The organism is Lysinibacillus sp. G1-3 (genome assembly GCF_056322905.1).
In genome coordinates this window covers 1-57671 of sequence record NZ_JBWHYQ010000005.1, presented here as the reverse complement: position 1 = coordinate 57671, position 57671 = coordinate 1, and the positions used below count along the sequence as shown (strand labels likewise).

The following is a 57671-nucleotide window of genomic DNA, read 5'->3' as shown; positions in this document are numbered from 1 at the left end:
CTTTTAAAACAATATAAGCTTTTACTGTTTCTCCACGATACGGGTCTGGTATGCCCGCAACTACACATTCTTGGATTTCCTCTCGTTCATATAATACTTCCTCTACTTCACGAGGGTAAATATTAAAACCACCTGCGATAATGATATCTTTTTTACGGTCAACTACATAGAAATACCCTTCTTCGTCCATATAGCCCAGATCGCCTGTTAAAAACCACCCATCTACGAACGACGCTGCCGTATCTTCAGGGCGATTCCAATAACCTTTCATAACCTGTGGTCCTTTTACAGCTATTTCACCTACCTCACCGACTGGAAGCACCTCTGTATCCCCCGTACGTAAAATTACTGAATCCGTATTTGGCCAAGGTAAACCAATTGAGCCCATGACACGCTTTCCCCAAATAGGTGTAGCATGTGTGACAGGAGAAGTTTCTGTTAAACCATATCCTTCTACAAGCTTTCCCCCTGTAGCCGCTTCAAATTTCTCCTGCACTTCTACTGGCAATGAAGCAGAACCACTTAAGCATGCTTTTATAGATGATAAGTCATACTTTGCAATATCCGGGTGATTTAATAGACCAATATATAAGGTCGGTGCACCTGGGAAAAGAGTCGGTTTTTGCTTATCTATCGTTTTCAACGCCGTCTCTGCATCAAACTTTGGTAATAACACCATTCTATTTTGCGTGAAAACGGATAATAACATAACAGTAGTCATACCATAGACATGGAAGAATGGTAGAATGCCCATAATGGTTTCCTCTCCATGTATACATTTATACATCCATGCATCACACATCGTTGCATTAGCAATTAAGTTTTTATGGGTTAGCATCACACCCTTAGGAAAGCCAGTCGTTCCACCTGTATATTGAAGCAGTGCAATGTCCTCTTCAAAATCAAATGGAATATCAATCATTTTGATGGGAGCGGAGCGCATAATTTCTGTGAATAAATGATTTTGACCACTATGTTCAACCTTGACACTAAAACCGTACTGCTTTTTTTGAATATATGGATACACCAAATTTTTAGGGAATGGCAAATAATCTTTAATAGCTGTGACAATTACATTTTCAAGCGCAGTTTCTTTAATAATTTTCATAACACGTGGATACAAAATATCCATCAATAAAATTACTTTCGCACCTGAATCAGCCATTTGATATTGAAGTTCACGCTCAGTATAAAGTGGGTTTGTTTGTACGACAATCGCTCCAGCATACATTGCCCCGTAGTAAGCAATTACACTTTGTGGTGAGTTTGGTAGCATAATCGCTACTCGATCTCCCTTTTCCACCCCAAGGGCTTGTAAATAGTTTGCGAACCTAAGCGCTGACTCATATAACTCAGTATACGTCAAATCCTTTCCCATAAAATGAATCGCAACTTTGGATGGATTCTTTTTATAGGCGCGTGTCAAAAACTCTTGCACAGGAATTTCCTCAAACGTTAAAGACGATGGTACTTCTTCAGGATAATTTGATAGCCATGGTTTTGTTGTCATACGTCCTCTCCCCTTTGTCCCAAACTTTGTAAACTCTTATTTTAATTATAATGAAAAAGAAATACTCTTTCAAACATAAAATAGAAAATAAATGCATTTACGATTAATTATTATGCATTTAACAACATTTATATAACTGTGTTTCTTAGGGTTTAGATCAATGTACTTTATGAATACTCATTCACTCTTACTTTTTTCATACTCAAGACTGAGTTCATATTTCTATATTAGAAGAATAATTTTTTAATGCTAATTTTTTAGATAGATGAAGGAATATTAATAGGTTTTAGTAGTATTTTGCGATGATTCATATGAGGTTGATGTAACTTATGATTTTTTTTAAGGTTATTATTTATTAAATGCGATGACACAATTAGCTGGCCGCTTCCTCTCCGAACCTGAGCCGTTTTTGAAGCTACCCGAACAGTTTCTTGCTCTACCTGATCAGTTTTGGAACTACCCGAGCAGTTTCTCTCTCTACCTGATCAGTTTTGGAGCTACCCGAGCAGTTTCTCTCTCTACCTGATCAGTTTTGGAGCTACCCGAGCAGTTTCTCTCTTTACCTGATCAGTTTTGGAGCTACCCGAGCAGTTTCTCTCTTTACCTGATCAGTTTTGGAGCTACCCGAGCAGTTTCTCTCTCTACCTGATCAGTTTTGGAGCTACCCGAGCAGTTTCTCTCTCTACCTGATCAGTTTTGGAGCTACCCGAGCAGTTTCTCTCTTTACCTGATCAGTTTTTTGACACTACCCAAGCAGCTTTCGAAACTTCAGGAGCTAATTTCTCCTGCATCATTGCCTATCCTTCAAATAATAAACGGTTTGATTATTGTGTCCCTCCTTTTTATTGGAGTATTCTTGTACTATTCTTTTCGCAAGATGTCGATTTGATAATTCTAAAAAATAACGAGCAGTTTGCGTATTAATTTTCTCATCGATTAATAAACAGTAGTCTTGCAATGCTTGATTAGCCGCGGTTTTATCATATATCTTACACTTCGGGCAAAACCAACTTTGTTTTTGCCGGATTAAATTAAATTGATAACAATGTCTGCAAAATATACCTTTTTTAATACCTTTGGGATCAATATTATAATGTATACATAGTGGGGGAGTCTGAAAAACACGATGATGCTTACGTAAAAGGTTGGCTATTTTTGATGTTGGAATCTTACTTTTTGACTTACTATTACTAATATGTTGTCTAAGAAAATATGTTAATTCACGCCTCATTAAAACTGGATACTTACCTTCTTCGTAGTAAACTTCAGCATTATTAAAGGGGAAAACTATGATACCGAATATATCTACTTGCAAATTTAGCTGTTTGAAAAATTCACTTAAGCCAAAAATATATTCATCGAGTTGAATTTCTGGGTGATTGAAAATATGTTTATCTCCATTCTCTAAAACACGGACCATTTGCCTTGGGCTACGCTTCAATTCTATATTACCTCGTATATTTTTGCTTTCAATTATAACAACAGCATACGGAGTAATAACTACGACATCAAGTTGAATAGGAACAGGTTCAAATAAAGTAATATTATGTAAAATATAGATTTCAAGGTTCCGAGATAGCTTTTGTAATTCTCTTATAATGCTCTGCTCTCCAAAATCACCTGCTTCTAACTGCTGTAAATCTTGAGAAATTTTTAAATGAAGCGGATGACTCGAATCCAATCGCTGAACCAACGCACGTAATCCAGTTATCATTGCTGCTTGCTCAAATGGTTTTAATAACATGAAGGTACTCCCTTCTTTTTGCCTTGAATATAGCAATTATTTATACCTTTGCATATAGCTTTTTATAAAATAAAAATTTAAGCGATTAAATGTACGCGATATTTTATATTTAAGAAAATTTGTGGATACCTAGATTTTTACTGCCTGGGCGTTACACTTCTGAGTGATTCTACACTTTACTGACTCGATACAACCTGAGCGGTTTTCTATGCTACCCGATCACTTTTTCTCGCTACCTGATCAGTTTTCAGAGCTAACCGATTACTTTTTCTCGCTACCTGATCAGTTTTCAGAGGTACCCGATTACTTTTTCTCGCTACCTGATCAGTTTTCAGAGCTACCCGATCACTTTTTCTCGCTACCTGATCAGTTTTCAGAGGTACCCGATCACTTTTTCTCGCTACCTGATCAGCTTTCCGAGTTACCCGATCACTTCCCCTCGCTACCTGATCAGTTTTCAGAGCTAACCGATCACTTTTTCTCGCTACCTGATCAGTTTTCTATGCTACCTGATCACTTTCCCCTGCCCCCGCTATCCGAGTAGCAGTTCTTCTCTTCACCCTATCAATAAAAAACGCATCCTCATAAAAGGATGCGTTTTTTGTTTAAACGGTCATCATATAATAGACACCGACTGCCAAAAATGCGATGCAGACAACGATTAGTACTTTTGCTAATTTTTCCATGTCATTACACTCCTATGCAATACTTGCCCCAATAACAAACGATAGACCGACTGAAATGGTAAAGGAAATGAAGCCGACTGAGCGATTATCATTTGCGATTTCTTGATCGACATTAAAACGTGGTGTCATAAACTCAAATAAGAAATATGCCACAATTAATAATGTAAAACCAAAAAGGCCCCAGCCAATCATTTCACTTAAAGTACTATGGCGCGCAATGGAAAAGCGAAAAATATTACAGATTCCCAGTATTTTCCCACCTGTTGCGAGTGCCACAGCGATATTACCTTTTTTAATTTCTTCCCAATTTTTATATTTCGTAACGACTTCGAACAATGCCATCGAGACGACTAAACACAATACGACAACACTAAAATATCCTGCCGTTTCGATAATTGGATATCGCCAAAAGCTAGAATTCAGCATTTTCTCCGTCCCCTTTACAGCTTATTTCAATTCCACAACTGTGACGCCTATGCCCCCCTCGCCGGCTTCACCAAAACGGAAGGATTTTACACGCTTATGCTTTTTCAAATAGCTTTGAATTCCTTGACGTAGTGCACCTGTACCGACACCATGAATAATTGATACACGCCCATAGTTAGCAAGCAAGGCATCATCAATATATTTTTCTGTACGTAAAATGGCATCTTCATATCGTTCGCCGCGTAAATCTAATTCTAATTTCACATGGTTGCTGCGATTTTTTACACCAGCCATACGTTGTACAGGTTCTTTTTCTGGTTTAATGTACTCTAGGTCACTATCGGAGATTTTCATTTTCAAAATACCCATTTGGACAACCCATTCGGAATTCGATACTCTTTCGAGCAATGTTCCCCGTTGTCCATAGCTTAACACCTTTACCTCGTCTCCGACAACTAAGTTTTGTGCACGGGCCTTTACTTGTGCTGCTTTTTTCAGCACTTTGTTATTTTCAAGCGGTGTAGCTTCTTCCAATCGTTTACGAGCATCGATAAGTTCATGCTCTTTAACAACTTGGTCTGCATTTTTGCGCATTTCTCGAAGCTCAGCAATAATTGATTCTGCTTCTCTTTTTGCTTCATCAACAATTTTACGTGCTTTTTCTTTCGCTTTTTTATCGAGTGCCTCTTTACGGTCTTCGTAAGCTTGTAGTTTTCCTTGTAGCTCTTTGCGTAGGGCTTCAGACTCTATCATTAATTCATGAGAGCGTTCTGCGTCATCTTCTGATTGGCGACGAGTTTCTTCAAGTGAAGCAATCATGGACTCCACCTCATGGCGATCTGTACCTGTAAAGCTTTTCGCACGGTCAATAATCGACTCAGGTAAGCCTAAGCGACTTGAAATTTCAAATGCATTGGAGCGACCTGGTACTCCGATTAGTAGGCGATATGTTGGACTCAATGTCTCGATATCGAACTCTACACTCGCATTAGCTACTCCTGGACGATTATAGCCGTATGCTTTTAGCTCAGGATAGTGCGTCGTTGCCATCACGCGGGCACCGCGACCATGTACTTCATCTAAAATGGAGATGGCTAGAGCTGCCCCTTCCTGAGGATCCGTACCGGCACCTAATTCATCAAATAGTACGAGTGATTCATCATCAAACTTTTGTAAGATATCTACTATGTTGACCATATGAGAAGAGAATGTTGACAGTGATTGCTCAATTGACTGTTCATCCCCAATATCCGCGAAAAGCTGTTTGAAAACAGCAAGTTCAGAACCATCAAGTGCAGGCACTGGTAATCCAGCTTGTGCCATTAATGTACACAATCCAACTGTTTTTAAAGTGACAGTTTTACCACCCGTGTTTGGTCCTGTAATGACAATTGCCGTTATATCTTTCCCGAATTCAATATCGTTAGCAACGGCCGTTTCAATCGGTAATAGTGGATGACGTGCACGCACAAGTCGAATGTAGCCATCGTTATTCATTTTAGGCATTGTACATTTGTTCGCTTGACCGTACTTGCCTTTAGCTAAAATGACGTCAATCTCGCCTAGTACTTTTACTAAGTTAAATAGATCTGGAGCTACTTCCTCGACCATCGCACTTAATGCAAGTAAAATGCGTTCAACTTCAGCTTGCTCTTTCATTTTTAAGCGATGAATTTCATTATTCGCTTGAACAACCGAATCTGGCTCGATAAATAATGTTTGACCAGAAGATGATTGATCATGCACAATTCCACCATAATGATGACGGTATTCTTGCTTAACAGGGATAACGAAGCGATCATTTCGAATCGTTACAAGTGTATCAGAGAGCATTTTTGAAGCATTGCTCCCGCGTGTAAGGCTTTCCAACTTAGATCGTACTTTAGCTTCCTCAGCGCGCAAAGATTGGCGAATGGATCGCAACGTTTGGCTTGCAGAGTCTAGCACTGAGCCATTTTCATCAATACAGTTATTGATTTCATGCTGCAAGCCCGTCAAAACAGGCATTGCTTCCTTTTTGGCGATGAAATGAGGAATATCAATCACTTCTTCTGATTCTATATCTTCAATAAAATTACGAAGAATTCTACTAGCTCGAATCGTACTTGATACTTCCATTAATTCCATCGCTGAAAGCATGCCCCCGATTTGTGCACGCCTTGCAGCTGGTCGTACATCAAAAATCCCACCCATTGGTACATTGCCTTTAACACGTAAAATGGACAGTCCTTCATCCATTTCTTCTAATAATTGTACAACCTTTTCATAGTCTGTCTGTGGTACAAGTTCATCAACGGCAGATTTACCGATTGAAGAAGTACAGTATGTAGCCACTTGCTGACGTACTTTATCATATTCTAGTGTTTTCAATGCGCGTTCTGCAATCACTGAGAACACCTCCTCAACCTATTTATTTCGTCGAATAAACGCTTCAAATTGTTCTCGCGTCCATGTATTCACAATCATATCCTTTTTCAACCATGCTCTGTTTGCGTAGCGTACCCCGATATCCATAAAGCGTAAATGAGCAATATCGTGGGCATCTGTATTGATTGCTACGGGCACGCCAGCTGTTAAAGCCATTTCTAAATGCTCAACACATAAATCAAGACGATATGGATTCGCATTTAACTCTAAAATTTTACCATACTCCTTCGCCCAAGCAATTAATTGCTCCATATCAGGATTATAGCCAGTACGATCCTCAATAATGCGGCCAGTTGGATGTGCAATCATATGAACATACGGATTTTGCATCGCCGTCAGTAAGCGCGCCATAATTTTGTCCTGCGATTGCGTAAAGCTAGAGTGAATAGAGGCAATGACGAAGTCTAACTCTCTCAGCACATCATCTTCAAAATCGAGTGAACCATCTGGTAAAATGTCCATTTCTGTCCCCGCATATAAATGGAAATCTGGATGTGCTTCATTAAATGCCTCAATTTCAGCACGTTGCTTTGTTAAACGCTCTGGCGTTAAACCATTTGCTACTTTTAAAAATTGTGAATGGTCGGTAATAACGCTATATTGATAGTCACGTGCTATTAATGCCTCGCCCATTTCAGCTACAGAGTATGCACCATCAGACCACGTCGTATGCATATGTAAATCTGCTTTAATATCTTCTAATTTCACAAGATGTTGAATGTCATCCGTTTTATCAAATTCTGTTGTTCCTGTACGCAAGCTAGGTGGGATAAATGGTAAATCAAAATGCGCAAAAAATTCCGCTTCATCTTTAAACGTTAAAACAGTGCCATCCGCTTGTTCCACACCATATTCACTAATCTTTTCACCACGGGCTTTTGCAATCTGACGCATGCGGACATTGTGATCTTTCGAGCCTGTGAAATGATGTAAGGCCGTTGCATATTCAGCATCTTTCACTAATCGAAAATCTACACTTACAGGCTCTTCTAAATCTAAAATAACTGAAATCTTTGTATCACCAGCAGCTATTACTTCTTGTACAGAAAGCTCATTCAGTAGCTTTTCACGTACAGCCTCAACTGCTTCCGTTACAACAATAAAATCAATATCTTTACTTGTTTCTGCTGCTCGGCGGAAGCTTCCAGCAACAGAAAAACGCTCAACTTCTTCCATACTACCTAGAAGCGCTTCAATTTGTAAAACAACAGGCTCAAGCTGCCAAATCGGTAAACGTTCTGATCGATTTGATAAATTTGCAAGTTCTTTTAAAATTTTTTCTTCTGTTTTTGCCGCAAAGCCTGCTAGCTCACGAACTTTACAAGCTTCACAAGCTGCCTTTAAACTTTCGGCAGAATCAATTCCTAACTCTTGATGAAGCTTAGCTATTTTTTTACCACCTAAGCCTGGAAGTTTTAATAACGGCAGCAACCCTTTTGGTACAATGTCTTCTAATTCTTTTAATAAGCTCGATTCACCATTTGTTATTAAATCCTCAATAACAGCAGCTGTACCTTTACCTATACCTTTAAGCTTTGTTACATCTTCCATCTCACTCAATGAGCGCTCGTCTCCCTCAAGTGCACCAGCAGCTTTTCGAAAGGCCGACACTTTGAATGGATTTTCCCCTTGCAATTCCATATACAACGCAATCTTTTCTAGTGTGCGAATAATTGTTTTTTTGTTCATTGGGAATTCCTCCTATCGTAAAAACACTTCCCTCAAAACCGAGAGAAGTGCACAGTTTGCTATTGCATATAAATATACCACCAGTTTTGGAACATGCTCGTAATAATTGGGGTATGCTCCAAAATGAGACCACTTAACAACGACTTCGACATTAAACTTTGGATAGAATCAACTGGTAATAAAGCAAGAATGTAAAGCAAGATAAACATAATTAAATAGTTTTCAATCATGCCTAACAATGCTCCCAGCCAACGATTCACTGTACCTAATACAGGTAAATACGCTATAAAATCAAAAATCGATGCCACAATTTGCATTGTAATTTTCACCGCAAAGAATATGACAGCAAATGCAATGACACGGTAAAAAGTTCGGTCTATATCCAGGCTATCAATGACTACTCCAAGACTACCTGAATCCGTTACCCCTGGATACGGGACCCAAAACACCATTTTTTGTGCTAATGGTTTATAATAGATATACGCAACAATTAGGGCAACTATAAAGCTAACGATATGCATCATCTGTACAATGAAACCACGTTTTGCTCCAACGATGAGCCCGGCTAATAGTACCGCTAATATGATTAGATCTAACATTCACTTCAACCCTTTAATTTTTTCACTTCTTCTTCTAGTTGCTCCATTCGTTCTTTTAATAGTAAATAATCGTGAACGGTATTTACTGCTGTAAGAACGGCAAGCTTTGTGCTATCAAGAGAGGGATTATGTACAATCATTTCGCGCATACGGTCATCAACAATAGAAGCGACAAGTCGCATATGTCCAATGGATTCAGAGCCGACCATTTTATATGTATGACCATATATTTCCACAGAAATTTTATTCTTTTCTTGATTTCCCATAGTCGCACCCCCCTTTTTAATTTTTGTGCTCACGATTTTTCCGATTGTGAGCAACTTACACAAAAAAGCTATTTATTATCATACCATGAAAGGTATAAAATTGTGAACAACGAGGACAGAAAGGAACGAGAAAATGTCAAATATTGTACTTTCAATATCAACAAATTTACAAAAAGAGGTGATGTCCTACTACGCAAATCATTTTGTAGAACGTAAAGCACCAGGGGTAATCTTTGCTGCAAAGCTCCCTGATACAGCCATTACGATGTACAAATCAGGAAAATTAATGTTCCAAGGGGGAGGCGCTGAGCGAGAAGCTGCACGCTGGGGAGACGTAGAAGTAACAAACACACAGAAAACATCATCGATTGGAGCAAAGGGTGACGCCCTGCCAGAAGGTTTTGCTACGATGTCGGTACTAGGCTCAGATGAAACGGGTACTGGCGATTACTTTGGTCCAATTACAGTTGCGGCCGTATATGTCCCTGCATCAAAAATTGCGCTTATTAACGAACTTGGTGTCAAAGACTCCAAAATGCTAACAGATGATTACATGCGTAAAATAGCACCCGATTTACGTGCAGCTTGCGTCCATAGTGTGCTTGTACTACGCAATGAAAAATACAACGAATTACAGTCACGAGGCTACTCACAAGGTAAAATGAAAGCTATGATGCATAATAAGGCACTTAAAAATACACTGTCAAAAATGGCTCCCGAAAAACCAGAACAGATCTTGATAGATCAGTTTGCGGAACGTGGCGTGTATTACAATTATTTAAAAAATGAACGAGATATTGTTCGAGATGATGTGCTATTTTCTACGAAGGCCGAGCAATTACATGTTTCAGTAGCAACTGCATCGATATTAGCTCGTGCGGCGTTTTTAAAAGAAATGGACCGACTGAGTGAGATTGCCGGGATAGAGTTGTTCAAAGGGGCTTCAGCAAAAGTAGATGCCTTAGCAGCTCGCATTTGGCGAAAACAAGGTGAGGAATTTTTACGTTGCATTACGAAATGGCATTTTGCGAATACCGAGAAAGCTAAAAAGATGAAATAAATTGGACTTATAGACAAAAAATTTCGCTATACTCACGCAGATGACAAGTTTTATACAACTTGCTTTCTACTGAAGTTAGCGAAATTTTTTATATACAAAACTTATCAAAAAGTTTTCGTTTCAATTAATATTTGAATTGTTGAATCGTTTGTTGAAGATTTTCAGACATTTTAGCTAGGGTAGTGGCTGATACTGCGATTTCTTCCATAGAAGCAAGTTGCTCCTCAGTTGCAGCGGAAATATTTTGTGCACTTGCTGTAGTTTCATTCGTTTGTTCAAGCACACTTTCAATCCCCATCGCCACTTGATTGGCGTGTTGAGACATAACTTTAGATGCTTCTGAAATTTGTCCTATTTCAGAGGTTACACTTTGTACATTCGTACGAATCTCTTCAAATGACTTTCCTGCCATGTTTGTTATATCAATCCCCTTGACGACCTCAGCTGAACCAGCAGCCATTGATTCAACTGCTAGATTTGTATCTTCTTGAATCTGCGAAATAATATCCTTAATTTGCAGCGTGGATTGTGCGGATTGTTCAGCTAGCTTTCGTACCTCTTCAGCTACGACCGCAAAACCTTTTCCTTGTTCACCCGCACGTGCAGCTTCAATTGCTGCGTTTAAAGCTAATAGGTTTGTTTGATCAGCAATTTGGGTTATAGCCTCAACAATGTGCTCAATTTCGTGAGAACGCTTGTCTAATGTTTGCACTGTATTTTCTAGTGCTTGTACAGTATTCTGAATCATGATCATTTGTTGAACAGCTGTTTGAATAGTCTCATCACCGATCATAACAGCGTCCATAGCTTTATTAGACATATCACTTACTGCACCTGCTTTTGTAGAAATATGCTGAATAGATGATGACATTTCCAGTACAGCACTATTACCTTCACTAACAGTCTCTGCTTGCATATCAATCGTTTCAGAAAGTGTTTGAATGGAATCAACAATTTGTGATGTTGCTCGCTTATTCTCTGCAGTACTTGCAGTCAGCTCCTCTGAAGAATTGGCCAATAAATTCGATTTCTCACCAATATTACCAACTACTTCACGTAACGAAGAAATCATTTTATTAAAAATAGTAGCCAGTTTCCCAATTTCATCATCTCTTCTTATGTTGATAAAATTACGTAAATCTCCTTCTCCTACTTGTTCAGCAACTGTAGATAGTTCTTTTAGTGGACGAATGATTGAGGCAATGATCATGCCACCTATGATCCCACAAATAATTAAAGCAGTAACAATGACTGCTATAGTCGATTTTAAAATTGGCGCTGTGACAGCTGTGACATCCGCTACATCCATAACACCGATAATTTTCCACCCTGTTAGTTTATTAGTAGAGAAAAATACTTGATGTTCCTCGCCATCTTCCTGAATTGTAAAGCTACCTTCTTCTTTTCCTTGCATCTTTTCTATGTACGAATCTTTCAGCTTAGTTCCTACTTCAACATTCGGATCTGCTATCGTAAGATTATTGGCATTCACTAATGAGGCATAGCCACTTTTCCCAATCTCTACAGCATCTACGAGCTCCGCAATTTCGCCAAGTTTCAAATCTATGGAAACAACCCCGGATTTGTCACGCAATTCTGCCGCTACAGTTAAAGTTAAATCGCCTGAAATATTTGATTTATATGGGTCCATCACGACGCCTTTACCCGGCGACTCTATAGCCTTTAAATACCAAGGTCGCAAAAATGGATTATAATCAGAAGGCATTTCATGATATGGATTTCGTAAAAAACCATGGCCTTCTAGAGTTAACGCAACTACTGAAACACTATTATGTAAAGCATTGTATTTATCTAATTCCTTTAATGCTGCTGCATCTTGCCAATCCTTATTAAAATAAGCAGCCAAATATTCTGCATCACTTATGATTGGGGAAATTTCTTTTGTAACTAAAGTATTTATTAAATCGACATTCTCACGAGATTTATCACTTAATTCGTTATAATATAAATTATCTGATTTCAAGTATGAGAATGTACCAATTGCAATACTCGGAATTAAGAGTGTCATTGTAATAGCCCAGATTAACCGAGCACGCACAGATAAGCTTTTTCGTTTTCGATACTCTTTCAAAATCATTATCTCCTCTTACTATTTTTTTCTATCCAATTTCTACTATACACATAATAAATACTCAAGATTTATTTTTTGTTATTTCAAAATATTATTAAAAACGCGAAATATCCAAAAAGTATGCAGTAGCTGTTACTCATAAAATATTAATACGTTCGCCTGACGGCTTTCCAACTAAAAAAGCTGCCTCATTACGAGACAGCTCACAAAAGTATTATTATAATTGGATTTTTGTTTAGCCTTAATATTTAAACTGTTTAATCGTTTGTTGTAGATTTTCAGACATTTTAGCAAGGGCTTCGGCCGATGCAGCGATTTCTTCCATAGAAGCAAGCTGTTCCTCTGTTGCAGCGGAAATATTTTGTGCATTTGCTGTATTTTCATTTGTTTGCAGAAGCACACTTTCAATTCCGATTGCCACTTGATTGGAATGTTCAGATATAACTTTTGCTGTCTCTGAAATTTCTCCTATTTCATAGGTTACGCTTTGTACATTATTATTAATTTCTTTAAATGACTTTCCTGCCATATTTGTTACTTCAATTCCCTTTACGACTTCAGCTGAGCCAGCAGTCATTGATTCAACCGCTAGTTTTGTATCGGCTTGAATATAACCAATGATATCTTTTATTTGCATTGTTGATTGTGCGGATTGCTCTGCAAGCTTTCGTACCTCATCAGCAACAACTGCAAAACCTTTTCCATGCTCACCAGCACGAGCAGCTTCAATTGCAGCATTTAAAGCTAAAAGATTTGTTTGATCAGCAATTTGCGTAATAGCCTCTACAATACGTCCGATTTCATTTGAACGATTACTTAATGTTTGAACCGTACTTTCCAGTTCCTGAACAGTACTTTGAATCATTTCCATTTGGCCAATTGCTGTTTGAATAGTTTTGTCTCCTATCATAACAGCCTCCATTGCTTTATTCGACATTTCATTAACGGTATCGGCCTTTACTGCAATTTGTTGAATCGATGAAGACACTTCAAGTACAGCGTTAGTGCTATCATTAATTGTTTCTGCTTGCACATCAACCGTTTCAGCAAATGTTTGAATGGAATCAACAATTTGTGATGTAGCTCGTTTATTTTCTGATGTACTTGCAGTAAGTTCCTCCGATGATGCAGCTAACTGATTTGATTCCTCACCAATGTTACCAACTACACCACGCAAAGATAGAATCATTTTATTGAATATATCCGCCAATTTACCTATCTCATCTTCTCTTTTAATTTCAATTAAATTGCGTAAATCACCGTCTCCTACCTGCTCAGCTACTGTTGACAACTTTTGTAATGGCTGAATGATTGATCTTACAATGAAGGCACCAATGATTCCAAATATGATAAGAGCAATAACAATGACTGTCACAGTGTTTGTTAAAATTGGTTTTGTAACAGTTCCTACATCTGCTAAATCCATAGTACCAACAATTTTCCAACCTGTTAGTTTATTGGTAGTAAAGAACACTTGATACTCTTTTCCATCTTCCTTAATGGTAAAACTACCATCTTCTTTTCCTTGCATCTTTTCTATATATGACTTTTTGAGCTCTGATCCTACCTCTAACTGTGGATCAGCAATAATAAGATTATTGGCATTTACTAAAGTAGCATAGCCATTATCACCAATTTCCACTGATTTCACTAGCTCGGAAATTCCGTCTAAATTTAAACCAATAGAAATAACCCCTGAACGATCCTGTAAACCAGCTGATACTGCTAATATTAATTCACCTGTAATTGTTGATTTATATGGATCAATCATAACGTTTTTGCCAGGTGATTCAATAGCCGTTAAGTACCATGGTCGCGTAAATGGATCATAATCAGTTGAAGATTCAGCTTGTGGCTCACGCATAAATTTGTGCCCCTCAATTGCCAAATTGACAACAGAGACGTTGCTATGTAAAGCATTATATTTTTCTAATTCCTTTAAAGCATCTGCATCTTGCACATTCTTATTAAAAGAAGCAGCTAAATATTCCACATCACTTTGAATAGGTGATATCTCATTTGAGATGAGTGTATTTAATAAATTTACATTTTCGCGTGAGCTTTCACTTAATTCCTTATGATATTGATCAGAAGACTTCAAATACGAAAACGAACCAATAGCAATGCTGGGGATTAAAAGTGTCAAAGCAAACGCCCATATTAATCGGGCTCGCACGGAAAGGCCTCTTCTTTTTCGTTGATTTTTCATATTAGCTACCACCCCATAGTAAAATTTTCTATCCAAAACTTACTATACAGTTAATATGGGTCAAAAATTTATTTTTTGTTATTTCTAAATATTGACGAAAAACTTAGATAAGGAATTAGCTTAAAGTATCTTCTCTCCTTTTTCTCATACTCCTGTGAAAACAACCTTATAACAGTCTAATGATGTTAACAAAACAAAAAGCTGCCTCATTACGAGACAGCTCACAAAAAAATTATTTATTTAGCGTACTTCTGTGCCTTCAATTGTTGCAATAGCTTTTAACACTTTATTATGTGCTGCAACAACCTCTTCATCTGTTAATGTACGTTCTGGATCGAAGTATGTTAGGGAGAATGCCACTGATTTTTTACCAGCTTCCATTTTTTCACCTTCATATACGTCGAATACACGAACGTCTTTCAATAATTTCACGCCTGCAGAACGAATCGCAGTAATAACTTCACCAGCAGTTGTTGCACGGTTCATGATAAGCGCAATATCACGAGACATTGCTGGGAAACGAGGCACTGGTGTATAGGCAAGAGGTGCTTCTTTTGCATTAGCATTTAATAATGTTACGAGATTCATCTCCATTACATATGTGTCTTTTACACCCCATGCTTTTTGTTCTGCTGGATGTAATCCACCGATAACGCCGACTTGTTCACCATCAAAAAGAATGCTAGCAGTACGTCCTGGGTGTAATCCATCTACTTCAGCTTTCACAAATGAAATACGGTCCTCTAAACCAAGCTTACCGATAACACCTTCTACAATGCCTTTTAAGACGAAGAAATCTACTGCTTTTTTCTCACCCTGCCAAGCATGGTCAAGCCATTTGCCTGTTACTACTGCCGCCACATGCTCTTCCTCATATGGTAGCCCTTCTTCTGTTTGACCAAGGAATACTGAACCAATTTCATACAATGCCACATTGTCAGCCTTACGAGCAACATTATAAGCAGCAGCTTCAATTAAATGCGGGATAAGACTTTGACGTAGAGTTGAACGGTCCTCGCTCATCGGCATTAGTAAACGTGTTACTGGCTCAGCTTTCAATGCAAAGCGTTGTGACAATGCCTCTGAAGTTAGTGAGTAAGTCACAGCTTGGTAAAGACCTGCGCCTTCCATATAATTACGAACTACTCGACGATTCGCTTGATATGGTGTTAGACGGCCTACTTGGTTTGCTCCCTCTGGTAAAGTCAGCGGAATTTCATCATAGCCGTATAGACGAGCAATCTCCTCTACTATATCTTCTTCAATTTTAATATCTTGACGACGTGTTGGTGCATCAACGATTAGTAAACCATTTGCTGCTTCTACACCAAATTTAAGACGCTCTAAAATAGATAGCATTTCTTCTAGTGAAATTTTCATACCTAAACGTTCATTAATGAAATCTGGCGAAACAACAACACGTGCTGGTGATTTATCTAGTTCATCAACGATGCACGTTCCTTCTAACACTTCACCACCAGCTAATTCAGCTAGTAGCGCTGCAGCACGCTCTGCAGCAGGTAACACACGGTTAGGATCTACACCCTTTTCAAAGCGAGCAGAAGCATCTGAACGAAGTCCAAGATGACGCGATGTTTGACGTACAGATAATCCGTCGAAGTAAGCAGATTCAATTACAACTGTTGTTGTAGAATCATTTACTTCAGAGTTTGCACCGCCCATTACACCTGCGATAGCTACCGGCTCTTTGCCATTTGTAATGACTAAATCTGTAGCTTTTAATGTGCGCTCTTGCTCATCTAAAGTAGTAATTTTTTCGCCCTCTGCTGCTTTACGCACTACAATTTCACCTGTTGCTAGGCTATCGTAGTCAAAGGCATGAAGCGGTTGGCCGTATTCCATTAAAATGTAGTTCGTTACATCGACAACGTTATTATGCGGGCGTACACCTGCTGCCATTAAGCGATTTTGTAGCCACATAGGTGATTCTGCGATTTTTACGTTTTTCACAACTTTTGCTACATACATTGGGTTTGCTTGTAAATCTTCCACTCGAAGCTTTAACATGTCTTCAGCTTTTTCAGAAGATGTGCTGTAGGCGATTTCTGGATACTTCACTTCTTCAGATAGAATTGCCCCAACCTCGTACGCTACACCTAGCATTGACAATGCATCTGAACGGTTTGGTGTTAGGCCAAGCTCTAATACTGTGTCACGTAGACCTAAAATAGCAAGGGCATCTGAACCAACCTCAGCATCTGCAGGAAGCACATAAATCCCTTCAGAATATGCTTTAGGTACAAGTTTACCTTCGATTCCTACCTCTTGTAATGAACAAATCATACCGTTTGATTCATGTCCTCGAAGTTTTGCTTTTTTTATTTTAATGCCGCCTGGTAAATGTGCACCTGGACGAGCGACAATTACTTTTTGACCAGCATCAACGTTTGGAGCACCACAAATAATTTGTTGTGGCTCAGCTTCACCCACATCCACTTGGCAAATATTTAATTTATCAGCTTCTGGATGTTTCTCTTTTGAAACGACATAGCCGACAACAATTTTATCCATTCCGTTAGCACGATCAATTACTGCATCTACTTCAATTCCAGAGCGCGTAATTTTTTCAGCTAACTGTTCAGACGTTAAATCCTGTGCACTTACATAATCTTTTAACCATTCTAATGATACTAACATTTTTTATCCTCCTTACGCCTCTGTTCGCTCAAATTGTGATAAGAAACGTGTGTCACTTGTATAGAAATGACGAATATCGTCGACACCATATTTCAACATTGCAATACGTTCAGCACCAATACCGAATGCAAAGCCTGATACTTTCTTCGGATCATAGCCAGCCATTTCAAGTACATTTGGATGCACCATACCAGCTCCTAAAATTTCAATCCAACCTGTACCTTTACATACGTTACAGCCAGAACCACCACATTTGAAGCAAGAAATATCCATTTCAACAGATGGCTCTGTGAACGGGAAGAAGCTTGGGCGAAGTCGAATTTCGCGGTCTGCACCGAACATTTTTTTCGCTAATGTATCAAGCGTACCTTTAAGGTCACTCATGCGAATGTTTTCACCAATCACTAATCCTTCAATTTGCATGAATTGGTGAGAGTGTGTAGCATCATCGTTGTCACGACGGAATACTTTCCCTGGGCAAATAATGCGAATCGATTCACCTTTTTTCTCTTCCATTGTGCGAGCTTGCACAGGAGATGTATGCGTACGTAATAATATTTCCTCGGAAATATAAAACGAATCTTGCATATCACGAGCAGGGTGTCCCTTCGGTAAGTTCAGTGCCTCGAAGTTATAATAATCCTTCTCCACTTCCGGACCTTCTGCAATTTCATAGCCCATACCGATAAATAAATCTTCAATTTCTTCAATAACGCGTGTTAATGGATGACGATTCCCAACTTTAATTTCACGACCAGGTAAAGTGACATCAATCGACTCACTCGCTAATTTTTCAGCAATTGCCGCTTCCTCTAGTACCGTAACCTTTTCCTCTAATACAGCAGTTACATTTTCACGAACTGTATTGACTAAGGCACCCATTTTCGGGCGTTCCTCAGCTGATAATTTCCCCATCCCCTTTAATAAATCAGTGATAGGTCCTTTTTTCCCTAGATATGCTACTCGCACATCATTTAATTCCTTTAAATTTGCTGCCGCTTCAATTTTAGCAAGTGCTTCTTGCTCTAATTGCTTTAATTGCTCTTCCATGTAATAAACCCTCCTTGATTAAATCAATTTTGCCTTGGCGTAATCGCGTCCGGATTTTGAATTGTGCCCAGGCCTGCAGATGTTTTTTGTGCGAAAGCGCAGTGCTAACGTAGCGTCAGCAACACGAGGGCCGACACGATGTCGGTCATTTCGGTAATGCCACAGGACTTGGCGTTTTTACCGATGCAGGTCAGTCAGCCGTTTTCGCAGGATGCGAAGATTTTTAGGCTAACATCCTTAAATTCATTCCTTTGAAAATCCGTGATATCCGCCGGAGGCTTTATATTCATTCAGTAGTTTTTGAACACCAGCTGAAAAGGAACCACATCCGCATTTATCTCACCACCTTCAAAGGTGGGAGCCTTCTGTACCTGTCGCTACGCTTTCGGTACATAAAACATTTGTAGCTAACGTTTCACTTTCGCTCAAAAAGATTTGCTGAATGAAGATAAATGCCGATACTTCGATGGCACAAAAAAACCTCGCCCCTAAAAAAGGGACGAGGACATATTCGCGGTACCACCCTAGTTATTGCAAGGCAAACTCCTCACAATCACTTCATTGACATAACGACTAGATTAAAGCCGGCAAACCTTTACAGCATTTCGCTGGTCCCGGTAGCTGCTCGCGAGATGAATTCAAAACTGCATTGGTACGGCGCTGGCTCTCAATCTCCGGCCTACGCTCCCTGTCGTCCATTCACAATCTTTACTACTTCCCGGTCAAAGCATTTAGTATTCATATATACATTTTACATGTGATTATACAATACTATACCAATTCAAATCAAGAGCCATGTGCCTATTGCCATCGATAATAATGGTTATAACGGCAATTTTTAGGCCCATCACCATAACGTGTGGTTGATTTCCGTTCCGACTGAGCGCTTTGTTGCTGCCGCTTCGCTTTCGCACAGTTAAAACATTTGTTGCTGCCGCTTCGCTTTCGCACAGAGCTTCCTGGGGGCGTCTGATGAGCCACTTGGGCCAACAGATGTCACCGTATACTTATAACCACAGTTGTAATTGCTTTGATTTACTACTTTACAAATCCATATAAAACGATTCCTGTTGCTACTGCAACATTTAAAGACTCTGCTTGTCCCAAAATTGGAATAATCATATTTTGATCTGTCATTGAAAGTAGTTGTGGTTGAATGCCACTACCCTCATTCCCCATCATGATAGCGAATGAACCAGTATGTTCAATATCACTATAGACAACTGCATCCTCATCTAAAGCAGTACCAAATACCGGTACATCATTATCTTGTAGCTGCTCAATCCATTCCTCTAAATCACCACGAAGGACAGGAATATGGAAATGTGATCCTTGTGCAGAGCGAAGCGTTTTAGGATTATATAGATCAGCACAGCCCTTGCCGAGAATTACTGCATCCAAACCAGCGGCATCAGCAGTACGAATCATCGTCCCAATATTTCCTGGATCTTGGACGGCGTCAATTAGTAGCACCTTGCGCCATGAAGCCATTACATCATCTTTTAACAAAGGCTGCTTACAAACTGCAAATACACCTTGGGATGTCTCTGTTTCAGCAAACTCTTTGACAACAGCCGCTGTTACTTCTATTGTCGCTACATTATCGATTGGCCAAAGCATTGGTAAATCAACACCTTCACGTACAATTAGCTGCAGCACCTGCTCCTTATTTTTTAATGCTTCCTCCACCAAATGGAATCCCTCTACTATGAATTCTCCAGATCTTTCACGCTCTTTCCGTGTCGTCGCTAGTTTCTTCCAATATTTCACTAACGCATTTTGCGTAGATTCAATTTTTTTCATCGTTCCTCGTACCGCCTTTTTCCTATATAATGTTCATTATTATACAGTAGAAAACGACAATTACATAGTCATGCAAAAAACAGTTTAATTGTTATTTCTCCGTTTACCAATTATCGGAAAGAAAGCGCCCAGCCGGAACGGAAATCAACCCACGCTATGTAAATGAGCAATATTATTCCCTACTAGATATCCAGTGATATATGTTATAATTTTCAATATTTTAACAATGCGCAACGGGGATGAAAACAAATGAAAAAAAATGTACATGTAGTAGGTGCCATTATTGAAAATGAAAAGCATGAAATTTTTTGTGCGTTAAGAAATCCTAATATGGTACTAGCAAATTATTGGGAATTTCCTGGTGGTAAAATCGAAGAGGGCGAATCGCCTGAGCAAGCTTTATCCCGTGAAATATTAGAGGAATTTAATTGCTCTATACAAGTTGGAGAAAAGGTTGAGGATACCATTTATGAATACGAAAAATTTATAGTACGCTTAGAAACATTTAAAGCGTCGATTGTACAAGGAGAGCCGGTTCTACTAGAACATACTGCCATTAGATGGGTTCCTCGACATGAACTTCTAAATCTTAATTTTGCTCCTGCTGATATTCCAGCGATAAATAAAATACTTGTAGAAAAGTAGTGGTAAAGTGAATTTATTCAGTGGGATTTTCTTCATCTCCCACTGAGTAGTCGTCTTCATCAATTGGACTTAAAGCAGGTGGTGGAATACTTTGAGGAAAATTAAATACATTTAACGGATCGTATTTTCCCTTTACTTCTCTAAGCATTCTAAGATTACGACCATAATAGGCAGTTGGCCAATTTTTTATAAAACGATCTGGTAAATTTACATCATCTCCAGTTGTGAAAGGTGATAAAGCCCGCCTTAAATTTTCTACCCAATGAATATTTTTTCTTCCTCTTTAAGCTTTTGCCATGATGTAATATACTCCTAAACAATTAAAGCATTTCCATAATAATAAGCTGTTCGACTTGATGTAATTTGACTTACTGCCCCTCTAAGCGATTGCTGCCAAATGGATGCATTTCTATTGGGTGCGTTAGAAAAAAAGTCTTTCATTTGTACAATGGCAGCATGAGGGAATGGCCTTTCAATAAAGGATCCTGACCTTTTACGAAGAGCTGGTTTATTGCCGCTCGGTAAATCAAAAAACTCTACACCTTTAATATACGGTCCTTCCTTTATCCATATGCCCGTGTGAACCTGCTTTTTTATAGGATGGAGTAGTTTCTTTAGCTCAGTTGTTGTACCTATAAACTCACCTTGAGAATATGAAGTTTGTAATTTTTATCACGTAAAAATGAAAGATAAATGCTCATTCCCTTTATTCATACATATGATGCTATATTGAAACCACTAAGGAGGTGTCCTAATGATTATTCATGTGGTGAGCGCTGGTGAAACGCTTTGGCAAATTGCAAACAGCTATTCTGTACCTATCAACTCCATTATCCAATTAAACGCTTTATCTAATCCAAACCAATTAGTAATCGGACAATCACTCGTTATCCCTTCCCCTTACACAACCCATATTGTAAAAAGGGGTGATACCTTATGGTCAATCTCCCAACAATATGGGGTGACTATGCAATCGATTATCACAGAAAACCATTTAACGAATCCAGATGTTTTAACACCTGGCACTACACTAATTATTCCACCCATTACACATATTGTGCTACCAGGGGAGACTTTATCGCAAATTGCCACGCAGTATGGAACGACTGTGCAAGCAATTGTTTTAGAAAATGAAATTACAAATCCAAACATGATTTATGCTGGTACGCATTTGATTATTCCGAGAGCAAAGCCTTCCATTGAAGTAAATGCTTATACGTATGAAGAGCCTAAAGAAGCTGTGCAGTCGATAAACGCGGTTGGTCATTTACTAACTTATTTTAGCCCCTTTGCTTATATGGTGAAGGAGGATGGAACACTACAGCCTATAAAGGATAAAGAAATGATTGATGCTGCCATTGCCAAAAACGTCACTCCTATGCTAACACTTACGAATTTCTCTTCCACAGAAGCCGGTTCCAACTTATCACATGTTATTTTATCTAGTGCAGAATTAAGGAAAAAGGTTATCGACAACACTTTACAAGTGATGCAAGAAAAGGGCTATAAAGTTCTAAACGTCGATTTTGAAAACGTTCTTCCAGCAGATCGGGAAAATTATAACACTTTCCTTCAATTAGCTGTTGATACCCTTCACCCAAAAGGATTCCTAGTATCAACGGCACTTGCGCCAAAAACGAGCGCAACGCAGACAGGCACTTTATACGAGGCACATGATTATGAAGCACACGGAAGAATTGCAGACTTTGTTATTTTGATGACATATGAGTGGGGATATCGACTTGGTCCACCACAAGCAATTTCACCTATTAACGAAATGAGAAAAGTTGTGGAATATGCATTATCAGTTATACCTGCTAACAAAATATTTTTAGGCTTTGAAATTTATGCCCGCGATTGGCTTCTACCACATGTTAAAGGTCAAGAGGCAGAAACATTTAGCTCTCAAGAAGCACTTAACAGAGCAAGAAAATATGGCGCAACCATTCAATATGATAGAACCGCACAGTCACCATATTTCCGTTATGTCGATGAACAAGGTAGAAATCACGAGGTATGGTTTGAAGATGCTAGAAGTGCACAAGCTAAGTTTGACATGACGAAGCAATATAATCTTCGAGGTATAAGTTATTGGGCATTAGGTTTTCCTTTCCCTCAAAACTGGGCGTTATTAAATAATGATTTTTCCATTAAAAAAGTTTCATTATAAAACATGAGGGTAATTTCGCTAGACTAGACGCTTTCTAGGATGTCCGATGAACTGTTTTAGGAAGGCGTTATTATAACTTAGTTTGCGCATTTAAGGCTTTATTATTAACCCAAAAAGTTCTAAACATTTCTACAATAAATTCTTATCTTCCCTAGTTTTTCCCATGATAAAAAATCAAATCAAAGCCATATTAAGAAATATCAAAACGAAAGGAGAAACTAAACATGGGAAGAGACAATAAGCAAGGTCAAAGCGCAAACAAAGGGTCATTACCTCAAACGCCAAAAAACCAAAAAATAGCACCAAACAAAGTTAGTGAAGAATTTTCTCAAGAGTTTATGAACCTGATTAATACGGTTACTAAAGAAGGTAAGACAAAAAAATAAGGGGGGCTTCAAGTGGATTTTGAACGTGCGCAAGAAATTGTCGCCTCACCAAAAGAATATGAAGTAAGCTATAATGGCGTATCAATCTGGATTGACAAGCTTCACGATGATGGTAAAACAGCAACTGTTCATTTACGGCGTTCTTTAGAAGAACGATCCGAAGTGGACATAGGAGAATTAAAGGAAGAGTACCTCGCACATTAAATATAAAACTGCTTACTTTCAATGATGAAGTTGAAGTAAGCAGTTTTTATGTTGTGAAAAACTATTAAATCAATGAACTAAGGTAAGTATCCTATCTAAAAAAGTATTGCAATTCGGTAAAATGAGTATTTATTCTGGCATGCCATTCCAATTTCTATCCACGATTTTGGGGGGTCTATCCACGCTTGGCGGTTCTACAACCACTTTTGCGGTTCTTTCCGTCGCTTCGGCTTTTCTTTCCGTCGTCTCGGCCTTTCTTTCCATCGCTCCAACTTCTTTCCGCCGCCTCGGCTCTTCTTTCCGTCGCTCTATATCCCGTCTCTGATAAGCCTAACTTTATATTACGAAATCCTCTTCATATTTGAACTCTTTTAAAACATCTCTTGCTCGCCTATGTAACTCCTTAAAGTTATTGGAAATCTCTTCTGCGGAAATCGGCTTACTAAATAAATAGCCCTGGATATAATCGCAGCCACCGTCTATGAGGAAAGCAAGTTGCTCCACTTCTTCAATTCCTTCGGCAACAACCTTTAATCTTAAATGCTTTGCCATGGATAAAATCATAGAAACGAGGGCTTCATCATTTGGATTATGTTGAATATTTCGTACGAACGTCCGGTCAATTTTCAAACAATCAATCGGAAAATCTTTTAAATATGAAAGCGACGAATACCCTGTCCCAAAGTCATCAACAGCAATTTGGATACCAATAGTCTTTAATTCATGAAGTAGCTGCGTTATTTGATCGATGTTCATCGTCATACTTTCCGTAATTTCTAATTGTAAGTATTTTGGTTCTAATTTTGTACATTGTAAAATTTCTTGTACCATATGCACTAAGTCTTGCTGGAATAATTGTCCGATAGATAAATTTACGGCAACCTTCATTGGTGGTAAACCTTGCTCCCTCCATATTTTTGCTTGAGCGCACGCCGTCTCTAAAATCCATTTCCCTAAAGGGATAATAAGGCCAGATTCTTCTGCAATCGGGATAAACTGTTCAGGTGAAACAAAGCCACGGGTTGGATGACGCCAACGTACTAGTGCTTCAACAGAGTCAATTTTATCCGTTTTTATATTTACTTGTGGCTGAAAATCTAAGTAAAATTCTTCATTAGCTAATGCTTTATGGAGCTCTTGTTCAAGCAATAGACGATCAGCAAGACCATTTGACATATACGGCTTATAAAAAAGAACTCTTTGAGGTATTTGGCTAGCTTCTCTCATTGCTAACTGCGCATGCATTAAAAGCTCTTCACCTGAGCAATTTTCTTCATGCGGGGCAATCCCAATATTAAGATTCCCAGTGAGTGTGAATAGGTGTACTTGTAATGGTCTTTTCATAGCGCTCTTCAAATTCAAGCAAAATTGTACTAACTCTTCCCTCGTCTTCACATGATTAATATAAATAATAAACTGCCCCTCAAGAAGCTTTGTTGCAAAATAATGAGGTGGTAATATAGCTTGAATTCTCTCTGCTACGAGCTTCATCATTGTATTAGAATAATTAATACCTATAGATGAGCGGATAGCGGCAAGGCGATCAATCTCAATCGCAATGATTGCTTTTTGACGACTATTGTCATGTAAATCCTCTTTTAAGGTTTTCAATAATAAATGTTCATTTGGAAGCTTTGTAATGTCATCGTGAAAAGCTTGAAAATGAAGCTCCTGCTGTGAATGCTCAAGATCTCGCTGTATTTTTAAAAGTTGCTGAAATGGTTTTTCAACAGTTGTATAGTAAATAGCCTTTAGGAAAAAGAAGAATGCAAAAAATTGATAAATTAATGCTGAAAAACCCCAAATTGATTTTAAATCTTTGATGAATGCAAAGAAAATGTCACTAATAATTAAATACATTGCTGCGCTAATAAGCCACATAACTCGTTTAGGCAGCTTTTCTTTATACTTACTTAAAATCACTATCGTTACACCTTGTAAGACAGCAGACAACAAATGAACAATAGCGTTTGCTTTCAGTAATAATTGTTCTTCAAGTAAAAAATATTTTGAAGAGAGATACACTAGAAAAAGAATCAGTAGTACAAATAATAAGGAACTGCTATATGAATAATTACGATCTTTCATCGTTAAGCGTTTTTTTGGCTTTAAAATAATAAAGAGAAAACCGATTGATAAGCATAAACGCTTTATTAAATCCAACCATATTTCCAAATATAGTGTTTCAGCCATTGGATATTGAGTCAATGACAAGTTCACTAATTCAAACAAGGCGATGATAAAAAATAAATTACCTATGTATAATGTTTGATTTGATAATAAATGTGAAAAAACGAGCCACGATTGAATAGCGATTGCCATTGTAAATACAATAGTTAGTACTTGTATAATCAAATTCAAACAAATGTAACTTTCTTCATTAAAAGAACCAAGTACTTGATTACTTAAACCTAACAAAGGTAACACTAGCATTAGTGGCAATACTATATACCAAATCTCTTTCTTTTTTATCTCAAATTGATTCAACCTATTCTCCAACAGAAACCCTCCAACCAATATATATCAAATTAGATAGGTAATATGTTCTATCCAAAGGGAATATAAAATTAAAAATTGTATTTTTCTTTGACTTCTTACAAATCATAGCATTTTTATTGGAAGTTGTATGCAAATTTTAAAAGTATGCCAATATTCATTTTTCACTGATATTAGCATACCTTTATTGCTTTACAGCACTATTCTTCTTTAGAATTTAACAACTCGCGAAGCTTAATCATTATTCTTGTACGTCTTTTTTTAACTGCCTCGACAGATACACCTAGTTCTTTAGCAATTTCCAAGTAACTATAACCTTCTACATAAAAAAGTAGTACTATTTTTCTTTCCTCTAATTTCAAATGAGACATAAACCATTCTAAAAGAGCTGGATTTCTTTCGCTTATATCATGATCTCGAATATAATTTATCGTTTCATGATCCATAGGTGTATTCATATTTTCAAAACTCTTTTCCTTTGAAAGCTCTTTTAAAATTTCTCCTTTAACGGTTGTATAAATATAAGCAGAAAACAGTCCTTTTGTTTGATCTGCTTTACGCCAAGCATTCCACACGGCTATGGAAGCTATATGACGATAATACTCATAATCCTTATAAATTTGGCACTTTAACAAAATTGATGTGATCATCGGCTGGACTAATTCTAATACTTCATCAAATGGTAGTTCAGTTGATAACTTTTTATTATGCTGAGTTGTCATCCTATTGTCCTGTCGACTGTGCACAGTCCATTATTCCTAGGTACCTCTATCTTAGTTAATAGGCTATAAGGATGTCGAACAGCCCTTTTATCAATATGATCAGCAAGTTTTTATAAGCACTTTTTAATATTTATACGCAACAATAGTGTGATATTTAAAAAATGATATGTTTTAACTTTCTTCAGAAGTTAAAGCCTCCGGCGAATGTCATGGAAATCGGAAAGGAGTTCTTAGGGGATGTTAGCCGAAAAATCACCACATCCATGCGATAACGGCGAACTGACCTGCATCGGTAAAAACGCCACGTCCTGTGGCATTACCAAAATGATCGACATCGTGTCGGACCTCACGCAGACCTAAGCACAGAGCCGATTATGGACGCATTGTTTATCTGTGCGAAAGCAAAGCGGCAGCTACAATTATGCCGTGGCATAATTGAACTGTAATTCTATACATATTTCTTTAAGAGTTGGACAAATTACTACTAAGGAGGCGAAATAGATGAATTTTCAAATAAGAGATGCGATTACGACAAACGTACATGGACAATCAGCGGCTGAATTTAAAGATATTGTCGAGGATGCAATTAGCCGTGGTGAAGAGCATTTACTTCCAGGGCTTGGTGTGTTTTTCGAAAAATGGTGGCAGCAATCTAGTCCTGCTGAGCAGGATGCATTTACCCAAAAATTAGAAAAAGCCTTTGCTCACTAATTTTTTATAGCAGTTCATTCCATTTCCTATAAATGCATGATAAAGTTTAATTTATCAGAAAATTAGGAGGGATTGGAATGACTGTTGCTGTAGAATTAATAGTAAATCAACTAAAAAAAGTTTTATCTGAAGAACAGGTGTCAACAAACGAAACGGTGCGACAGCTACATGGAAAGGATGAATCTCATCATACAATGAGCTTACCAGATGTCGTTGCCTTTCCTCGTTCCACGGCCGATGTCAGTGCCATCTTAAAAATTGCGCATGCGGAACGTGTACCAGTCGTACCTTTTGGTGTTGGCTCAAGTTTAGAAGGTAATGCAATTCCCATTGCAAATGGCATTTCTATCGATTTCTCTGAAATGAATGCTATTTTAGAAATTCGACCAGACGACCTGCTAGTAAAAGTACAACCGGGTGTAACACGTGCCCAATTGAATAAAGAATTAAAAAAACACGGACTTCAATTCACAGTTGACCCGGGTGCTGATGCTACACTAGGTGGAATGGCGGCAACGAATGCCAGTGGAACAACCGCAGTGCGTTATGGTGTTATGCGCGATCAAGTAAGAGATTTAGAGGTTGTACTCGCAGATGGTTCAGTCATTCATACCGGTAGCTTAGCAGCGAAGTCTTCTTCTGGTTATCACTTGAATGGCCTTTTCATTGGCTCTGAGGGTACGCTAGGTTGCTTTACAGAGTTGACTTTACAAGTCTATGGTATACCCGAATTTGTAGCGGCGGGACGTGCAGTTTTTGCGACAGTTGGCGATGCTGTCAATGCAGTAACCGCATTGCTGCAAGTGGGCATTTCAATTGGCCGTGTTGAACTGGTCGATGAAGCCTCTATTAAACAAGCAAATATTTATAATGAAACATCCTATGACGAGAAACCGACACTATTTTTAGAATTTCACGGAAATGAAGCTGGTATGCATGCAGATATAGAATTTGCTAGAGAAATTTTTGCGGACTTTGGCTGTCTTTCTGTTGAATTTGAACATGACAATGCAGCTCGTAATAAGCTATGGGAGGCGCGCCATTCATTAGCCTATGCTTATATCCATGCCTATCCGGGGAAAAAGCTTATGTCGACTGATGTTTGTGTGCCGATATCTATGCTTGCTGAGTCCGTTTTGTATGCTCGTGAACAGCTTGAGGAAGTTGGTCTTGCAGGCGGAATTGTAGGTCACGTAGGAGACGGTAACTTCCACGCCTTGTTAATGTTAGATCCAAACGATGCTGAGGAGCAAGCAAAAGCCAACCGCTTCAATGAACATATCGTCCAATTTGCTTTACTGCGTGGTGGCACTTGTACCGGTGAACATGGTGTTGGTATTGGGAAAATGAAATATCAGTCTACAGAGCATGGAACGTCTTTATTAGTGATGAAGAGCATAAAGGCAGCACTTGATCCACATAACATTATGAATCCAGGGAAAATTTTCAACTTATAAGGTAGATACTTAAAACACGATCTCGCCATGAAAGGAGGGACCGTGTTTATTTTTGGAGATTATCGACTGTTACGCTCAGTCCCTAATGCACTTGGTATCATCGTTTCAACCAGGTAATCTCCTTCTTCAAATATTATTTTTTTCAACTCAATACCGAAAAATTCCTTCATCCTTACTTCTGTCATTACCTCTTGTACTTTACCGTAGATGACGCCTTTTTCTTTTGCAGTCATCAAGACTCGGTCTGCTAGATAAAATGCATGATTTGGGTAATGGGTATTAATTATGCATGAGATTCCACGTTCCTTTGATAAACGCTTAATCGTTTGTAAAATAACTATTTGTTTTTGAATATCCAAATGCGACTCAGGTTCATCTAAAATCAAAACTTCTGGTTCAGAAACAAGCGTTCTTGCAATTAAAGCTAACTGCAATTCACCACCACTAATTTCATTGCATGATTTTTTAGCAAGATGTAAAATATCAACCATTTCAAGTGCTTGATGAGCCGCTTCCAAATCCTTCGCAGATGGCTGAGCAAGGGTACTAATATACGGAGCCCTCCCCATAACGACAAGCTCTTCTACAGAAAATCCAAATACCATTTTATGCGCTTGGGGCACATATCCAACACGTTTCCATAGTTCTTTACGATTTAATGTTGCAAGCGATTTGCCGTCTATGAAAGTTTCTCCTTTTTTCCATTCAAGTAACCCAGTTATACATTTTAACATCGTCGTTTTCCCTGCTCCGTTCGGACCTAGAATCGCCATTATTTCACCTGGCTCCAACGTGAAATTGATGTCTTGTGCATATAAATCAGGTAATCTTTTTCGTTTTTTTTCATAATGATAATTACCGTTTATCACTTCAATTTTCATGCCCAGCCTCCTCCTGAACGGCGTAATAAATAAGCGAAGAAAGGCGCTCCAATAATTGCTGTTAAAATAGATAAAGGTATTTCTGTTGCTGTTAATGAACGAGCTAAATCATCAATTATTAATAAATAAATACTACCAATAGCTACAGATACAGGTAATACAAATTGATTGTTATTCCCGACTAGCATACGTGCAACATGTGGAATAATTAAACCGACCCACCCAACAATACCAGCAACTGCCACGGATGCGGCTGTAATTAAAGTCGCTCCTAAAATGACGAACCACTTTAAACGAGTAACGGGAATTCCCATTGATGCTGCCTCGTCCTCCGGCAATGTTAAAATATTCAATCGCCAACGAAGCAAGTATAAAAGTAAAATTCCCATTAATATTAGTGGTCCACCAATATATAAATCCTTATAGGTCGCGGTACCAAGACTCCCCATTAACCAGTAAGTAATGGCTGGAAGTTTTTCTTCTGGATCAGCCACAAATTTTGTTAAGGAAATTAATGCATTAAAGAGTGCAGACGTAACAACACCAGCTAAGACAAACATAAAAATTGGTGCATTTTTCTTTGCCCCTGCAATTAAATACGTAAAGCCAATTGCACCTAATCCAAAAATCAGCGCCATCATTTGTGCAATAAAGTTTTGCCCAAATAATAATATCCCAAGCGATGCTCCAAACCCTGCACCCGCAGAAACACCTAATATATCAGGAGATACTAGTGGATTCCCAAACATACCTTGAAAGCCTGCACCCGCAATCGATAAACCACCGCCAATTAATAGTGCAAGTAAGATTCGAGGTAACCGAATATTCATAACTACAGTTTCTTCCATATTTGTCCATGTTTGCTCAACAGGAAATACTTGAGAAGCTAGGATTTTAATAATATGCTCCAAGCTTACCTCAAACCGTCCAACACCGAGAGAGACGATTGCTACAAAAATCGGTAGCAACCATAAAAGTAACATTTTCCATTTCTTCATTTACAATCATTCCTTAATATTTCGCTGCATCTGAAGAAGGATTTAAAATAGAGTGGACTTCCTTATCTGAAACATCAAATTCATAGAAATCCTTATAGTAAGCTTTAATCTCATCTTCAATTTTATAGTTGAATAACGTTGGGTGATTTTTTTGTGCCATCCATTTTAGCATTAATGGCGCATCACCACTTGGTGGGAACCAACGATAAATACCTAATGGAATTTTATAAACTTTTCCATCTTGAACAGCTTTCACCTGACTCCAATCCTGACCATCCACCTTGTTTTCAAGCAAATCCTCCGGCTGTGTTTCAGTAAAGTTAGTGATATAAATGATATCTGGATTCCAAGCATAGATTTGCTCCATATTTACTTCTTTTCTTCCGTCTACATCATTTTCAGCTACATCTATAGCTCCAGTTGCATTAAGCCACTGGTTACCGAAGAAATTTCTACCACCGACAGTAATTGATTTATCATTATGCATATGTAAAATCATTGCTCGTGGCTTGTCCTTTGTGGCAACATCTTTCAATTTAGAATTAAGTTCGGACTGCACTTTTTTACCTTCATCTAAAAAGCGATCAGCACGGTCAGTTGTTCCTGTTATTTGACTCGTTAATGTCAACCAACTATTGAATGTTGCTAGAGGCTCAGCAGCTGCCGCATCAATAGCTTTTACAGCAACAACTGGAATTCCCACTTCAGTGATTTTGTTAATTGAATTCTCATCTGTTGCAATTTCAACGTAGAGCTGTGGATTTATTTTCATTAATTCTTCCACATTCACTTCACCATTTTGAATAAATGATGTTTCTACTTTTAAAACATCTGGTGAGATTTTGGCTAAAATTGAATTTTTCGCGGCATTATACGAATTTGGATGCATACCAACAATTTCTTTCGTTGAGTTTGTAGCGACATACCATGTAGAGAAATAAGGTAATATTCCTCCTGTCACGACACGATCAATTTTGCCCGGTACTGTTACTTCACGCCCAAGCTGATCCGTCACAATTTTTTCCTCTACTGTTGACTGAACTTCCGCTTTTGAAGATTCAGCAGATTGATTTGACGCTGATCCTCCATCTTGACTGCCACATGCTGCAAGCATTGCTGTTAATGCTAGCGTAGCTAAATAACCATATTTTTTCATTAACTCTCTTCCTCTCTTAACCATTTTGCCATTCCGTGTAAAAAGGGCTTCGACTGATCGATAAAACCAAGCCCAATATGGAACATCGGATCTAGTGTTGTGACAACTAATTCACCTTTAAAACTTACGTTGTCGATATAAAATAGTGAACGACCACCTGGTATGTCTAGTAATGATTGCGCACCAACTGGTGGTAAAAACGAACCATGATAATGCCACTTCATATTATGAAGCGTTATATAGGTAAATAATGGATGTGTTGTATTTCGCTCGCTCATTGGTAAATCGCCGTCTTCGCGTACCCACCAGCTGAAATTCACTTCTGAATCCTCCCAATCAATTGTAGGAAACCAATTATCTAAAATCTCACCAAAAATAATGAGTCGCTTACCCGATTCAATAAATGAGATAAGCTGGGATTGATAACGTCTCAAATGGGGAATATCAAGGCGGCATGATAAAATCAATGTGTCATAATCTGCTAAATTATATCGATGTAATTCACGAATATGTAAAATATCATCATATAAATATTGAAATTCTCGGTCTTCAAAAAATCGGTTTTGAAAGGGTAATCCATTTGTTACGATACCAATCATTGTGTCTCCACTCCCTTCAATTGATTGCGCTCATACTCTTCTCGGATGCATGTAAGCATTTGCAAACTTAAATATCGCGAGGAATTATCTTCATCGATAAATACCCGATAAATATCCGTCCCTGCACCTGCAAAAATTGTGCCATTTGTTGAATCACGATCCACATATATGATCGTCGCACCACTTTGATCCGTCACAAGTACTTCTGCATGCAGTGGAATCTTTTCGAAATAACCACGAGAAAAAAATCCTCGAACTCCTTTACGGTAGTTAATGTCATAAGCGTCAATACCTGCGAATAATGGATGTATTGGCTCTTTTATAATTATTTCACGATCCTTTAACGGAATCGGAGAACGCTTCCAGCTAGGAACTCCTACTAGCCAAGGTAATGATGTCTCTGTAAGTGAAAAAATAACGCCTCCCTGAGACAAATATTGATTCAAAACATCTTTATGCTCTAATAAAAATTGCTCTTCTACTAAATTAGTAATAATTAAGCCTGTGTAGGCACGTAAATCGGTATACGGTAAATCGTATAAATATAAAAATGTTAATCCTCGCTTTCGATCCTCATCTGTCAGTCTCGAAAACTGTATATCAATACCAACATAAGCAATTGGTTGCAAAACGAACCCTTCTTTCTATCTTAGTTTTATTGAAAATGATTATCATTTGCATCTAAATACATATTACAGTATAGTGATAATGATTATCATTGTCAAACTAGTTTTGTGCTCTTCCTTTTGTTTCCAAGACATTATAGAGGGAATTTTTTCCTCGAACAATATATTCAAAGGGCATAAAATGCTTTTTCAATATAATTTATTACTTAACTTTATTTTTGGAGGAATAAAATATGAGTGACCCGATTTCGATACTAAAACTAGACCCTGGACATGCTTTCGGTGTGAATGGTCGTATGCAAAAAGATACAGGAAATGAATCAAAAATAATTGATCAATATGATTTTGCATATGCAAATTTGGAGAATGTGGATGTTATCCTAATACCAAACTTTATTGATCAAGAATTTTTGTATAGTCAACGTGAGAAGATTGCTGCCTTTTTAGAAGAGAAAAAAATCGTAGTGTATTGTGGCCATCTATTCCGCGAATGGCTACCAGGCTGTGGTCCATTTATGCCACAGCTTATTCGTAATTATAAAGATTATGAGGTTTTTCCGACTGCAGATTCATCTATTTTCCAAGGTGTAACTATCGAAGATATGACATTTAAAAAAGGAGTTGCTGGCTTTTTTGCACGTGGTTATCATCACGCACCAGAAGATGCAGAAATATTACTTACTTTCTCAAATGGTAAGGCGGTTACATATGTAGATCGTTCTACAACAAATGGTACCATCTTAGTCCATGCAGGACGGGATTTACTGGGCTATGCTAATGAAAACAAATCAACAGACCTTATTCGCCCACAATTTTTAGCATGGCTTGAAGCAGAAGTACAATCATTAAAGGAGAGCACAGTACAATGAGAAAAATCGGTGTTATATATAGTGGTAATGAGTCACATTATCGGACGTTCCACGAGCCAAAATTCAATCAATATATAAAAAAATTAATTTATCATCCCGATTTCCTAGAAACGGACATCGACGACTTAGACGTACTAATTGTTCCCTCTCAATTAAATCACAAACTGTTACTTGCTAGCGTGACAAAAATACAATCATTTGCTGATAAAGGTGGAATTGTAGTTGCATTTGGACCACAGCCATGGAATTGGCTACCAGCACAACAATGGGAAGAACGACCAACGAATTTTTGGTGGTGGCTTGAAAAAGATGCTTCAAGTGGTCTAGTATTACAACAACCAAAACACCCTCTATTTAACGGTTATTTAACACTCGCTGACTGCACATGGCATCAACATGGCGTCTTCTGGCCTCCTGAGAATGCAGATATTTTAATTTCGACGGAAGATGGTGGTGCTGTTTTATATATTGATACTACCTCTACTGGCGGAACATGGATTATTACGACATTAGATCCTGATTTCCATTTCGGATCTTACTTTATGCCAGCAACCGAGCGTTTCTTTGAAGGATTTTTCCCGTATTTAGCCTATGGAAAAATTTTATAAGCGCTGTTTTAAAAGTAAAGGCCATAAAAAAGGGTGAATCAACCCTTTCCTATGGCATAAAAAAATTTACGAAAATTTATAAATCATAGCGGAAACTTTTTACAAGCTTACCTCCCTTATAAAACTCTTTAGATTCATCTCTTACGAAGCCCAGCGATAAATAAAGATTAATAGCAGCCTGCATAATATCACCTGAGTGCAAATATAATGCTTGATCCTGACGATTGCGTGCAAAGTCGAAGCTTTCATGCAACAATTTTTTAGCAATACCTAGCCCTCTACCTTTAGGATGGACGCCCAGTAAGCGTACAATGGTAGACTTTATGTCAAGCTCCGGCAGACCATACGCTTTTTCGGAATCTGTAAATAATTGCAGTCCCCCTAAAATCTCATTGCCACGCTTTGCTACTAAAATGGTTTCTGCATTTGGATTACCAACAGATGCGCGAATATCACTTAAGTACGATGCCCAGTTCTCTGGGTTTTCATATTCTTTTTCATATTGTGCATAACTCTCTACTAGAACCTCTAAATACCGGGCATAGTCTTCCTCTTTCAAATGCTCAATCACTATTTCAGCTACTGCCATTGTTCAATCCCCTTTTCTATTTAATCATCTATATATCCATTATGCCTCAGCATAATTACGTCTCTTAGCCTGAGGTACTCTTTTCAGCGAAAGTTTGAATACCTGTCGCTACGCTTTCGGTACAAAAGACATTCGCCGAAAAGGAGTTAAATGCCGCCCTTACTATAGGCAGTTACTCTTTTTTCAATACGATGGGCAAGCCATTCAATGATTACTGAAACACCCCAATAAATTAGCCCGACAGCGATAAATGCCTCCAAAAATTTCAAATTAATAGAAGCAACGATATTCGCAACCCCAGTTAACTCTTTAACTGAAAGGAAAAATGCTAGTGACGTGGCATGTAAGAAACCAATAAAGACATTTGTGAAATTAGGGATGGATTTACTAAATGCTTGGGGTAATATATAGCGTCGCATCGCCTGTGAAAATGTTAAACCGACTGCATATGCTGCCTCTAACTGTCCCTTTGGTACACTTAAAATACCGGACCGAATTATTTCGGAAGCATAAGCTCCTGCACTTAGCGTCAAAGCAAAAATAACAAAAAATAAAATAGGTATAGAGCTTGATTGAATCTCAAGTTTTAAAGCCTTGGCAAAGACATCAACAACAATTGGTATGCCAAAATAAACAAGCATAATATGCATAATGATAGGTGTGCCTCTAAAAAAAGATACGTAAAAATTAAACAATGGTGCGAGAAATTTGGTTTGTTGTATCCGAATAAATGCAACAATAATGCCGATTAAAGTGCCCAATAAGACAGGTGTAACTGCCATGAACAACGTTAACGGCAATACTTTACTAATTTCTTTTAACGCTTCAAAAATAAAAGCAATATCTATTGTCATAGCCATTACCCCCTAACTAGATGCAGTTTCCTTAGGCATATATCGATTAAGATACCGTTCATTGCGCTTTAATGCATTTTCTAACAAAATAACAATGACATAATAAACGATGGCCAGCGCCAAATATATTTCCAGTGCTCTTGTCGTTGAAGCAATTAGCGTTTCTCCACGTCCCACCATATCCATAACGCCAATTGAAAATGCTAAAGACGTATCCTTTAATGAACTTATCATCGTATTTGCCATATTGGGAAAGGCCACACGAATCGCCTGAGGGAGAATTATGCGAATAAAGCCCTGTATTCCACTTAATCCAACAGAATAAGCTGCCTCCATTTGTCCACGATCAACTGTTAAAATTGCCGCTCTAAAAATCTCTGCAAACGATGCAGCATTGCTCAACGTATAAGTAATAATTACAAAATACATAGCATCCATTCTTGTTACATCAATATGCACAAGTTTCAATAATGCTGGTATACCGTAAAACACTAAAAACAATTGCACTAAAATCGGCGTACCTCGAATAAACGAAATATAAATCGTTATGATTTGCTTCAAAACTGGTATGTGTAATAGCTTTGGTATAGCGATCACTATACCGAGCAGCATGCCTAAAATAGTGGCGAACACTAAAATTTCAAGTGTTACTGGTAAATACTGAAGCAATATTGGAAGTACTTTTGCAATTAGTGTGAAGTCAAAATCATTAGCCATACTTCCTTCTCCCTCTCCTATTTCGTTTAGAAGTCTACCGTATAATCGTCACCTAGCCATTTCTTACTTAGCTTACTAATAACGCCTTCTGCCTTTAATTCTCGAATTGCATCATCCAGTCGCTCTTGTAAGACAGCCTCGTCTTTATTTAATAAGAAGTAAACTTTTGAATTTAATAAAGCATCTCCTACAACCTTCTCCTGCGCCTCATTACTTTCGTTATAGTACTTTACTGCAAATGGTGTTGTAATGATTGCATCGATTCGACCTGTCGCAAGTTGATTGTGAATATCAACCGAGCCGGAGGAATAGATAATATTAGCGCCTAAATTATGTTCCTTATTGTATTTCTCTATATAGACAGCCGAGTTACTAGTTGGTGAAACACTAATGTTTTTCCCATTTAAATCATCAATGGATTGAATAGAATTGTTTTTTGCATTGACTGTTACTTGTAATGGGAATACATTATAGGGCTCTTTATTAAAGAGGAATTTCTCCTCTCGTTCACTATTGACCTCCATTTGATGGGCAATAAAGTCAATTTTCCTTGTCTCTAAACTTAATAATAAATTTGAAAATTCCATTGTTTTAAATTCAAATTCATATTCTGGTAGCTTCTCATCAATGGCACGAACAAGCTCTACATCATATCCTGTTAAATTCCCCTTATCATCTATGAAACAGATATTTGGAAATTGGGTTCCTGTACCAACAATGATTTTTTGAACGTCCTTGCCACCTTGTGCTGCACTATTTTCACTAGTATCCCCTTCGGACTTTTCCGTATTTGTACAAGCTGTTAAAAGTAAAGTTAGCAATAATAGTAGATAAAACGATAATTTTTTCATAAACTCCCTCTCTTCTTATGCATGCGATGGTTGATCAACAGCAAGTACTGCTTTTAAATGCTCCAACCCAATTTCTGTTACTGCTTTAAAGACGCCATTTGCTCCAATTTCGACAACCGGGACATAACGGACACCATATTTTATTTCAAGAATGTCACGGAATGCATCCTGATGTGTTACATCCACTGTTTTGTATGAAATGCCTTGTTGTTGTAAATATGTTTTCACTTCATCACAATAGCTACAGCCTTGCTTCGACCAAACAATTACATCTATATTTTTTGCCATGTTCATTTCCTCCTAGCTTACCGCTTCTTTTTGCTGCAAATTTACTGGACTTAAAAGTTCAAATGATCGTTCCCGTTCAAATTCCTTCAACACAGGCGTATGCAAAATAAACTCATCAATTTGATAACGCACATGATAGTCATCTAATACCGTTTTAATGTCTTCTGGAGTACCATATACAATATCTGCATCATATTGCTTCACTGTAAATGTCTCTCCAGATTCCTGCCCAAATTTCTCTGCAAGTTCTACCGATTGTAATGTTAGGCTTCTACCACTCGCTAAATGCACCTTCGTAATTTTTTGATCACCAATTAACTCTTTCGCCTCTTCTTTTGTAGGGGCTGCAAAGGCTGCGATAGAAACAGCGAAATGACCGTTTGGATAATGCTTGCGATATGCTGTAACTGCTTGTGCTAACACGTCATTGTCACTATTAATAAATCGAGCAAAGACGAACGCAATGCCTAATGTGCCTGCAAGGGCGGCACTTTGTGGACTTGCCCCAAGTAAAAATAATGCTGGCTTTACCTTTGGAATCGGCGTTGCCTGTACTCCATATAACTCGTGCTCAGATGGTACAGTTTGATCAATTAATTGCTGCAAAAATGATAATCTTCCCTCGAAATCTTCGCCTTGATTGAGCGTGCCATATTGCAACGCCTTCGTAGAGAGGGGTAAACCGCCCGGTGCCTTCCCTATGCCTAAATCAACTCGCCCGGGCTCCAACGATGCGAGAACATGAAAATTTTCTGCTACTTTGTATGGGCTGTAGTGCTGAAGCATCACTCCACCCGACCCGATATTAATAGACTTTGTTTTAGCAAGTAGATAAGATACTAATACCTCTGGGGATGATCCCGCTAATGTATCTGTATTATGGTGCTCTGACACCCAAAAACGTGAGTAACCCAATTTCTCTGCTTTTTGTGCTAGAGCCACTGTTTTTTGTAAGGTCTGCTCGTTTGTAGCGCCCTCAATTATCGGACTTTGATCTAATATACCTAATGAATAGCTCATACACTTTCCTCCTCCAAATACACTTACTCATATATGTTTACTAGGTTTTTAGACAGATTGTTTGATATAACGGCTTTCTTTAAATGGTAAACCTAAGTTACCACGTAATGTGTCCGCCTCGTATTCTTCACGATATAGCCCTCTAGCCTGTAAAATCGGCACAACCTTATCTACAAAATCCTCCAGTGCTCCAGGTACAGTAACACCTATAATAAAGCCATCAGCCGCCTCTTGTTCAAACCATTCCTGTACGAAATTAGCAACATGCTCTGCTGTGCCAAAGAACGCCGTTTTTGGGGTTGCTTCACGTAAAGCAACTTGTCGCAATGTTAACTCTTCTAGTTTGGCATATTTTTTAATATAATCAGTCGTACTTCTAAAGCTATTTGCTCCTATTTCACCAAGCTCTGGGAACGGAGCATCTACATCATATTGTGTAAAATCATGATGATCGAAATATCGACCAAGATAAGCAAGTGCACGCTCTATCGAAACGAGCTCAACGATTTCCTGATACTTCGCTTCCGCTTCCTCAAGCGTATCGCCGATAATCGGAGAAATTCCTGGGAAAATTTTAACTTCATCTGGATTGCGTCCAAATGCTGCAACCTCAGTCTTTACTCTTTTATAAAATTTCTGTGACTCTTCTAATGACGTACCATGTGTAAAGATTGCGTCTGCATCCTTTGCGGCTAATCGAATTCCTGCATCTGAAGAACCCGCTTGGAAAATAACGGGCTGCCCTTGCTTAGAACGCGCAATATTTAGCGGACCTTGTACTGAAAAATATTGGCCCTGATGATTTAATGTGTGTAGCTTAGTCGAATCAAAAAATACATCATTTTCTACATCTGCAATGAAAGCATCGTCATCCCATGAATCCCATAATCCCCTTGCCACTTCTAAATATTCCTCAGCAATATGATAGCGCTCTGCGTGACTAGGGTGCTGCTCAATTGTTTTATTGTAGTTTAAGGCAGTGCTTTCTAACGGGGTCGTGACAACATTCCATCCTGCACGCCCCCCACTAATGTGATCTAACGAGGCAAATTGACGCGCCACTGTAAATGGTTCGCTATAGGAGGTTGATACAGTGCCTACTAACCCGATGTTTTTAGTTGCTACTGCTAGCGCCGAAAGAATAGTTAGTGGTTCGAATCGATTTAAAAAATGAGGAATCGATTTTTCATTGATGAACAAACCATCCGCAATAAAAGCAACATCAAATTTCCCTTGCTCAGCCTTTTGTGCCTGTTGAATATAAAACGGCAAGCTTACACTTTGATTGCTAGCAACCTTAGGATGACGCCAACTTGAAATATTACCACCTACACCATGAATAATAGCCCCGAATCGAATTTTGTCCTGTCTCACCATATTTACTCCTCCTCAAATTTTATTTTTACTAAACATAGTGGTTAAGTATGTTTTAAGTTTAAAAAAATACTTTATTTATGAAATCATAAATAAAATAGGATTGAGGAAGATAATACCGTTCATTCATACAATTTGCAATGGGCTACATAATAGAAAAAATTTTACTGTCTTATAAAATATTTTATCAATATCAATTATGTGTCGGCATAATTGTAAGCCTCCGGCGGATATTACGGAATCGGAAAGGAGTTCTTTGTGCAAGCACAAAGCCGATCCGGACACCCGCATTCATCTCACCACCTAAGGAAGTGGTTGAGCACTGCTGAAAGTAGCTAAATTTTCTTGAATGCTTTCAAATTGTACAGCTGTCTCTACTATTGTTTTCCAAAAAGCTGGTGCGAGCGTCTCTTTATTTTTATACGTTAAAAAAATGTGCTGATTCATATCAAGTAAATGCTTAACATCAACCTCAACAAATTCACCATTTTCAAGCTCTTTTTTTACACAAAGATGTGGTAAGAAGCTCATATACTCCCTTGTACGGATAAATTCTTTCGCTACTTCTAAATGATCCGTTCGCACTTCAATATTTGCTGATACGCCCTCTACCTCAAACATTTTATGCACATAATTCCAATCAAAAGCCCCACATTCAAAAAACACCATTTTCTGTCGTGCCAGTTCCTTTGCATTCATTACATTATTTTGTATAAAGGGGTGCTCCCGATGCATCACAAGTTTAACCGCATTACTTAGCAATAGCTCATTGTAAATTCCTTCCGTATGAACATATTGAATAAGACCCATATTGATTTGATGACTTTGCAGTTTCTCTAAAATTACCGCTGTTGAACCTGTGATGATTTGAAAATGCAAATGCGGAAAGTCTTTCTTCCATTTCGGCAAAGCGTAAGCTAAAAAATATTGTGCTGTGACTCCATTTGTACCAATGCACACCTTATCAGATTCCTGCGTTTCCTCTAATTGTTTTTTCCCTCGTTGAAAAGTTTCCACAATCTGTGTCGCAAATGGAACAAAGTCCTTCCCTTTATCCGATAATATTACACTTCGCCCATCGCGATGGAATAACTCGACATTCAACTCTCGCTCCAATGATTTAATACGAGCCGTCACAGTCGGTTGAGATAAAAATAATGCATTGGCGGCCTTATGAATACTTTTATAATGCACGACATATAAAAATGCCTCGATATGATCAATGTTCAACCGGAGCCCTCCTCAAATTTCTTATTTATCTTATTATATAGATAATTGTTTTAATTCTCTATAAAAGATTGGAAAACTAGGTTTTATATTTTTACAAAGTAAATGTTCATTCAAAGAGCGCCCTTGAAAGGCAGCGTAACAAGAAAAAAGCAACCTAGCGTCTCCCAGGTTACTTTATTATGTAGCGATGTGGTCATCCATCTTGATCACATACATCGCGCGTGGTTTACAGCCCTCTGTCTGCAACCACCGTTATGTTATTCACATTGACACCCCCTGTTGCCAATATGAACTCTGTCTATATAGTACTTCTCAAATCGAGAAGTATAGCTATAAAGCAAATTTGTGCTTACTCAATGTAGAGCAATTAAAGTTCTATGCTAGAATTGATGCAAGTACCGCTTTTTGCGCATGAAGTCTGTTTTCAGCTTGCTCAAAAATATAGGAATTCGGACCATCAATAACAGATGACGCTACTTCTTCTTCACGATGGGCTGGTAAACAGTGCAAGAACATATAATTCGGCTTTGCGTATGCGACAAGCTCATCATTTATTTGGTACCCAGCAAAATCTTGTAAACGTTTTGCAGTTTCCTCTTCTTGCCCCATTGACGTCCATACATCAGCGTATACTACGTCCGCGTTTAAAACTGCTTCTACAGGATCATTTGTAATTGTAATTATACTACCATTTGCTGCTGCGATAGCCTGTGCCTTCGCAATCACTTCTGCGTCACATTCATAGCCAACCGGTGTTGCCACTGCCACATTCATTCCTACATGCGCTGAAGCGACTACTAATGAGTGTGCCACGTTGTTGCCATCTCCAACATACGCAATTTTAAGTCCTTTTAGTTCACCTTTATGTTCAAAGATTGTTTCTAAATCCGCTAAAGCTTGGCATGGGTGATAAATATCCGTTAATCCATTTATTACCGGTATAGATGCATGCTCTGCAAGCTCTGCAACCATTGCATGAGAATTCGCTCGAATCATAATGCCATCTAAATAACCTGATAGCACATGTGCTGTATCATAAACAGATTCACCGCGACCAATCTGTAAATCACGTGCATGCATAAACATACCTTTTCCGCCCAATTGGTTCATACCTACTTCAAATGAAATACGAGTACGAGTTGAATGTTTTTCAAAAATCATACCGAGTGTCTTACCTTCAAGTAGCTTCGGACATTTTCCTTCTTTAGTAATCATTTTTAGCTGTGTCGATAACTCAACTAACTGCTGAACCTCTTCACTTGTATAGTCTAGCAGGGTTAATAAGTCCTTATCTTTTAAGCTAGTTACTAACTTTAGCTGTACTTCCTCAAGTAATTTCATAGCCTTCACTCCTTGTTTCGTTGCTGTTGGGATTAGTATAACAATGCATATTTATAAAATCAACTGAATTTTTATGTTTATTTTAAAAAGTTAGAATTTTATCTTCTGATGTGTCAAAAATGCGAATAATCGAATATTTATGCATATTCAAGGAAATTGCATTATTGTTAATACATATTTATAATTTATATATATTAATTATTTTGGTGGTAAAACGTATGGATAAAGAATTGGTACATCTTATTAAGGAGATTAATCAAGTTAATATGAAACCAATTTAAGGTTAACCGAAGAATTTTCCTCTTTGTTGGATGAAACATTAACATTAACTACAAAACAAGCAGTATTTTTAAATCTTCTTCAGACGAAAGGCCCCTTCAAACTTATGAATTGGGGACATCCGCGAGTGCTGTTAGCCAATTAGTAAATAGGCTGGAGCAAGAAAGTTTTATAAAAAGAACTATGAGTAAAAAGGATCATAGATTAGTGATTATAGAACTAGATGAACAGGGGCATCCTTACTTTCAAAAGCAGGAGGAAATTGAGCTTGCTCTTATTTATTAATATTATTCAAAGCTCCATCGAGAGGACTTTGTTACAATTAAAGGACATACTTTCGAAATTACATTCTATTATTTCAGAGGAGCAGGAAAAAAATAAGCGTTCATAATGGAGGTATTCTTGTGGATTTACATAATTTAAAAAAGGACATTTTTAAAATTGCTTATCCTTATATAAAAACTCGCCCAAATGTTGCTTTATCCATTGGTATCATTTCTCAAGGTCAGGAAGCTACTTTTACTTTCGGTGGCTCGAATTTTATACTGGAAGAAAAGTCTTATATATATGAAGTTGGCTCGATTTCTAAAGTTTTTACTACATCCATATTAGGGGAAATGATTCAGGAAGGAAAAATCCATGTCGAAGATTCTATAGGCAAATACTTTTCCGCAATTCCCGATACTCATCCAGTTACCCTCAAACGTTTAGCCAATCATACTTCTGGGCTACCGGGAATAGGCGTGCTGAAGAACATTTACAATGTTTTTGATGCGCAAACACCTCGTGATCCTTTTTGTCAATATTCACTGGACGAGACTATACATTATTTTATAACGCATACAGACGAGCCAAAAGTTAAATTTCGATATTCTAATGTAGGAATGGGGCTTTTAGGATATATTTTAGCTAATACACTTCATACTGATTTTGAAACTGCTATCAAACAAAGATTAACAGATCCTTTAAATATGCCAAATACGTTTATCTCTATCCCTACCAATCAAGCAGAGGCAGTATTGCAAGGATATACTATCCTTGGACATAAAAAGCCACCACTCCAAATGAATGAATTTATGGCAGCAGGGGCAGTCCGTTCAACTGTTAATGACCTTTTAAAATTTACGAAAGTACATTTAAGTGATGAAAATTTAGGTTATACATTAACCCATCAAACGACTGAAACTTTTACAGAAAATATAGGTATTGGTCTAGGATGGCAACTCGATCACAATATCATTTGGCATAATGGTTCGACGAAAGCTTTCTCTAGTTATTTAGGTTTTGATAAAGCACAACAAACAGGCGTCGTTGTTTTATCAAATTATCGATCTCCTATTTTGGCGGCAAACCCTAGTCAAATTGGTAAAGATATATTGCAGCTTTTAAAGGTTCAATAGATGATTATATGAATTTATCGATAAGTTTTGTTAAAATATCGATAACAATTTTGAATTTATCACCTAACCTTCTTAGTTTATCGACATAAAAAACAGCCCTCAAATACTTAAGTTTGAGGGCTGTTAGAGTAAAAATATCATTAGCTCTGTGTGGCGTCTACAGTTATGTAAGTATTGCTATAAAGAACCATATTAATATTTTTCACATTCCACAATTTCCTAAATTCATTAATAGGAACTTTTCGATTATAGCTATTGTTATCATCATTACAATTCGCCAGTTCCCTTAGTGATTCTGAAAGGTAGACATACTCCTTGTCATATCCTACGACAGGGACAAAATGCAAATTATTACGATCCTTATGTACTTTAATAAAAACAATTACGGGAGTCCCTTTACTAATTTCGTACTTTAATGTATTTATATTTCCTTTATAATAGCTTGTTTTAAATCCCTTTTTTCTTAACACCGTACGGATTCCCTTTGGATATACATTGCCTGACCTCGTTTTACTAGGGAAATTAGTATATAACTCATCACCATCGGCCTCCATTCCAGAATGACGCAACACATATGCTGTTGAAAACGCTGCACATTCCCTATTGTTTTGTATATCTATCCTATTATTGCGTTTAATTAGATAGCTAGCCGGATAATCTCTTTTTCGTAAAACAGGTATGGGTAATGTCATTAAATATGCATTAATGATCGTTGATATAATAATCCATAAAATAGCTGTTCTAACTATAAACATACTACTCCCCCATCACTTTGCGTCCAAATCGCAACATTATTCCAAGTACTTCTTTCACTAACCCTACCCAATCAGTTTAATAACTGAATAATCAGTTATTATATCTAGAGTGTAACACATTTATAAATATTGGTACACGGGAATTAGACCTCCCCATATCGTCTCGGTATCTTTAACAGGCGTGTATGATTGAACTTCTAGTATGCAAGTCCTTTATTTTTCAAAAAAGCCTCCTAACATTTTTGTTAGAAGGCAAAATTATGGTATATCTATTTAGTTCTTTCCACGCTTAGTCAAAAATAATTTTATTCACTGCATCACGGTCTAATTTTTTAATAACTTCCACCATTAATTTTACAGCATTATCATAATCATCACGATGTAAAATACCTGCATGTGAATGGATGTAACGTGTAGCAATACCGATTGATAGTGCTGGTATACCATTTGCAGTTACGTGGATAGAACCAGCATCTGTACCGCCACCAGCCATTGCCTCGAATTGATATGGAATATTGTGCTCATCAGCCACATCTAATACGAATTCACGTAAGCCACGGTGCGAGACCATCGATGCATCGTAAACAACGATTTGTGGACCAGCACCCATTTTACTAGTTGATTCTTTTGCAGTTACTCCTGGTGTGTCTCCTGCTACACCTACATCGACAGCAAAGCCGATATCTGGTTGGATTTTATGTGTAGCTGTTTTCGCACCACGAAGTCCTACTTCCTCTTGAACATTCCCTACAGAATAAAGGATGTTTGGATGCTTTTCATTTTGCAAAGCTTTCATAACATCAATGGCAATTGCACAACCAATGCGGTTATCCCATGCTTTTGCTAATAAGTATTTTTCGTTTTTCATCACATTAAATTCGAAATATGGTGTTACCATATCGCCAGGACGTACGCCCCATTCAAGCACTTCTTCTTTTGAAGCTGCACCAACATCGATAAACATGTCTTTAATGTCTACCACTTTGTTACGCACATCTGCTGGTAAAATATGAGGTGGCTTAGAACCAATAACCCCAATAATTTCATCGCCTTTACGTGTTGTAATTGTTACACGCTGTGCAAGCATAACTTGGCTCCACCAGCCGCCTACAGTTTGAAATTTGATGAACCCTTTGTCATCGATTTGAGTAACCATGAAGCCTACTTCATCTAAATGACCTGCAACCATAATTTTAGGGCCATTTTCATCGCCAACTTTTTTAGCAATGACGCTACCTAAATTATCCTGTTCAACTAAGTCTGCATATGGTCCAATGTATTTTTTCATGACCTCGCGCGGTGCACGTTCATTACCTGCAATACCATTCGCATCTGTTAAATCTTTAAACATTTGTAATGTTGAATCTAGCTGTGTCATCCTTTTACCTCCCGACTCTTATATCTCCTCTATTATACTTCGTTTACCGAAATATTCCTAGTTAAATCGTCTGAAAATTGTTGGATTTCTTACTTTAATACCCCGAACGCTGACGATTATAATTTTCTTCATTTTTCTCTATATATGCCGCAACTACGTCCTCAAACGTAAAGCCTAGATTATACGCAAGTAATCCATAGCATTGCCAGATCACTAAATATCTATCCTCAGTTGGTTGACTAATAAAACTTAAAATATTGTCTTGTGTCATTAAAAATGTCTCTGTTAAATCTCTCTTCTCTTCAATCACTGGCCATTTTTCTATCGCTGTAAAACCTTTTAATAGGCCAAGTGATAATATAAAATGAATCGAATCCACATATTCTTCTAGAATCACATCACGTTCTGAAGCTCCCTTTGTGCTCCAAAACTTAAAGCAACGTGTCTCGTTTGCAAGTTCGGCTAGCTCTACCATTAAGGCTAAACCTTTTTCTTTAAATACATCACGTTCAATATTTTGTGTTTTTTCGATGAAATCATCAAGCTCTTTTTGCATTTTAAACAATTTTTGTAAATTCATATTTTTCTCCTAAATTTCTTAAAAATATTTATATAAAGTGAAACTAATTGTCCCTTACAATCGTATAGGAAGGAATAACCTTTCTTCAAGGGGGAAATTAAAAATGTTGCCGTTACTTATTCGTCTTGCTGTTATTACGCTTATTATCTATGTATTTTATAAAGCGATTCGTTATATAACCGATCCTAAGCGAAAACTTGATGAGGCCTATGAAAAAGGCCAATATTATTTTTATGATGACGTCAAAAATGTCCGGAAAAATTTCTTCATCTCTTACAAGGGTGCTCTTTTCGAAGGTGAAAAATACCTCGGCACGACTGAAGATGCCTTTGAAGTTGTGACGATTTTCGTTGGCGCCCGTGACGCCGCTACACTGCAAGGTTTTACGAAAAAAGACTTTGTATACTTACAGCAAGAAATTCTATTGAACTATCCGAGCGCAAAAATAAATTGGAAGCAGCCCATTGAAAAGCTTATGCACAACACATCCTCAGAATGAGGATGTGTTTTTATTTATCGGAACATTCTCAGGTTTTATCGGAATCTTTTTGTGATTTGTCGGAACATTTTCCGGTTTTATCACCATAATTGTACTAGGATAAAAATTTGAATAGCTGCTAGCAGTGGGAAACCAAATGCAAAGCTGTTATGTCGTGTTTTATGACGGAATAAATACATTCCTAGCACGCCACCTACTGCACCTCCAGCAATTGCTAATGTAAATAGTGAACGTTCTGCAATACGCCATTCATGTTTTTTTGCTTTTGATTTATCCATGCCCATCATAACAAGCAGGACGATAGAAACAATCGCCATATACGCTAATAATGCCTGTCCCATTGAATACTCCTTTAAATTTTCTATTTACTACTACTCTAACACAAAAAAGACTGACGGATAAATCCATCAGTCTTTCAATAACTTTGTCAAAAATTACTTAGCTACTGCTTTTTTTGCAGTGTCTGCTAATTGAGTGAATGCTGCTGCATCAGTTACAGCTAGGTCAGCTAACATTTTACGGTTAACTTCGATACCAGCAACTTTTAATCCGTGCATTAAACGGCTGTATGAAAGACCGTTCATGCGAGCAGCTGCGTTGATACGAGTGATCCATAATTTACGGAAATCACGTTTTTTCTGACGACGGTCACGGTATGCATATTGACCTGACTTCATTACTGCTTGGTTAGCAACTTTATATAATGTATGTTTTGAACCGTAGTAACCTTTAGCTAATTTCAATACTTTTTTACGACGTTTGCGCGTCACTGTTCCGCCTTTTACGCGTGGCATATGAATTACCTCCTGCTTTTCATTAAAAAATGAATATTAGTTATTTTGTGTTGTCAAATTATTTCATGTAAACAAGTAATGATTTGATGCGTTTGAAGTCACCAGATGAAACGATGTTTGCTTTACGTAGGTGACGTTTTTGTTTTGTAGATTTGTTTGCGAATAAGTGGCTTCCATAAGCACGGTCATATTTTAATTTACCTGAACCCGTTTTTTTGAAACGTTTCGCAGCTCCACGGTGAGTTTTCATTTTTGGCATGTCGAATTCCTCCTAAACTGTTCGTCTAATATTATTTCTCGTTCTTTGGTTGAAGAACTAAGAACATGCTTCGGCCTTCCATCTTCGGTTTTTGTTCAACCGTCGATACTTCAGCACAAGCTTCAGCAAAACGATCTAACACACGTTGACCAATGTCTTTATGTGTAATCGCACGACCTTTGAATCGTAAGCTACATTTAACTTTATCACCTTTTTCAAGGAATTTAATCGCATTACGTAGCTTCGTTTGGAAATCATGCTCATCGATTGTTGGGCTCAGACGAACCTCTTTCATTACGATGACCTTTTGATTTTTACGAATTTCACGGTCTTTCTTTTGCTGTTCAAACTTAAATTTACCATAGTCCATGATACGAGCGACTGGCGGCTTGGCTTGAGGGGCCACAAGGACAAGATCCAAGTTTACACGAGTGGCGATTTCTAGCGCTTCGTTACGTGTCTTTACACCAAGCTGGTCACCATTGTGATCGATTAATCGAAGTTCACGTGCGCGAATGCCTTCGTTTACATACATGTCTTTGCTAATAGTAATCCACCTCCAAGTAGTTGTCGCGAATACATGGTTTGGGCAAAGTCTTGCCCGGTTGAACGGTACATCATCTTGTCATGTCCATAAAAAAAGGGCGGACACTTTGAAGATGTCCGCCCGCTATATGTGCATGCGCAAGTCTACGCAAAACAATTCAACGTGTCATACCTGTTCACAGCCCAAGAGCGTTGTATCAGGTGAGAAGCGGGCAGCCTCTACTTCAACCACAAACTTTGTATTCATTAACCTTAACTATATTAACATGTACTTTAATATGCTGTCAAATGTTTTTTAGCTTATTTCTAAAACAATTTCGCCTTGGCGTAATTGCGTCCGGATTTTGAATTGTGCCAGCACAATTCATTCCTTTCAAAATCCGTGACATCCGCCGGAGGATTTATCTTCATTTAGTATGAGTTTGGATACACACTAAAAACGAACCACATACCCATTTATCTCTACACCTTTAGAGGTGGGAATCTTCTTCTGAATGAAGATAAAGTAACCTAAAAACTTTTAATCTAAACCATTATAGTGGTTATCATCATGATGTGAGGTCGTTGCTGCCGCTTCGCTTTCGCACAGAGCTTCCTGGGGGCGTCCGATGCGCTACATGGTCACATCTGTGACGCCAATCCCCCATGGAGTCGTCCAGTCTTCACTTCAATTAACTTATATCAACCATCATGCTAATAGAAGTTAAAATTATTTTGTAATTTCTGCTTTAATGTTAGATAAGAAGTCTTGGAAGCTAATTGTTTCTGAATCTTTTGAGCCGTAACGACGTACGTTTACGCCAGCAGCCTCTACTTCTTTATCTCCGATAACAAGCATATACGGGATTTTTTTCATTTGTGCTTCACGAATTTTGTAACCTAGTTTCTCTTCACGGTCATCCATTTCAACACGTAAGCCTGCTGCAGTTAATTGCTCTTCAATTTGTTTAGCATAATCAAAGTGTGCTTCGTTTGAAACTGGAATGACTTCAACTTGTACTGGTGCTAACCATGTTGGGAATGCACCTTTGTATTCTTCGATTAAGAAGGCAACGAAGCGTTCCATAGTTGATACTACACCACGGTGAATAACAACTGGACGATGTGGTTTACCATCTTCTCCTACATAAGTTAAGTCAAAGCGTTCTGGTAATAAGAAGTCAAGCTGAACTGTTGATAAAGTTTCTTCTTTACCAATTGCAGTTTTTACTTGCACGTCTAGTTTAGGACCGTAGAATGCCGCTTCACCTTCAGCTTCAAAGTAATCTAAGCCAAGCTCATCCATTGCCTCTTTTAACATGCTTTGTGCTTTTTCCCACATTGCATCGTCGTCGAAATATTTTTCAGTATCCGCTGGGTCACGGTAAGATAAACGGAATGAGTAATCATTTAAATCGAAGTCTTTGTAAACTTCTAAAATTAACTGTACTACTTTTTGGAATTCCACTTTAATTTGGTCTGGACGAACGAAAATATGTGCATCATTTAAAGTCATCCCGCGTACACGTTGTAAACCTGAAACAGCACCTGACATTTCGTAACGGTGCATTGTACCAAGCTCAGCAATACGTAATGGTAGGTTACGATAAGAATGCTTGCTGTTTTTGTACACCATCATATGGTGAGGACAGTTCATCGGACGCATAATTAATGTTTCATTGTCCATTTCCATTGGTGGGAAAATAGAGTCTTGGTAATGATCCCAGTGACCAGAAGTTTGATACAGCTCTTTAGAACCAAGTACTGGTGTATAAACATGCTTATAACCAAGAGATAATTCTTTATCTACAATATAGCGCTCAATAACACGACGGATTGTCGCACCGTTTGGTAGCCATAGCGGTAAACCTTGACCAACTTTTTGAGAAGTTGTAAATAACTCTAATTCTTTACCGATTTTACGGTGATCACGTTCTTTTGCTTCTTCAAGCATTTGTAGGTGATGTTTTAATTCTTCTTTTTTAAAGAAAGCTGTACCATAAATACGTTGTAGCATTTTGTTATCTGAGTTACCTCTCCAGTAAGCACCAGCTAATGAAAGAAGTTTAAACTCACGAAGCTTGCCAGTTGATGGTGCGTGGATACCACGGCAAAGGTCGAAAAATTCACCTTGATGGTAAATAGAAACTTGCTCATCTGCTGGAATCGCTTCAAGTAATTCTAATTTATATTCATCGCCGATTTTTTCATAGATCGCTTGTGCTTCTGCACGGCTAACATTTTTGCGCTCTATCTCTAGGTTTTCAGCGATAATTTTTTTCATTTCTTTTTCGATTGTTGGTAAGTCTTCAGCAGTGATTGGAGTTGGTGAATCGATATCGTAGTAGAAGCCACCTTCAATAACTGGACCGATACCAAGTTTAACATCTGGGTATAAACGTTTAATCGCTTGTGCTGTTAAGTGCGCAGTAGAGTGACGTAAGATTTCCAGTGCTTCCTCATCATCCTGAGTAATAATTGAGATTGTTGCATCCTCTTCAATTGGTGTTTTTAAATCGACTAAGACACCATTTACTTTACCCGCATATGCTTTTTTACGAAGTCCTGGGCTAATCGATAATGCTACGTCATCAGTAGATGTGCCTTTTGCAAATTCCTTTACAGCGCCATCTGGGAAAGTTAATTTAATCATATCTGACATTTTTCTGCACTCCTTATAGTTTTGTTGTGATGCATGATTGAAGTCAAAGAATCCCCGGAATTGATCCTCATTCAATAGGTGTTTGGACACTCACTGAAAAGGAACTACATCCGCATTCGTTCACCACTATTTTCCACTGAACGAAAATAAAAAAAGCTCCGTCCCTACGAAAGGGACGAAGCGTATGCTCGTGGTTCCACCCTTCTTCCTTCCGACTTTTTATAGTCAGACGAAGCTCAAGGCTAGCTAACGGGCTAGGGACCGGCGAAAGATTATCCCTTTCGCTGCTCAGCAGGTAGTAAATAATGTGCTCAAACTAGGAAGCTTACAGCCAATGACTTCCCTCTCTAAAAGCCTTACACAAAATTCATGTCCTCATCAATGCATTTGATCAATTATGCCTCGGCATAATCCGAAGGCTTTAACTTTTTCAGTAAGTGTTTGGACACCAGTTGAAAGAAGTTAATTATTATATGTGACAGTATACGCTCGATTGTCATAAAATGCAACTGCCAATCTTACATACGTCTATTTTGCCCGCCCATTTTAATCGGCTCTGTCAAGGCTTTAATACGTTCCATAACACGTCCAGCCTTCACGACTTCTATGTCACCTTTTTGTGACTGTCCTAAATGATGCTCCAACTCATCGTAATTAAAATTAGATGTAATGAATGTTGGCAATTGCTCTGCCATGCGGTAATGGAAAATAGTCCCCAAAATTTCATCTCGCGTCCAAGCAGTCATTGTTTCGGCTCCTAAATCATCAAGCATTAGCACTGGTGCCTTTTTCACATAGTCTATTTTTTCATTCAATGTGTTATCGCCAATTGCATTTTTCATTTCTCGTAAAAATTCAGGCACAAAAACTACAACTGACTTTACTTTAGCCTTCGCAAGTTCATTAGCTAATGCGCCTAACACAAAAGATTTCCCCACTCCAAATTGACCATACAAATAAAAGCCTTTAGAAGGCAAATTCCCTGTATCTAGTACATTTTGAACAAAATCAGCCGCACTGTTTGCAATGTCAACACGTGTATGATCATCAATAAATAAATCACTTATAGTAGCTTGTAGCACATCCTTTGGCATATGCATACTTGCTATCATATTAGCAACATCACGGCGCTCATCTTCACGTATCTTTTGCTCGCATCGTACATAATCAATTTCAACAGTACTCCTTACTACACGTAAAGTAGGTAAAAAACCTTTTAAGTAATTTGTACAATTTTCTGTATTGTCACAGCCACAGCAGACTGTAGATTGACTAATAAATTCATGGAGCTTCGGTAAATTACGTTCAACCGCATCATAGCTTAACTCATCCATATGTTCAGCTAAAAACTCTTGCACACGAGGGTTTTCTAATATTTCTTTACGCATCGCTTCATATCGTTCTTGAAATGATGGTACCTTAATTGCTCTTTTTAATGGTCCATTAATCGGTTCGATTGTCATTCACCTACCTTATTTTGAATATTACCTAATTTTTCCAGTATCTTTTGTCTTTCCTTTTCAAAATCAGTAGTGCCAGTATTTGTTGTATCTTTTAATACTTCCTCTGATTTTTCATTACGCTTATAAAACCAATCTGGTACTTTTTCCTCTCGGCGATTTTTTGTGTAAGAGTTCTTTTTTGCCGAAGACTGGGGTTTATTTTTCCACGTAGTGTACTTATCATGTTCTTTACGTGCTAGCTCCATTGCTTCTTTTGCTGTTTGAATATTTTTACGTACCCAATGATCCGCAATCGTTTCCACATATTTCTTAGGTAGCTTCATATCAGTTGTTAGCATTACATATTCCAGAAGAGCATTAACAACCCCTACCGGCATTCCATGCTGGACAATTAAACTCTCTGCAAGCTGTACGGAGGTCTGTAGCGGTTCTTTGCCATTATTGATATCTCGCAATACTTGCACTGGTGGAGTCGTCTCTAAATATTGCTGAAGCTCCTGGTCCTTTGTTTTTTGGCCGGGTTCTTCTACGGATGACGGCTCAGTCACTCTAGCAAGCTTTGGTGGTTCTTTTGATACCGTTAGCTTATAAAAATCCGCAGCGGCCTTACGTAAACGTTCCAATGAAATACCTAGATCATCATCTAATGCCAGAATTACTACCTTTTGCATATCGAGTGCCGTTAAGCGATATAAAAATGCTAATTTCGCTATTGTTTCACGCACCTCAAATGTTAGTAGGCTTGCCGGGACTAGTTGCTCCGATAAGCCCGCTTGCAGTAGTTCAAAGTCAAACTGGTCAAAATAAAACGGATATATCTTTTGCTGTGTATCCTTACGACTAGTATCTGCATGTAAATCATCTGGAATCCTTGTACTCACAGGCTTAAAAACATCTATGAAGGCACGTGATACATCTTTAAATTCTGCATCTCTTGTAGATGGAATAAAACGTTGACGTAACTTCCGATAAGCTTGCTCCCCAATTTTACTAAATAAAAACATCGACAGCAGTGGGTCTTTCATAAAACTATCCGCATCAAGTGGACGTATCAGCTCATATAAAAAGCTCCGTTCGCCATCATCTTCTTTTTTCCATGTGTGTAACAGGCCAATTGCTTCAAGCGCAATACGTGCCTCAAATACTTTGCCAATAGGAAGCCCTAACACATTCATTAAATAATAATGTGTCATTTGCTGCTTTGGCATTTGCTCAGCCTCTGCCCATAATGTTAAATAAAGGCTGATTGGTTCCGCTCCAATTAAAGGCTGATAAAATAGCGTTACTAATTGACGTTCCTGCGTAGAAAGTGCATGAGGTAGACGAATGTCAAAAGAATCAGCAGGCTGTAATTCCTTATACAAATGGATCAACGTCATTCCCCTCTCTATTCCCTATAATTTCTGCTCTGTTTGACGTTGGATAATTTCTTTAATTTCTTCAATAAAGACATTGATATCCTTAAATTGACGATATACCGATGCAAAGCGCACATACGCAACCTCATCGATTTTCGCTAAGCGATCCATTACCATTTCCCCTACATCCTCAGATCGGACTTCAGAATTCCCAATACGGCGAAGATCTTTTTCAATAGACATTACTAGTCCTTCAAGAACTTCAAGAGAAACAGGTCGTTTTTCGCAAGCACGAATAAGTCCACGAAGTACCTTTTCACGGCTAAATTCTTCTCGTGAACCCTCTTTTTTCACTACAACTAACGGTGTCTCTTCAATTTTTTCAAACGTTGTAAAGCGGAAGCCACATGACTCACATTCACGACGTCTACGAATTTCTTTATTATCATCAACTGGCCTCGAATCCACAACACGCGTTCCGTTAAATTGGCAAGATGGACATCTCATATAATTACTCTCCTGATTTCACAACATTTTAGTATTTCTATTATAACAAATTTCCTATGTATAAGAAAAGCGCATTGACGATAGTGTGCTCATGATAAGCCTTGAAAGCAGAAAGTACAAGCATAGATTTTACAATCTAATACAAAAAGCACATTGAAATCACTCGGATTTCAATGTGCTCAACATATTTGCTTGGTTATGCATTAACCGTTTCTAATGCTTTTGCCACTTTTTTAACAAGATCTACAACGCGTGCTGAATAACCCCACTCATTGTCGTACCAAGCAAGCACTTTCACTTTGCGGTTACCCAATACCATTGTAGAAAGTCCATCTACTGTTGAAGAGTAAGTTGTTGTATTGTAATCAGAAGATACTAGAGGCTCAACTGAGAAGTTTAAAATACCTTTCATTGGACCTTCAGTAGCTGCTTTAACGAATGCAGCGTTGATAGAATCTACAGTTACATCAGTATTTAAATCAACTACTAGGTCAACTAATGATACGTTTGGTGTCGGAACACGAAGTGCCATACCATGAATTTTGCCTTCTAATTCCGGTAACACTAATTTCAATGCTTTTGCAGCACCTGTAGATGTTGGAATGATAGACTGTGCGCAACCACGTGCACGACGTAAATCTTTATGTGGATTGTCTAGATTCTTTTGGTCATTTGTATAAGCGTGAACTGTTGTCATTAAACCGTTTTCGATACCAAATGTGTCATTTAATACTTTAGCAACTGGTGCTAAGCAGTTTGTTGTACAAGAAGCATTTGAAATAACATCATGTTTTGTGATATCAAGTTTCTCATCATTTACACCTAAAACAATTGTTACGTCCTCGTTTTTACCAGGTGCAGTTAAGATAACTTTCTTCGCGCCTGCTTCTAAGTGCATTGCTGCTTTTTCACGATCATTAAATTTACCAGTTGCTTCAATAACGATATCCACACCCATTGTTGCCCATGGTAATTTTAATGGGTCGCGTTCGCTAATAATTTGAACACGTTTACCATTTACGATTAAAGCATCGCCTGCAGGCTCCACTGAACCCTCGAACGTTCCGTGATTTGTGTCATACTTAATCAAATGTGCTAACGTTTCAGCTGAATAGCTGGCGTTAATTGCAACGATATTTAAACCTTCTTGTACGATCGCTTGGCGGAAAACCATACGTCCGATACGTCCGAAACCATTAATAGCAACTGATACTGTCATTTAAAAAATCCTCCTGTGAGTGCATACTCAGATTAATTATATACTTTATGGTGATTAGTATAACACAATCTCAAAAAAGATGAACATTATATATTCATAATATTAAAGTTCTTATTTTCTGAAAAATAAAATCGCCTAAATTAGTCCTTATTATGGTATAAACTCACAAAAAAATGTATAGCAAAGTGTTCTTACAAGCATCCATGCTTTTAAAAAACAAAATTGGAAAGGATGTCTCGGTGAATAGTGTGGCTCTTTAAAGGGTGATTTCCGTTCCAGGCTACTCGCTTTCCTGTGGGCGAGCGTCGAGCCGCTTCCTCCGCTGTTGTTGCTGCCGCTACGTTAGCACTACGCTTTCGCACAGAAAACATCCGCTCCGTGCAGGGTCTCGCCTGTCTCACTTTCCCACGGGAGTCGAGTAACCTTCCACTCCAATCAGCAATAGCGTAGAATTTTTATGAATTTCTTTCATTTCAAAAGTAACACTATTGCTTATCGAACAGGAAAGACTTATAACAGTGACGCATTGTAACTATTGCTAATGCTTCGCTTTTTCACAAAACTGCTGTAGTCTAATTTTATAACTATAAATAAATTAGAGTGCCCTTCAAGAAAATACTTGATATGTAAAGTGTTGATTGGAGTGGAGGCTGGGCGACTCCTTCGGGATTAGCGGTAGAGGAACGCGAGTGAAGCGGCTCCCATCGGACGCCCCCAGGAAGCTCTGCTCTGCGCGAAAGCGAAGCGTCAGCGGCAAAGCGCACAGCCGGAACGGAAATCAACCACTCGTTTTGCCGAAAGAGCCATACTTTATTTAATATGACACCTTAATTTCATTGACACAATAGTTTTTCAACAATCGAGTAGGAGGGAGTGATTAACTCCCGACCTCTCACACCACCGTACGTACGGATCCGTATACGGCGGTTCAATTAAGATGAATAACGCAAAGTTTCGTAACGAACTTGCAGACTTTTCAGGC

At 38.1% G+C, this 57671-nt stretch carries 54 protein-coding genes (1 of these 54 running past the window's edge); 13 read left to right on the top strand and 41 right to left on the bottom strand.

Going from position 1 to position 57671, the window contains the following annotated elements; genetic code table 11:
• From ACVYAD_RS06280 to zapA, 7 genes are all read right to left on the bottom strand, one after another.
• A protein-coding gene (locus tag ACVYAD_RS06280) for an AMP-binding protein (RefSeq protein WP_476425308.1) crosses the window boundary here: on the bottom strand, positions 1–1510 show its 5' portion. Its footprint begins 182 nt before the window's first position; 1510 of the gene's 1692 nt are visible here — the first part of the coding sequence; the start codon lies at positions 1508–1510; the stop codon falls past the left edge of the window.
• A gap of 790 nt (positions 1511–2300) precedes the next feature.
• Positions 2301–3254 (bottom strand): nuclease-related domain-containing protein, encoded by a 954-nt coding sequence (locus ACVYAD_RS06275; RefSeq protein WP_349659264.1) that lies wholly within the window; start codon positions 3252–3254, stop codon positions 2301–2303.
• Between the two features lie 698 nt (positions 3255–3952).
• Complete coding sequence (locus ACVYAD_RS06270) at positions 3953–4366, bottom strand: DUF350 domain-containing protein (protein WP_197144741.1); 414 nt, start codon at positions 4364–4366, stop codon at positions 3953–3955.
• A 21-nt stretch (positions 4367–4387) separates the two neighbouring features.
• Entirely contained in the window at positions 4388–6754 is a 2367-nt protein-coding gene (locus tag ACVYAD_RS06265) for an endonuclease MutS2 (RefSeq protein ID WP_476425306.1), read from the bottom strand.
• Positions 6755–6772: 18 nt separating this feature from the next.
• Positions 6773–8482 (bottom strand): DNA polymerase/3'-5' exonuclease PolX, encoded by a 1710-nt coding sequence (gene polX, locus ACVYAD_RS06260; protein ID WP_476425305.1) that lies wholly within the window; start codon positions 8480–8482, stop codon positions 6773–6775.
• Between the two features lie 59 nt (positions 8483–8541).
• Positions 8542–9081 carry a CvpA family protein gene (locus ACVYAD_RS06255; protein ID WP_079563176.1) on the bottom strand — a complete coding sequence of 180 codons (540 nt, stop codon included), beginning with the start codon at positions 9079–9081 and terminating at the stop codon, positions 8542–8544.
• 5 nt (positions 9082–9086) lie between these two features.
• Positions 9087–9347, bottom strand: coding sequence for a cell division protein ZapA (gene zapA, locus ACVYAD_RS06250; protein ID WP_476425303.1), 261 nt, complete (start codon positions 9345–9347; stop codon positions 9087–9089).
• 133 nt (positions 9348–9480) lie between these two features.
• On the opposite strand from zapA, the gene rnhC reads away from it, so the two are divergent.
• Complete coding sequence (gene rnhC, locus ACVYAD_RS06245; protein WP_476425301.1) at positions 9481–10407, top strand: ribonuclease HIII; 927 nt, start codon at positions 9481–9483, stop codon at positions 10405–10407.
• A gap of 124 nt (positions 10408–10531) precedes the next feature.
• Here the strand turns inward: rnhC and ACVYAD_RS06240 are convergent, their stop codons facing one another.
• The 5 genes from ACVYAD_RS06240 to ACVYAD_RS06220 all read right to left on the bottom strand — a co-directional run bounded on the left by ACVYAD_RS06240 (position 10532) and on the right by ACVYAD_RS06220 (position 20219).
• Positions 10532–12499, bottom strand: a complete 1968-nt coding sequence (locus ACVYAD_RS06240) for a methyl-accepting chemotaxis protein (RefSeq protein WP_476425299.1) — start codon at positions 12497–12499, stop codon at positions 10532–10534.
• A 241-nt stretch (positions 12500–12740) separates the two neighbouring features.
• Positions 12741–14708 carry a methyl-accepting chemotaxis protein gene (locus ACVYAD_RS06235; protein ID WP_476425297.1) on the bottom strand — a complete coding sequence of 656 codons (1968 nt, stop codon included), beginning with the start codon at positions 14706–14708 and terminating at the stop codon, positions 12741–12743.
• A gap of 240 nt (positions 14709–14948) precedes the next feature.
• Complete coding sequence (gene pheT, locus ACVYAD_RS06230; protein ID WP_386831804.1) at positions 14949–17366, bottom strand: phenylalanine--tRNA ligase subunit beta; 2418 nt, start codon at positions 17364–17366, stop codon at positions 14949–14951.
• 12 nt (positions 17367–17378) lie between these two features.
• A complete protein-coding gene (gene pheS, locus ACVYAD_RS06225; protein WP_197144733.1) occupies positions 17379–18416 on the bottom strand; it encodes a phenylalanine--tRNA ligase subunit alpha in 1038 nt (345 codons plus the stop codon).
• A gap of 1038 nt (positions 18417–19454) precedes the next feature.
• Complete coding sequence (locus tag ACVYAD_RS06220) at positions 19455–20219, bottom strand: TrmH family RNA methyltransferase (protein ID WP_349659257.1); 765 nt, start codon at positions 20217–20219, stop codon at positions 19455–19457.
• A 249-nt stretch (positions 20220–20468) separates the two neighbouring features.
• Here ACVYAD_RS06220 and ACVYAD_RS06215 point away from each other — a divergent pair, with 249 nt between their 5' ends.
• A complete protein-coding gene (locus ACVYAD_RS06215; protein WP_349659256.1) occupies positions 20469–20864 on the top strand; it encodes a (deoxy)nucleoside triphosphate pyrophosphohydrolase in 396 nt (131 codons plus the stop codon).
• Positions 20865–20877: 13 nt separating this feature from the next.
• Here ACVYAD_RS06215 and ACVYAD_RS06210 read toward each other — a convergent pair whose 3' ends face one another.
• Positions 20878–21054: a BBE domain-containing protein gene (locus ACVYAD_RS06210; protein WP_476425493.1), complete on the bottom strand. Its 177-nt coding sequence runs from the start codon at positions 21052–21054 to the stop codon at positions 20878–20880.
• A 564-nt stretch (positions 21055–21618) separates the two neighbouring features.
• Here ACVYAD_RS06210 and ACVYAD_RS06205 point away from each other — a divergent pair.
• The 3 genes from ACVYAD_RS06205 to ACVYAD_RS06195 all read left to right on the top strand — a co-directional run bounded on the left by ACVYAD_RS06205 (position 21619) and on the right by ACVYAD_RS06195 (position 23624).
• Positions 21619–23034: a LysM peptidoglycan-binding domain-containing protein gene (locus ACVYAD_RS06205; protein WP_476425294.1), complete on the top strand. Its 1416-nt coding sequence runs from the start codon at positions 21619–21621 to the stop codon at positions 23032–23034.
• A 224-nt stretch (positions 23035–23258) separates the two neighbouring features.
• Positions 23259–23420 carry a YfhD family protein gene (locus ACVYAD_RS06200; protein ID WP_197144730.1) on the top strand — a complete coding sequence of 54 codons (162 nt, stop codon included), beginning with the start codon at positions 23259–23261 and terminating at the stop codon, positions 23418–23420.
• A 12-nt stretch (positions 23421–23432) separates the two neighbouring features.
• Positions 23433–23624 (top strand): H-type small acid-soluble spore protein, encoded by a 192-nt coding sequence (locus ACVYAD_RS06195; protein WP_079563186.1) that lies wholly within the window; start codon positions 23433–23435, stop codon positions 23622–23624.
• A 336-nt stretch (positions 23625–23960) separates the two neighbouring features.
• Here ACVYAD_RS06195 and ACVYAD_RS06190 read toward each other — a convergent pair whose 3' ends face one another.
• Together ACVYAD_RS06190 and ACVYAD_RS06185 are read right to left on the bottom strand one after the other, a co-directional pair.
• On the bottom strand, positions 23961–26057 hold the full coding sequence (locus ACVYAD_RS06190) for a bifunctional diguanylate cyclase/phosphodiesterase (protein ID WP_432760132.1): 2097 nt from the start codon (positions 26055–26057) through the stop codon (positions 23961–23963).
• Positions 26058–26320: 263 nt separating this feature from the next.
• On the bottom strand, positions 26321–26842 hold the full coding sequence (locus tag ACVYAD_RS06185; protein ID WP_476425292.1) for a sigma-70 family RNA polymerase sigma factor: 522 nt from the start codon (positions 26840–26842) through the stop codon (positions 26321–26323).
• 237 nt (positions 26843–27079) lie between these two features.
• Here ACVYAD_RS06185 and ACVYAD_RS06180 point away from each other — a divergent pair, with 237 nt between their 5' ends.
• The 3 genes from ACVYAD_RS06180 (at position 27080) to ACVYAD_RS06170 (ending at position 29010) form a co-directional block, all read left to right on the top strand.
• Positions 27080–27202: a hypothetical protein gene (locus tag ACVYAD_RS06180; RefSeq protein WP_476425290.1), complete on the top strand. Its 123-nt coding sequence runs from the start codon at positions 27080–27082 to the stop codon at positions 27200–27202.
• A 141-nt stretch (positions 27203–27343) separates the two neighbouring features.
• The gene (sspI, locus tag ACVYAD_RS06175; RefSeq protein ID WP_079563188.1) at positions 27344–27553 is read left to right on the top strand and encodes a small acid-soluble spore protein SspI; all 210 of its coding nucleotides are present in this window, start codon (positions 27344–27346) and stop codon (positions 27551–27553) included.
• 77 nt (positions 27554–27630) lie between these two features.
• A complete protein-coding gene (locus tag ACVYAD_RS06170; protein ID WP_476425288.1) occupies positions 27631–29010 on the top strand; it encodes an FAD-binding oxidoreductase in 1380 nt (459 codons plus the stop codon).
• A 59-nt stretch (positions 29011–29069) separates the two neighbouring features.
• Here ACVYAD_RS06170 and ACVYAD_RS06165 read toward each other — a convergent pair whose 3' ends face one another.
• From ACVYAD_RS06165 to ACVYAD_RS06145, 5 genes are read right to left on the bottom strand one after another with little or no spacing between them, the layout of a single operon-like run.
• Positions 29070–29891 carry an ABC transporter ATP-binding protein gene (locus ACVYAD_RS06165; RefSeq protein ID WP_476425286.1) on the bottom strand — a complete coding sequence of 274 codons (822 nt, stop codon included), beginning with the start codon at positions 29889–29891 and terminating at the stop codon, positions 29070–29072.
• Positions 29888–30889, bottom strand: coding sequence for a FecCD family ABC transporter permease (locus tag ACVYAD_RS06160; protein ID WP_349659248.1), 1002 nt, complete (start codon positions 30887–30889; stop codon positions 29888–29890). Before ACVYAD_RS06160 ends, ACVYAD_RS06165 begins: the two co-directional genes overlap by 4 nt.
• Before the next feature lie 13 nt (positions 30890–30902).
• Positions 30903–32045 carry an ABC transporter substrate-binding protein gene (locus tag ACVYAD_RS06155; protein WP_476425284.1) on the bottom strand — a complete coding sequence of 381 codons (1143 nt, stop codon included), beginning with the start codon at positions 32043–32045 and terminating at the stop codon, positions 30903–30905.
• Positions 32045–32644, bottom strand: coding sequence for a hypothetical protein (locus ACVYAD_RS06150; RefSeq protein WP_349659246.1), 600 nt, complete (start codon positions 32642–32644; stop codon positions 32045–32047). Before ACVYAD_RS06150 ends, ACVYAD_RS06155 begins: the two co-directional genes overlap by 1 nt.
• The gene (locus ACVYAD_RS06145; RefSeq protein WP_349659245.1) at positions 32641–33273 is read right to left on the bottom strand and encodes a hypothetical protein; all 633 of its coding nucleotides are present in this window, start codon (positions 33271–33273) and stop codon (positions 32641–32643) included. The genes ACVYAD_RS06150 and ACVYAD_RS06145 overlap by 4 nt, the downstream gene beginning before the upstream one ends.
• Positions 33274–33503: 230 nt before the next feature.
• Here ACVYAD_RS06145 and ACVYAD_RS06140 point away from each other — a divergent pair, with 230 nt between their 5' ends.
• A complete protein-coding gene (locus tag ACVYAD_RS06140) occupies positions 33504–34139 on the top strand; it encodes a hypothetical protein (protein WP_476425282.1) in 636 nt (211 codons plus the stop codon).
• Entirely contained in the window at positions 34136–34747 is a 612-nt protein-coding gene (locus ACVYAD_RS06135; RefSeq protein ID WP_476425280.1) for a hypothetical protein, read from the top strand. The genes ACVYAD_RS06140 and ACVYAD_RS06135 overlap by 4 nt, the downstream gene beginning before the upstream one ends.
• Before the next feature lie 76 nt (positions 34748–34823).
• Here ACVYAD_RS06135 and ACVYAD_RS06130 read toward each other — a convergent pair whose 3' ends face one another.
• The 9 genes from ACVYAD_RS06130 to argF form a co-directional block, all read right to left on the bottom strand.
• On the bottom strand, positions 34824–35336 hold the full coding sequence (locus ACVYAD_RS06130; protein WP_079563197.1) for a GNAT family N-acetyltransferase: 513 nt from the start codon (positions 35334–35336) through the stop codon (positions 34824–34826).
• A 146-nt stretch (positions 35337–35482) separates the two neighbouring features.
• Positions 35483–36190, bottom strand: a complete 708-nt coding sequence (locus ACVYAD_RS06125; RefSeq protein WP_476425278.1) for an amino acid ABC transporter permease — start codon at positions 36188–36190, stop codon at positions 35483–35485.
• 12 nt (positions 36191–36202) lie between these two features.
• Positions 36203–36907, bottom strand: coding sequence for an amino acid ABC transporter permease (locus tag ACVYAD_RS06120; RefSeq protein WP_476425277.1), 705 nt, complete (start codon positions 36905–36907; stop codon positions 36203–36205).
• A 26-nt stretch (positions 36908–36933) separates the two neighbouring features.
• Positions 36934–37758 carry a transporter substrate-binding domain-containing protein gene (locus ACVYAD_RS06115; RefSeq protein ID WP_476425276.1) on the bottom strand — a complete coding sequence of 275 codons (825 nt, stop codon included), beginning with the start codon at positions 37756–37758 and terminating at the stop codon, positions 36934–36936.
• A gap of 15 nt (positions 37759–37773) precedes the next feature.
• Positions 37774–38046 carry a glutaredoxin family protein gene (locus ACVYAD_RS06110; RefSeq protein WP_476425274.1) on the bottom strand — a complete coding sequence of 91 codons (273 nt, stop codon included), beginning with the start codon at positions 38044–38046 and terminating at the stop codon, positions 37774–37776.
• 12 nt (positions 38047–38058) lie between these two features.
• On the bottom strand, positions 38059–39066 hold the full coding sequence (locus tag ACVYAD_RS06105) for an LLM class flavin-dependent oxidoreductase (RefSeq protein ID WP_349659238.1): 1008 nt from the start codon (positions 39064–39066) through the stop codon (positions 38059–38061).
• A 48-nt stretch (positions 39067–39114) separates the two neighbouring features.
• Complete coding sequence (locus ACVYAD_RS06100) at positions 39115–40443, bottom strand: LLM class flavin-dependent oxidoreductase (protein ID WP_476425272.1); 1329 nt, start codon at positions 40441–40443, stop codon at positions 39115–39117.
• A gap of 300 nt (positions 40444–40743) precedes the next feature.
• On the bottom strand, positions 40744–41670 hold the full coding sequence (locus ACVYAD_RS06095; RefSeq protein ID WP_476425270.1) for a LysR family transcriptional regulator: 927 nt from the start codon (positions 41668–41670) through the stop codon (positions 40744–40746).
• A gap of 375 nt (positions 41671–42045) precedes the next feature.
• The gene (argF, locus tag ACVYAD_RS06090; RefSeq protein WP_386831417.1) at positions 42046–43011 is read right to left on the bottom strand and encodes an ornithine carbamoyltransferase; all 966 of its coding nucleotides are present in this window, start codon (positions 43009–43011) and stop codon (positions 42046–42048) included.
• Between the two features lie 390 nt (positions 43012–43401).
• Here argF and ACVYAD_RS06085 point away from each other — a divergent pair, with 390 nt between their 5' ends.
• Both ACVYAD_RS06085 and ACVYAD_RS06080 read left to right on the top strand, forming a co-directional pair.
• Positions 43402–43575 (top strand): transcriptional regulator, SarA/Rot family, encoded by a 174-nt coding sequence (locus ACVYAD_RS06085; RefSeq protein WP_476425267.1) that lies wholly within the window; start codon positions 43402–43404, stop codon positions 43573–43575.
• Positions 43576–43694: 119 nt separating this feature from the next.
• The gene (locus tag ACVYAD_RS06080; RefSeq protein ID WP_476425265.1) at positions 43695–44690 is read left to right on the top strand and encodes a serine hydrolase domain-containing protein; all 996 of its coding nucleotides are present in this window, start codon (positions 43695–43697) and stop codon (positions 44688–44690) included.
• 140 nt (positions 44691–44830) lie between these two features.
• Here the strand turns inward: ACVYAD_RS06080 and ACVYAD_RS06075 are convergent, their stop codons facing one another.
• The 3 genes from ACVYAD_RS06075 to ACVYAD_RS06065 form a co-directional block, all read right to left on the bottom strand.
• Positions 44831–45445 carry a cysteine peptidase family C39 domain-containing protein gene (locus ACVYAD_RS06075; RefSeq protein WP_476425264.1) on the bottom strand — a complete coding sequence of 205 codons (615 nt, stop codon included), beginning with the start codon at positions 45443–45445 and terminating at the stop codon, positions 44831–44833.
• Between the two features lie 289 nt (positions 45446–45734).
• Positions 45735–46823, bottom strand: a complete 1089-nt coding sequence (locus tag ACVYAD_RS06070) for a M42 family metallopeptidase (RefSeq protein WP_079561565.1) — start codon at positions 46821–46823, stop codon at positions 45735–45737.
• A 94-nt stretch (positions 46824–46917) separates the two neighbouring features.
• Complete coding sequence (locus ACVYAD_RS06065) at positions 46918–47403, bottom strand: dUTP diphosphatase (RefSeq protein ID WP_349659232.1); 486 nt, start codon at positions 47401–47403, stop codon at positions 46918–46920.
• A 103-nt stretch (positions 47404–47506) separates the two neighbouring features.
• On the opposite strand from ACVYAD_RS06065, the gene ACVYAD_RS06060 reads away from it, so the two are divergent.
• The gene (locus ACVYAD_RS06060; RefSeq protein ID WP_079561567.1) at positions 47507–47902 is read left to right on the top strand and encodes a sigma-w pathway protein ysdB; all 396 of its coding nucleotides are present in this window, start codon (positions 47507–47509) and stop codon (positions 47900–47902) included.
• A gap of 80 nt (positions 47903–47982) precedes the next feature.
• On the opposite strand, the gene ACVYAD_RS06055 is transcribed toward ACVYAD_RS06060, so the two are convergent.
• The 9 genes from ACVYAD_RS06055 to ACVYAD_RS06015 all read right to left on the bottom strand — a co-directional run bounded on the left by ACVYAD_RS06055 (position 47983) and on the right by ACVYAD_RS06015 (position 56689).
• Positions 47983–48243, bottom strand: a complete 261-nt coding sequence (locus ACVYAD_RS06055; RefSeq protein ID WP_386831405.1) for a DUF1294 domain-containing protein — start codon at positions 48241–48243, stop codon at positions 47983–47985.
• Positions 48244–48336: 93 nt separating this feature from the next.
• Positions 48337–48696: a 50S ribosomal protein L20 gene (gene rplT / locus ACVYAD_RS06050; protein WP_053592414.1), complete on the bottom strand. Its 360-nt coding sequence runs from the start codon at positions 48694–48696 to the stop codon at positions 48337–48339.
• Positions 48697–48754: 58 nt separating this feature from the next.
• Positions 48755–48955, bottom strand: coding sequence for a 50S ribosomal protein L35 (gene rpmI, locus ACVYAD_RS06045; RefSeq protein WP_004226312.1), 201 nt, complete (start codon positions 48953–48955; stop codon positions 48755–48757).
• Between the two features lie 31 nt (positions 48956–48986).
• Positions 48987–49490, bottom strand: a complete 504-nt coding sequence (gene infC / locus ACVYAD_RS06040) for a translation initiation factor IF-3 (RefSeq protein ID WP_024363824.1) — start codon at positions 49488–49490, stop codon at positions 48987–48989.
• A 720-nt stretch (positions 49491–50210) separates the two neighbouring features.
• Complete coding sequence (thrS, locus tag ACVYAD_RS06035) at positions 50211–52142, bottom strand: threonine--tRNA ligase (protein WP_349659230.1); 1932 nt, start codon at positions 52140–52142, stop codon at positions 50211–50213.
• A 518-nt stretch (positions 52143–52660) separates the two neighbouring features.
• Positions 52661–53599, bottom strand: a complete 939-nt coding sequence (dnaI, locus tag ACVYAD_RS06030; RefSeq protein ID WP_476425491.1) for a primosomal protein DnaI — start codon at positions 53597–53599, stop codon at positions 52661–52663.
• A 2-nt stretch (positions 53600–53601) separates the two neighbouring features.
• Positions 53602–54984, bottom strand: coding sequence for a replication initiation and membrane attachment family protein (locus ACVYAD_RS06025; protein WP_386831399.1), 1383 nt, complete (start codon positions 54982–54984; stop codon positions 53602–53604).
• A 15-nt stretch (positions 54985–54999) separates the two neighbouring features.
• A complete protein-coding gene (gene nrdR, locus ACVYAD_RS06020) occupies positions 55000–55470 on the bottom strand; it encodes a transcriptional regulator NrdR (RefSeq protein ID WP_049667519.1) in 471 nt (156 codons plus the stop codon).
• A 196-nt stretch (positions 55471–55666) separates the two neighbouring features.
• Positions 55667–56689 (bottom strand): glyceraldehyde-3-phosphate dehydrogenase, encoded by a 1023-nt coding sequence (locus ACVYAD_RS06015; RefSeq protein WP_349659228.1) that lies wholly within the window; start codon positions 56687–56689, stop codon positions 55667–55669.
• Positions 56690–57671: the final 982 nt, after the last annotated feature.

Excerpts from the sequence above, each read along its gene's own strand:
- rplT (WP_053592414.1), bottom strand. The coding sequence starts at position 48,696 with ATGCCACGCGTAAAAGGCGGAACAGTGACGCGCAAACGTCGTAAAAAA.
- ACVYAD_RS06060 (WP_079561567.1), top strand. The coding sequence starts at position 47,507 with ATGTTGCCGTTACTTATTCGTCTTGCTGTTATTACGCTTATTATCTAT.
- ACVYAD_RS06180 (WP_476425290.1), top strand. The coding sequence starts at position 27,080 with ATGTTAGCCGAAAAATCACCACATCCATGCGATAACGGCGAACTGACC.
- argF (WP_386831417.1), bottom strand. The coding sequence starts at position 43,011 with ATGAAATTACTTGAGGAAGTACAGCTAAAGTTAGTAACTAGCTTAAAA.
- pheT (WP_386831804.1), bottom strand. The coding sequence starts at position 17,366 with ATGTTAGTATCATTAGAATGGTTAAAAGATTATGTAAGTGCACAGGAT.
- ACVYAD_RS06025 (WP_386831399.1), bottom strand. The coding sequence starts at position 54,984 with ATGACGTTGATCCATTTGTATAAGGAATTACAGCCTGCTGATTCTTTT.
- ACVYAD_RS06125 (WP_476425278.1), bottom strand. The coding sequence starts at position 36,190 with ATGACAATAGATATTGCTTTTATTTTTGAAGCGTTAAAAGAAATTAGT.
- ACVYAD_RS06155 (WP_476425284.1), bottom strand. The coding sequence starts at position 32,045 with ATGAAAAAATATGGTTATTTAGCTACGCTAGCATTAACAGCAATGCTT.
- ACVYAD_RS06205 (WP_476425294.1), top strand. The coding sequence starts at position 21,619 with ATGATTATTCATGTGGTGAGCGCTGGTGAAACGCTTTGGCAAATTGCA.
- pheS (WP_197144733.1), bottom strand. The coding sequence starts at position 18,416 with ATGGAAGAGCAATTAAAGCAATTAGAGCAAGAAGCACTTGCTAAAATT.
- ACVYAD_RS06160 (WP_349659248.1), bottom strand. The coding sequence starts at position 30,889 with ATGAAGAAATGGAAAATGTTACTTTTATGGTTGCTACCGATTTTTGTA.
- ACVYAD_RS06275 (WP_349659264.1), bottom strand. The coding sequence starts at position 3,254 with ATGTTATTAAAACCATTTGAGCAAGCAGCAATGATAACTGGATTACGT.
- ACVYAD_RS06220 (WP_349659257.1), bottom strand. The coding sequence starts at position 20,219 with ATGAAAAAAATTGAATCTACGCAAAATGCGTTAGTGAAATATTGGAAG.
- polX (WP_476425305.1), bottom strand. The coding sequence starts at position 8,482 with ATGAACAAAAAAACAATTATTCGCACACTAGAAAAGATTGCGTTGTAT.
- ACVYAD_RS06075 (WP_476425264.1), bottom strand. The coding sequence starts at position 45,445 with ATGTTTATAGTTAGAACAGCTATTTTATGGATTATTATATCAACGATC.
- ACVYAD_RS06120 (WP_476425277.1), bottom strand. The coding sequence starts at position 36,907 with ATGGCTAATGATTTTGACTTCACACTAATTGCAAAAGTACTTCCAATA.
- ACVYAD_RS06215 (WP_349659256.1), top strand. The coding sequence starts at position 20,469 with ATGAAAAAAAATGTACATGTAGTAGGTGCCATTATTGAAAATGAAAAG.
- nrdR (WP_049667519.1), bottom strand. The coding sequence starts at position 55,470 with ATGAGATGTCCATCTTGCCAATTTAACGGAACGCGTGTTGTGGATTCG.
- ACVYAD_RS06235 (WP_476425297.1), bottom strand. The coding sequence starts at position 14,708 with ATGAAAAATCAACGAAAAAGAAGAGGCCTTTCCGTGCGAGCCCGATTA.
- ACVYAD_RS06110 (WP_476425274.1), bottom strand. The coding sequence starts at position 38,046 with ATGGCAAAAAATATAGATGTAATTGTTTGGTCGAAGCAAGGCTGTAGC.
- sspI (WP_079563188.1), top strand. The coding sequence starts at position 27,344 with ATGAATTTTCAAATAAGAGATGCGATTACGACAAACGTACATGGACAA.
- ACVYAD_RS06190 (WP_432760132.1), bottom strand. The coding sequence starts at position 26,057 with ATGCTAGTGTTACCTTTGTTAGGTTTAAGTAATCAAGTACTTGGTTCT.
- thrS (WP_349659230.1), bottom strand. The coding sequence starts at position 52,142 with ATGTCAGATATGATTAAATTAACTTTCCCAGATGGCGCTGTAAAGGAA.
- ACVYAD_RS06130 (WP_079563197.1), bottom strand. The coding sequence starts at position 35,336 with ATGGCAGTAGCTGAAATAGTGATTGAGCATTTGAAAGAGGAAGACTAT.
- ACVYAD_RS06055 (WP_386831405.1), bottom strand. The coding sequence starts at position 48,243 with ATGGGACAGGCATTATTAGCGTATATGGCGATTGTTTCTATCGTCCTG.
- ACVYAD_RS06185 (WP_476425292.1), bottom strand. The coding sequence starts at position 26,842 with ATGACAACTCAGCATAATAAAAAGTTATCAACTGAACTACCATTTGAT.
- ACVYAD_RS06115 (WP_476425276.1), bottom strand. The coding sequence starts at position 37,758 with ATGAAAAAATTATCGTTTTATCTACTATTATTGCTAACTTTACTTTTA.
- rnhC (WP_476425301.1), top strand. The coding sequence starts at position 9,481 with ATGTCAAATATTGTACTTTCAATATCAACAAATTTACAAAAAGAGGTG.
- ACVYAD_RS06100 (WP_476425272.1), bottom strand. The coding sequence starts at position 40,443 with ATGGTGAGACAGGACAAAATTCGATTCGGGGCTATTATTCATGGTGTA.
- ACVYAD_RS06270 (WP_197144741.1), bottom strand. The coding sequence starts at position 4,366 with ATGCTGAATTCTAGCTTTTGGCGATATCCAATTATCGAAACGGCAGGA.
- ACVYAD_RS06255 (WP_079563176.1), bottom strand. The coding sequence starts at position 9,081 with ATGTTAGATCTAATCATATTAGCGGTACTATTAGCCGGGCTCATCGTT.
- rpmI (WP_004226312.1), bottom strand. The coding sequence starts at position 48,955 with ATGCCAAAAATGAAAACTCACCGTGGAGCTGCGAAACGTTTCAAAAAA.
- ACVYAD_RS06015 (WP_349659228.1), bottom strand. The coding sequence starts at position 56,689 with ATGACAGTATCAGTTGCTATTAATGGTTTCGGACGTATCGGACGTATG.
- ACVYAD_RS06150 (WP_349659246.1), bottom strand. The coding sequence starts at position 32,644 with ATGATTGGTATCGTAACAAATGGATTACCCTTTCAAAACCGATTTTTT.
- zapA (WP_476425303.1), bottom strand. The coding sequence starts at position 9,347 with ATGGGAAATCAAGAAAAGAATAAAATTTCTGTGGAAATATATGGTCAT.
- ACVYAD_RS06200 (WP_197144730.1), top strand. The coding sequence starts at position 23,259 with ATGGGAAGAGACAATAAGCAAGGTCAAAGCGCAAACAAAGGGTCATTA.
- ACVYAD_RS06105 (WP_349659238.1), bottom strand. The coding sequence starts at position 39,066 with ATGAGCTATTCATTAGGTATATTAGATCAAAGTCCGATAATTGAGGGC.
- ACVYAD_RS06165 (WP_476425286.1), bottom strand. The coding sequence starts at position 29,891 with ATGAAAATTGAAGTGATAAACGGTAATTATCATTATGAAAAAAAACGA.
- ACVYAD_RS06170 (WP_476425288.1), top strand. The coding sequence starts at position 27,631 with ATGACTGTTGCTGTAGAATTAATAGTAAATCAACTAAAAAAAGTTTTA.
- ACVYAD_RS06070 (WP_079561565.1), bottom strand. The coding sequence starts at position 46,823 with ATGACACAGCTAGATTCAACATTACAAATGTTTAAAGATTTAACAGAT.
- ACVYAD_RS06135 (WP_476425280.1), top strand. The coding sequence starts at position 34,136 with ATGAGAAAAATCGGTGTTATATATAGTGGTAATGAGTCACATTATCGG.
- ACVYAD_RS06140 (WP_476425282.1), top strand. The coding sequence starts at position 33,504 with ATGAGTGACCCGATTTCGATACTAAAACTAGACCCTGGACATGCTTTC.
- infC (WP_024363824.1), bottom strand. The coding sequence starts at position 49,490 with ATGTATGTAAACGAAGGCATTCGCGCACGTGAACTTCGATTAATCGAT.
- ACVYAD_RS06065 (WP_349659232.1), bottom strand. The coding sequence starts at position 47,403 with ATGAATTTACAAAAATTGTTTAAAATGCAAAAAGAGCTTGATGATTTC.